Below are 56,670 nucleotides of genomic sequence, written 5' to 3' on the forward strand. Positions count from 1 at the left end.
TCGAGCACCGTTTCGATGCGCGCGACATCGCGCCGTTCGTCACGTGGGGCACGAGTCCCGATCAGGCGGTGGCCATCGATCAGCCGATTCCCGACGAGGCCGCGCAACCGACGCCCGAAGCGGCCGCGTCGCTGCGCCGCGCGCTCGACTACATGGGACTCGCGCCCAACCGGCCGCTGGCCGGCACGCGCATCGACCGCGTGTTCATCGGCTCGTGCACGAACGGACGCATCGAGGACTTGCGCACGGTCGCCGCGATCGTGCGCGGCAAGCGTGTCGCGACCGGCGTGCGCGCGATGGTCGTGCCGGGCTCGGGCAGCGTGCGCCGCGCGGCCGAACGGGAAGGCATCGCGAAGACGCTGATCGATGCGGGCTTCGAATGGCGCGAGCCCGGCTGCTCGATGTGCCTCGCGATGAACGACGACGTGCTCGACGCCGGAGAACGATGCGCGTCTACCACCAACCGCAATTTCGAAGGCCGCCAGGGGCGCGGCGGCCGCACGCATCTGATGAGCCCGGCGATGGCGGCGGCCGCCGCGCTGACCGGCTGCATCACCGATGTCCGGCAACTGGAGGCACACGCATCATGACGCGACTCACGATCATCGAAGGCGGCGCCGCGCCGCTGCCGATCGACAACCTCGACACCGACCAGATCATGCCGAAGCAGTTCCTGCGCATCATCGACAAAGCGGGGCTCGCCGACGGCTTGCTGTACGACCTGCGCTTCGACGCGCGCGGCGAGCGCCGCGCCGACTGCGTGCTGAACCGCGGCGAGTATGCGAACGCGCGCATCCTGATCGGCGGTGCGAACTTCGGCTGCGGATCGAGCCGCGAGCATGCGGTATGGGGCTTGCAGCAATACGGCTTTCAGGCGGTGATCGCGCCGAGCTTCGCGGAGATCTTCTATTCGAACGCGATGAACAACCGCTTGTTGCTCGTGCAACTGGAGCGCGACGCGGTCGATGCGCTGATGCGCGACGCGATCGACACGCCGGGCGCCGCGATGACGATCGATCTCGAGCGTCAGACGGTGACGAGCGCATCGGGACGGCGCTACGCGTATCCGCTCGGCGCGCGCCACAAGCGGATGGTGATCGAAGGCATGGATACCGTCGATCTCACGCTCGATGCCGTCGCCGCGATCGATGCGTTCGAAGCGCGGCATTTCGCGCGGCATCCGTGGGCGCAGGTGATGTAAGCGCGCATTCGCTGCGCACCGCGGCGGTTCCCGTTGTCAGCGACGCCGATTTCCTTCCGCACGAAGAAGGACGGCATCGCTTTGCGTCGAAAAATGGAGGAGACATATGCAGCGCAAACCGTTCTACCGGATTCTCTACGTGCAGGTGCTGGCGGCGATCGTCGGCGGCGTGCTGCTCGGTCATTTCGCACCGGATGCCGCGGTGCTCCTGAAACCGCTCGGCGATCTGTTCATCAAGCTCGTGCGGATGGTGATCGGGCCGGTGATTTTCTGCACGGTCGTGACGGGCATCGCCGGCATGCAGGACATGAAGAAGGTCGGTCGCGTCGGCGGCAAGGCGCTGATCTATTTCGAAGTCGCGTCCACGCTCGCGCTGGCGATCGGTCTGCTCGCCGCGCACGTGATCGCGCCGGGCGAAGGCTTCAACGTCGATCCGTCGACGCTCGATGCGCGCGCGGTGTCGAGCTATGCGGCGCAGGCCGCGCATGGCGACGGGCTCGCCGGGTTCATCGCGCACGTGATACCCGAAACGTTCGTCGGCGCGCTCGTTCACGGCGACATCCTGCCGGTGCTGCTGATCGCGATGCTGTTCGGTACGGCGCTGGTGCTGATCGGCGAGCCCGCGGCGCCCGTCACGCGATCGATCGAGATCCTGTCGAAAGCGTTCTTCCGCATCGTCGGGATGGTGACGAGCCTCGCGCCGATCGGCGCGTTCGGCGCGATGGCGTTCACGATAGGCCGCTACGGCATCGTGTCGCTGCTGCCGATGCTGAAGCTGATCGGCACGTTCTACCTGACCGCGTTCCTGTTCGTGACCGTCGCGCTCGGCGCCGTCGCGCGTCTGTGCGGGTTCAGGCTGCTGCGGTTTCTCGCGTATATCCGCGACGAGCTGCTGATCGTGCTCGGCACGTCGACGTCCGAAGCGGCGCTGCCGCAGCTGATGGACAAGCTGGAACGGCTCGGCTGCCCGCGCGGCGTCGTGGGGCTCGTCGTGCCGACCGGATACTCGTTCAATCTCGACGGCACGAACATCTACATGACGCTCGCGGTGCTGTTTCTCGCGCAGGCAACCAACACGCATCTGTCGTTCGCGCAGGAAGTCACGCTGCTGCTCGTCACGATGCTCACGTCGAAGGGCTCGACCGGCGTGACGGGCGCGGGCTTCATCACGCTCGCGGCGAGCCTGTCCGTCGTGCCGACCGTGCCCGTCAGCGCGATGGTGCTGATTCTCGGCATCGACCGGTTCATGTCCGAATGCCGGTCGTTGACGAACATCATCGGCAACGGCGTCGCGGCGATCGTGATATCGGCGTGGGAAGGCGGGCTGGATCGAACGAGGCTCGCGATCGCGTTGAGCGACGGCAAACGCGGCCGACACGATCCGAGGCCGTCGACGGTGCGCGAAACGGCCGCGGTCGATCGCGGCTGAGCATTGCGACGTGCTCGGCCGGCGCGCGCCGGCCGGCGGCTCGTATGTCGGCTGCAGGCGTCGCCCGGCGATGCCGGCCGGCGAGCGGCGTGCGTCGAACGGCCGGCAACCGCGCTCCGGGCCCGCGACGCACGTATCCGCATCCGCCCGAACGTGGCGCGACGAACGCGTGCGTCGGGCCTGGTTCAGATAACGCCGCATCCGGACAAACCCGTCCCCGCGAAAATCGCCGTGAAACGACCGCCCAGCAGGCATCCGGCAAAACCTAGTGGTTTCCACTCATAGTCGCAAATAGTCAAGAACAGGTCGCCGCCGGTCTTCTCGTGGCCAATATGGCTCGTTACTTTTGAGCCCACGATGCAGGCCGGCGCGCAGCCCGCGTGCCGACCGCATCGGTCCAACCGGGAGAGACCATGAAGTCGACGAAGATCGCCGCGCTTGCCGCGGCCATACTGGCGACCGGCGCGTTCGCGGGCGCGGCGCAGGCCGAATCGGATGCCGCGAGCTGCCGCAACGTGCGTTTCGCCGACATCGGCTGGACCGACATCACTTCGACGACGGCGCTCGCGTCGACGGTATTCGAGGCGCTCGGCTACCGGCCGACCACGACGATCGCGTCGGTGCCGATCTCGTTCGCCGGCCTGAAGAGCAAGCAGCTCGACGTGTCGCTCGGCTACTGGTGGCCCGTGCAGCAGAAGCAGCTGCAGCCGTTCCTCGACAGCAAATCGATCAACGTCGTCGAGCCGCCGAACCTGTCCGGCGCGAAAGCGACGCTCGCGGTGCCGAGCTACGCATACCAGGCCGGCCTGAAGACCTTCGACGACATCGCGAAGCATCGCGCGGAGCTCGACGGCAAGATCTACGGGATCGAGCCGGGCAGCAGCGCGAACGCGACGATCCAGAAGATGATCGATACGAATCAGTACGGACTCGGCGGCTTCAAGCTCGTCGAGTCGAGCGAGGCCGGGATGCTCGTCACCGTCGAGCGCGCGATCCGCGACAAGAAGTGGGTCGTGTTCCTCGGCTGGGAGCCACACCCGATGAACATCCAGCTCAGCATGAACTACCTGTCCGGCGGCGACGCGGCATTCGGCCCGAACTACGGCGAAGCGCGCGTGTACACGCTGACCGCGCCCGACTTCCTCGCGCGCTGCCCGAACGCCGGGAAGCTGATCACGAACCTGCGCTTCACGACGCAGCTCGAGAACCAGCTGATGCAGGCGGTGATGAACAAGACGAAGCCGTCCGACGCCGCGAAGGCGTACCTGAAGAAGAATCCGCAGGTGCTCGATCCGTGGCTCGCCGGCGTCAAGACGTTCGACGGCAAGGACGGGCTGCCCGCCGTGAAGGCGTATCTCGGCCTGTGACGACGCACCGCGCGGTCCGACGCACGCCGGCCGTTGGTCGGCCACGCAACCCCCCACGATTCGAGCAAGCGAGGCAAACAGCATGAATCATGAAGTCATCGTCACCTGCGCCGTGACCGGCGCGGGCGATACGGTCGGCAAGCATCCGGCGATTCCGGTCACGCCGAAGGAGATCGCGGCCGCCGCGATCGAAGCCGCGAAGGCCGGCGCGACCGTCGCGCATTGTCATGTGCGCGATCCGCACACGGGCCGCGGCAGCCGCGATCCGAGCCTGTACCGCGAAGTGGTCGACCGGATCCGCTCGGCCGACGTCGACGTGATCATCAACCTGACGGCCGGCATGGGCGGCGATCTCGAGATCGGCCCCGGCGAAGACCCGATGCGCTTCGGCAAGGGCACGGACCTCGTCGGCGGACTCACGCGGCTCGTGCACGTCGAAGAACTGCTGCCGGAGATCTGCACGCTCGACTGCGGCACGCTCAACTTCGGCGACGGCGACTATATCTACGTGTCGACGCCCGCGCAGCTGCGCGCCGGCGCGAAGCGCATCCAGGAGCTCGGCGTGAAGCCGGAGCTGGAGATCTTCGACACCGGTCACCTGTGGTTCGCGAAGCAGCTGCTGAAGGAAGGGCTGCTCGACGATCCGCCGCTGTTCCAGCTGTGCCTCGGCATTCCGTGGGGCGCGCCGGCCGATACGGGCACGATGAAGGCGATGGTCGACAACCTGCCGCCGGGCGCGCACTGGGCCGGCTTCGGCATCGGCCGCATGCAGATGCCGATGGTCGCGCAGGCGATGCTGCTCGGCGGTCACGTGCGCGTCGGCCTCGAAGACAACCTGTGGCTCGACCGCGGCGTGCACGCGACCAACGGCACGCTCGTCGAGCGCGCGCGAGAAATCGTCGAGCGGCTCGGCGGCCGCGTGCTGACGCCGGCCGAAGGCCGCCGCAAGCTCGGGCTGCCGGCACGCGGCGAGCGTCCGCTCGAACGTCGCGCGGTGACCGAGTTCGCGTGAGCGCCGTGCGCCGCGCAGTTTCGGCGGACGCGTTGCGACAGCGCGGCCGCCGCCCGATTTCCCCGATTTGAAGGATGCATCGACATGGCAGTGAAGACCGACATCAAGACGTTCGCCGCGATCGGCGCCGGCGTGATCGGCAGCGGGTGGGTGGCCCGCGCGCTCGCGCACGGGCTCGACGTCGTCGTCTGGGATCCCGCACCGGGCGCCGAGCAGCAGCTGCGCGCGAACGTCGCGAATGCGTGGCCGGCGCTCGAGCGCGTCGGTCTCGCGCCAGGCGCGGACCGCGCGCGGCTGCGCTTCGTGCCGACGATCGAAGCATGCGTCGCGCACGCGGATTTCATCCAGGAGAGCGCGCCGGAGCGCGAGGCGCTGAAGCTCGAGCTGCACGAGCAGATCAGCCGCGCGGCGAAGCCCGATGCGATCATCGCGTCGTCGACGTCGGGGCTGTTGCCGACCGACTTCTATGCGCGTGCGACGCATCCGGAGCGCTGCGTGGTCGGCCACCCGTTCAATCCGGTGTACCTGCTGCCGCTCGTCGAGGTGCTCGGCGGCGAGCGTACCGCGCCGGAAGCGGTCGAAGCGGCGATGCGCGTCTATCGCGCGCTCGGCATGCGGCCGCTGCACGTGCGCAAGGAAGTGCCGGGCTTCATCGCGGACCGGCTGCTCGAAGCGCTGTGGCGCGAGGCGCTGCATCTCGTCGACGAGGGCGTCGCGACGACCGGCGAAATCGACGACGCGATCCGCTTCGGCGCCGGCATCCGCTGGTCGTTCATGGGCACGTTCCTCACGTACACGCTCGCGGGCGGCGATGCGGGCATGCGACACTTCATGCAGCAATTCGGGCCGGCGCTCGAATTGCCGTGGACGAAGCTCGTCGCGCCGACGCTGACCGATGCGCTGATCGATCGCGTCGTCGAAGGCACCGCCGAGCAGCAGGGCGCACGCAGCATCAAGGAACTCGAACGCTATCGCGACGAGTGCATCACCGAGGTGCTGAAAGCGATCGCCGCGGTGAAAGCGCGGCACGGCATGCGATTCGAGGACTGACGAATGACCGGCGATACTCCGTTGACGATCTACCGCGACGTCGTGCGGCCCGAGTGGGTCGACTACAACGGCCACTTGCGCGATGCGTTCTATCTGCTGATCTTCAGCTTCGCGACCGACGCGTTGCTGGACCGCATCGGTCTCGACGATGCGGCGCGTCGCGAGCGGGGGCGCTCCGTCTATACGCTCGAAGCGCACGTGAACTATCTGCACGAGATCAAGGAGGGCGCGCACGTGCGCGTCGATGCGCGCGTGCTCGCGCACGACGCGAAGCGGCTGCATCTGTATCTCGAACTGTTCGCGCCCGGGCACGACGCGGCGGTGTCGGCGAGCGAGCAGATGCTGCTGCACGTCGACACGCGCGACGGGCCGAAAGCGGCGCCGTTCGATGCCGACGTCGCGGCGCGCGTCGCCGAACTGCATGCATTGCAGCGCGACTGCGCGCCGCCCGCGTATGCGGGCCGCGTGATTGCGTTGCCGCCGTCGCGCCGCTAGCGCGCCGCAAAGCGGAGGCCGCACGATGCTCGAACCGGAAATCGCGGCATTCGTCGCCGCCGTCGAGCGCGGGTATCCGGCCGATGCGGCCGCGCGCTCGCCGGACGAGCAGCGTCGGCTCTACGATCGTTTCGCGGCCGCGTGGACATCCGCGACGCTGCCGGACGGCATCGTCCAGCAACAGGCGGTGTGGCATGCGCCCGACGGCCGCGCGATCGCGCTGCGCCGCTACGCGCGCGCGCATCGCGCGCCACGCGGCACTGTGCTGTTTTTTCATGGCGGCGGGTTCGTCGTCGGCTCGCTCGACAGTCACGCGTCGATCGTCGCGCAGCTGGCGGCCGATACGGGGCTCGCCGTGATCGCGGTCGACTATCGGCTCGCGCCCGAGCACCGTGCGCCGGCCGCGCTCGAAGACTGTCTTGCCGTTACGCGTGCCGCACGCGACGCGCGCTGGCCGTTCGGGCCGTGTGCGCGGCCGTTGACGCTCGCCGGCGACAGCGCCGGCGGCAATCTCGCGGCGGCCGTCGCGACCGCGCTGCGCGATGCGGGCGAAGATGGAACCGACGGAATCGCGCTCGTGTATCCGATGCTCGGCCTCGAGCCGCAGTCGCCCGCGCGCGAAACGGAAGCGCACGCGCCGATGCTGTCGCTCGACGATGTGCATCGCTATCGCACGCTGTACTGGCAGCGCGATTTGTCCGACCTGCAACTGACCGACGACGCGCTGCTGCGCGCGTCGGTGCCGCTCGCCGCGGGCCGCTTCGACGGACTGCCGCCGGTGCTCGCGATCGGCGCGGAGCACGATCCGCTGCGCGACGATGCGCGCGTATATGTCGAACGGATTCGCGCGGCCGGCGGCGCCGCGCGATGCTGGATCGGCGAAGGACTGGTGCACGGCTGCTGGCGCGCGCTCCGCACGAGCCCGCAGGCGGCGCGGATGCATCGGATGGTCGGCGGGTTTCTGCTCGCACCGCACGCGTAGCGGGCATTTTCGGGAGGCAACGATGCAGGCAGCGCAACACCGTATCGAGGACTGGCGGACGTTCGATGTCGACGCGGCGATCGCGTCGGCGACGATAGGAGACGGAACGGTCGACGTCGAATGGAGCGACGCGCGACGATCGCCGTTCCATTTCGACTGGCTGCGCGACAACTGCACGTGTTCCGCATGCGTGCATGCGGCCACGCGCGAGCAGGTGTTCGAGATCGTCGACGCGCCGGACGATCTCGCGGCGCGCGCCGCTTATATCGACGGCGCCGACGGCGCGTTGCACGTCGAATGGAGCGACGGGCATCGCAGCGCGTGGTCGCCCGGATGGTTGCGCGCGCATGCATACGACGACACGTCGCGCGCGCAGCGCCATGCGGCGCACGGCACGCACATATGGACCGGCGACGATCCCGACGCGATCGGCGTGTTCGCGTGGCGCGACGTGATGCAGGACGACGGCGCGCTGCTCGAATGGCTGCGCGCACTGCAGCGCACCGGGCTCACGCTCGTCGAGGGCGTGCCCGCCGAGCGAGGCCGCGTCGGCGAAATCGCGCGTCGCGTCGGGCTGGTGCGCGAGAGCAATTTCGGCGTGCTGTTCGACGTCGAATCGAAACCGCGTCCGGACAGCAACGCGTATACGTCGCTGAACCTGCCGCCGCACACCGATCTGCCGACGCGCGAACTGCAGCCGGGCGTGCAGTTCCTGCACTGCATCGCGAACGACGCAACGGGCGGCGACAGCGTATTCGTCGACGGCTTCGCGCTCGCCGATGCGCTGCGGCGCGAGCATCCGGCCGATTTCGCGCAGCTCGCGTCGACGCCGTTCGAATTCTGGAACAAGAGCGCGACCAGCGATTACCGCTGTTCGGCGCCGGTGATCGGGCTCGATGCGCGCGGCGACGTGACCGAGGTACGTGTCGCGAACTTCCTGCGCGGGCCGCTCGATGCGCCGGCCGGCTCGGTTGCGGCCGTCTATCGTGCGTACCGGCGGTTTCTCGCGCTCGCGCGCGAGCCGCGTTTTCGCGTGCAACGGCGGCTGCGCGCAGGCGACATGTGGGCATTCGACAACCGGCGCGTGCTGCATGCGCGCACGGCGTTCGATCCATCGACCGGGCGCCGCCATCTGCAGGGCTGCTACGTCGATCGCGACGAGCTGCTGTCGCGCTCGCGCGTGTTGTCGCGTTCTGCGCCCGCGGCGTCCGCCGCGCAATGACGGGACGCGCTGCGTTTCCCGCCGACGAAAAAGCGCCCGGACGCGCTGCGCCCGGGCGAAGCCACCCGCTGCGGGGCGGCGGAGGTATGCGCGTCGAAAAAAAACGAGCCCGCGTGACGGGCTCGTCCGATACGGCGTCATTGCGCGACGCGCGGCGCCTGCCGCGGGCGCGTCGGCTTATTGGCCGAAGAAGATCGAGTCGCGTGCGTTCGACGACGCCGCGGCGGCCGGCGCGCCCGAGTGGACGACCGGAGCCGGCTGCGCGCCGTAGCCGCTTGCGTCGGCACCATGCACGCGCGCTTCCGCGGCCTGGATGTCGTTCGGGTAGTACGGGCTCGCGAGGCCCGGCTTGTAGCCGGCTTGTTCGAGCTGAACGAGTTCGTTGCGCACTTGCGCGCGCGTCACGGTGCTTTGCGCGAATGCGCCGAACGAAGCGGACAGCGCGGTAGCGGCAACGGCTGCATAAACGAGCGATTTCATGATGACCTCCGGTGTTTTATTGGCTTCGCCGTCGACACCATGTCTTCAGCGATTGACCGAATGGTAGTCACCGGAGGATTGAGGGTAAACGCTGATTTTGACGATAAATTGTTTACCGATCGGTAACAGTCCCGCGGCGGCTCAGCCTTTCATTCGTCTTTCGTTTCGATCGGTGCAATAAGACGGGCCTGTGGCAAATGTCGTCAGTTCGTTGAACGCACGCTGCCCGGCTGCATCGCTTCCGTCGTCTTCCCGTTCTTTTCGGGCGCCGCGCCGACATTCACGCCCGTTTCCCAAACTCGATTGCTGCCTGATTCGCCGGAATACCTGCGGTATGCGGAGCAGTATTTACTAACCGTATCTGAATAAGCACGCTATAGACGTCGGCCGGAGAAATGCGCCGGCGGCGAAAATGTGCCGCGCATTTGCATTTTTACCGAGTCGCTCCGATACAACGCCGTTACCTATTGATATCGATAGGTTTCATTGCCATTGGGCTGCTGTATGTTTTGCTTGCCTTGATGGCGTTGCTTCTTTAGTTCGTTTTGCATATGTCGTGGCGTGATGCTCGCACGGGGTGTTGTGCTATCAAGATTGTCGTTAAATTTTATTTGGGGATTGATCGTGAGTGATAACTTCAGGCCGTCAATTATCGACGTTGCAATATTGGTCGATGCACCGCGTATTAAATACTATTACGGGGCGAATCACGCAAAAGACAATGTAAACTTCTCCGATTATGTGGGGGTCGGCAACAACGGTGACGGGGGCAGCTTCATCTATATGGTCACCACGTGGCGGGATGCACAAAACGAAGGGGGCTCGGAGCTTTCGATCTACGGCGAGGTGCGAAACAAGATTCGCTGGCGGATGCGGTCGTTGTCGATGGGCGGCATTGCGGATGCAATGAGCCGGAACGAGCCGCCCGTCGCATTTCAAGCCGCGATCAGGGGCTTCGTATTTAGTGGCGGCGATGCGTACAAAGAGTACATTACGACTCCCGTGAAGAAGACCGAGACGGTAAAGAGCTGGGGTTTTGATCAGAATGGCAATCTGGTCCAGCAAGATATTAACGATACTTACTGGGAATCCGAGGTTATCAAGCCTGGATTCGGTAACCAGAATAACCAACGCGTCAATATTACGTACCACACGCCGTTCAACATCCTCTGCAACTGTCAAGACTGTAACGACGGCACCCATGGTGGCGGAGGCGGCGGCGGCAATGGCTGCGGCGGTTACACCTACGATCCGTTCATCGTTACTCAAGGATGAGTTGCCGATAAATAGGTAAATCGGACAAGCCTGCGCTGCAAGGTCGATACACGTTGTCGGCTTTGCGTTGCGCAGGCGATCACGTCTTTGTTTCGAACCGGGCATGTCAATGCCTGAGCCGATCCGGGATCGGGCAGACGGCAGTACGTACGCGGCATGAAGAAGGCGGGGGTAGTCGACCGAGAACGTTGCTTTCTCCGGGTAACGGCTCGGCAACCGGACTCAGCCACCATGGCGAACGTGCACGGCGAGCGAACAACGTTCACGCACCAGCAACGTCAGCGCTACCGATGCCGTTGAATACCGGCCGCGCCGAAACAAGCGACGGGAATGCGACAGGCGACATGCCGGCGCGACCCGATCGGCATAGGGCGCAGCCGGCTTCGATGCGTGGCCGGAAGGTTCACTTGCCGCCAGACAGGCCGAGCACTTCGGCGGCGGAGATCATCGCGGCCGCATTGGCCGGCGCCGGCCGTTCGGCGGGGCGGAATACTTCGTCGCCGCGATGGATCACCTGGCGCGACAGCGCACAGGTGCCGGTGCGTTGCGCGAAGCGGCGGCGCCAGCGTTGTTCGCCGTAATGGCAGCGGCCGGGTTCGACCCAGCGGACGACGAGCAGCGTATCGGAACGTTCGAGGATTTCGACGTGGACGTCGGTGGAGTCGAGCGCAGGCAGGGATTTGGAGGCCTTCATTTTTGCCGTTTCCTAAAGCTCGTGCGGTTTCGGCCGTGGCAGTAGATGTCACTACCCGATGGCGAATCCGTAGCGGTTTCCATGAGTGGTGCGCTAAATGTAAGCGTCTGTGACCTGAAAAAACATCCTGTCTGGCTCAAATTACCTTTTGCCGATTCAGAAACAATCCACGCGGATTTTGGTGAAAACCATCGACAAAAACGCCCCGGACGCGGGCGTCCGGGGCGGCAAAGCGGGCCGCGCGGGCCGTGTCTGCTCGCTCAGTCGCGGCGCACGTCGCGGGGGACGGAGACGCCCGCCGGATGGCGGACGGGTGCGACGTGCGAAAGCGCGGTCCGGTAACGCGATGATCGCGCGTGCATCCGGTTCGCACCCTGACGCGTACATGACTTTTCCGTCAGGTTGACTTGGCACGCCGCGCAGCACGGCCGCGGCGGAACCACGCCGACGTAGGCCGGTATTGGCTTTGCGCGAACCGCGCGAGCATTCGACGCGACCAAAAACCGATGTGCGCGGCAACGCGGCAAGCGCTTGCCGCGCGCCGGCATTTCCATCACCGGGAAAACACTGAATCGCGATTTCGTGACAAATCCGGAATCGCTTCCTATGATTGGCTGGACCTTTAGTCCTTTGTGCCAATCAGCCGGTCGACGGCCGGCCCTCTACAGTGAGGTGCTCATGAGATTGCAGGGCAAGCGCGCGCTCGTCACGGCGGCCGGGCAGGGCATCGGCCGCGCGACGGCGTTGCGGTTCGCGCGCGAAGGCGCGCAGGTGCTGGCGACCGACATCAACGAAGCCGCGCTCGCGCAGCTCGCGGCGGACGCCGAACGCGCGGGCGGCCGGCTGACCGCGCAGCGTCTCGACGTGACGGACGCGCGTGCGGTTGCCGCGCTGGCCGCGAGTGAACCGGCGTTCGACGTGCTGTTCAACTGCGCGGGTTACGTGCACCACGGCTCGATCCTCGACTGCGACGACGACGCGTGGGCGTTCTCGTGGAATCTGAACGTCACGTCGATGTACCGGCTGATCCGCGCGCTGCTGCCCGCGATGCTCGACGCGGGCGGCGCGTCGATCGTCAACATGGCGTCGGCCGCGTCCAGCGTGAAGGGCGTGCCGAACCGCTTCGTGTACGGCACGACGAAGGCCGCCGTGATCGGCCTGACGAGGTCGGTCGCCGCCGATTTCGTCGAGCGCGGCATCCGCTGCAACGCGATCTGCCCCGGCACGATCGAGTCGCCGTCGCTCGAGCAGCGGATCGCCGAGCAGGCGCGCACGCGTCAGGTGTCGACCGACGCGGTGCGCCAGGCGTTCGTCGCGCGCCAGCCGATGGGCCGCATCGGCACCGCGGACGAAGTCGCCGCGCTCGCGTTGTATCTCGCGTCCGACGAATCGTCGTTCACGACCGGCGCGATTCATCTGATCGACGGCGGCTGGTCGAACTGACCGGCCGTCTCCTCACCCTTTACCTCCCGTTCGAACGAAGACATGAAACTGCTGAGATTTGGCGACAAACACCATGAAAAACCCGGCCTGCTCGATGCGCAAGGGCAGATCCGCGATCTGTCCGGCATCGTCGACGACATCGCCGGCGACGTGCTGACGCCCGCATCGCTCGCGCGGCTACGCGACATCGATCCGTCGACGCTGCCGCGCGTCGAAGGCACGCCGCGGCTCGGCGCATGCGTGGGCCGCGTCGGCAAGTTCATCTGCATCGGCCTCAACTATTCGGACCACGCGGCGGAATCGGGGATGGACGTGCCGAAGGAACCGGTCGTGTTCGGCAAATGGACGAGCGCGATCTGCGGGCCGAACGACGACGTCGAGATTCCGCGCGGCTCGCAGAAGACCGATTGGGAAGTCGAGCTCGGCGTCGTGATCGGTCAGGGCGGCCGCTATATCGACGAAGCGGACGCGCTGTCGCACGTCGCCGGCTATTGCGTGGTGAACGACGTGTCGGAGCGCGAATATCAGCTCGAGCGCGGCGGCACCTGGGACAAGGGCAAGGGCAACGACACGTTCGGCCCGATCGGTCCGTGGCTCGTGACGGCCGACGAAGTGCCCGATCCGCATGCGCTGCGGCTGTGGCTCGAGGTCGACGGCCATCGCTATCAGAACGGCACGACCGCGACGATGGTGTTCCGCGTCCCGCATCTGATCAGCTATCTGAGCCGCTTCATGAGCCTGCAGCCGGGCGATGTGATCTCGACCGGCACGCCGCCGGGCGTCGGGCTCGGGCAGAAGCCGCCCGTCTATCTGCGCGCCGGGCAGGTGATGACGCTCGGCATCGACGGGCTCGGCGAGCAGCGTCAGCGCACCGTGCAGGCCTGATCCCCTTATCGCGGACGGTACGCCATGCCTATCATTCGATCGATGCGCGTCCTCGACGTGCGCTTTCCGACTTCGCGTCAGCTCGACGGCTCCGATGCGATGAATCCGGACCCCGACTATTCGGCCGCCTACGTGGTGCTCGAAACCGATCGCGACGGGCTCGAAGGTCACGGGCTCACGTTCACCATCGGCCGCGGCAACGAGATCTGCTGCGCGGCGATCGACGCGATGCGCCATCTCGTCGTCGGCCTCGACCTCGACTGGATCTGCGACGACATGGGGCGCTTCTGGCGGCACGTGACGTCGGACAGCCAGCTGCGCTGGATCGGTCCGGACAAGGGCGCGATCCATCTGGCGACGGGCGCGGTCGTGAACGCGGTGTGGGATCTGTGGGCGAAGGCGGTCGGCAAGCCGCTGTGGCGGCTCGTCGCCGACATGAGCCCCGAGGAGCTCGTGCGCACGATCGACTTCCGCTACCTGACCGACTGCCTGACCGAAGACGAGGCGCTCGATCTGCTGCGCCGGCAGGCGCCCGGCAAGGCCGAGCGGATCGCGGTGCTCGCGCGCGACGGCTATCCGTGCTACACGACGTCGGCCGGCTGGCTCGGCTATAGCGACGACAAGCTGCGCCGGCTGTGCCGCGAAGCGGTGGACGCCGGCTTCGACTACGTGAAGCTGAAGGTCGGCGCGAATCTCGACGACGACATCCGCCGCGTGTCGATCGCGCGCGACGTGATCGGCCCCGACCGCAAGCTGATGATCGACGCGAACCAGGTGTGGGAAGTCGACGAGGCGATCGACTGGGTGCGCGAGCTCGCGTTCGCGCGGCCGTGGTTCATCGAGGAGCCGACGAGTCCCGACGACGTCGAAGGGCATCGCAAGATCCGCAAGGCGATCGCGCCGGTGCAGGTCGCGACCGGCGAGATGTGCCAGAACCGCGTGCTGTTCAAGCAGTTCATCGCGCGCGGCGCGATCGACGTCGTGCAGATCGACGCATGCCGGCTCGGCGGCGTGAACGAGATTCTCGCGGTGATGCTGATGGCCGCGAAGTACGGGCTGCCGGTGTGTCCGCATGCGGGCGGCGTCGGGCTGTGCGAGTACGTGCAGCACCTGTCGATGATCGACTACGTGTGCATTTCCGGCACGAAGGAAGGGCGCGTGACCGAGTACGTCGATCATCTGCACGAGCATTTCGTCGAGCCGTGCGTCGTGCGCGGCGCCGCATACATGCCGCCGACGGCGCCCGGCTTCTCGATCGAGATGAAGCCCGAATCGCTCGAGCAATACCGGTTCCGCGGCTAGCGCGCAGCGCGGTTCGGCGCGCCGCGAAGCGCAACGTGTGCCGCGCACGCAGCGACGATATCAACGACGGAGACGTGAAGTGGATTTGAAGCTGCAACACAAGGTCGTGATCGTGACCGGCGGCGCGTCGGGCATCGGCGCCGCGATATCGATGCGGCTGGCGGGCGAAGGCGCGATTCCGGTCGTGTTCGCGCGCCACGCGCCGGACGATGCGTTCTGGCGCGAGCTGACGGTCGCGCAGCCGGCGGCCGCATGGTTCGCGGTCGAACTGCAGGACGACGCGCAATGCCGCGACGCGGTTGCGCAGACGGTCGCGCGCTTCGGGCGGCTCGACGGGCTCGTGAACAACGCGGGCATCAACGATGGCGTCGGGCTCGATGCGGGACGCGACGCGTTCGTCGCATCGCTCGAGCGCAATCTGATCCACTACTACGTGATGGCGCATTACTGCGTGCCGCATCTGAAAGCGGCGCGCGGCGCGATCGTCAACGTGTCGTCGAAGACGGCGGTCACGGGGCAGGGCAACACGAGCGGCTACTGCGCGTCGAAGGGCGCGCAGCTCGCGCTCACGCGCGAATGGGCGGTCGCGCTGCGCGACGACGGCGTGCGCGTGAACGCGGTGATTCCGGCCGAGGTGATGACGCCGCTGTACCGCAACTGGATTGCCGGCTTCGACGATCCCGACGCGAAGCTCGCCGAAATCGCCGGCAAGGTGCCGCTCGGCAAACGCTTCACGACGGCCGACGAAATCGCCGATACGGCCGTGTTCCTGTTGTCCGAACGCGCGTCGCACACGACCGGCCAGTGGCTGTTCGTCGACGGCGGCTATACGCATCTCGATCGCGCGATCGGCTGATGCGAGCGGAGTTCGACACGATGCAACCCGATCCGAATCCGAACGCCGACGAATCGACGACGTCCGCCGGCGAGCCGGCCGCGCGCGAGCCGCTGATCGCATTGCGCGGCGTCAGCAAGCGTTTTCCCGGCGTGCAGGCGCTCGACGATTGCCGTTTCGATCTGCATGCGGGCGAGGTGCATGCGCTGATGGGCGAGAACGGCGCCGGCAAGTCGACGCTGATGAAGATTCTTGCCGGCGTCTATCAGAAGGACGGCGGCGAGATCCGGATGGACGGCCGCGCGGTGGAGATCGCGGACCCGCGCGCCGCACAGGCGCTCGGCATCGGGATCATTCATCAGGAACTGAACCTGATGAACCATCTGAGCGTCGCGCAGAACATCTTCATCGGCCGCGAGCCGCGCGGCCGCTTCGGCGTGTTCGTCGACGAAGACAAGCTGAACCGCGACGCCGCCGCGATCTTCGCGCGGATGCGGCTCGATCTCGATCCGCGCACGCCGGTCGGCCGGCTGACCGTTGCGAAGCAGCAGATGGTCGAGATCGCGAAGGCGCTGTCGTTCGACTCGCGCGTATTGATCATGGACGAGCCGACCGCCGCGCTGAACAACGCGGAGATCGCCGAGCTGTTCCGCATCATCGGCGACTTGCGCGCGCACGGCGTCGGCATCGTATACATCTCGCACAAGATGGACGAGCTGCGGCAGATCGCCGATCGCGTGACCGTGATGCGCGACGGCAAGTACGTCGCGACCGTGCCGATGGCGCAAACGTCGATGGACGCGATCATCGCGATGATGGTCGGCCGTCAGCTCGACACGCAGTTCCGCACGCCGCCCGACACGTCCGCGAACGACGTCGCGCTCGAAGTGCGCGGATTGTCGCGCGGCCGCGCGATCCGCGACGTCGGCTTCACGGTGCGGCGCGGCGAGATTCTCGGTTTCGCCGGATTGATGGGCGCGGGTCGGACCGAGGTCGCGCGCGCGGTGTTCGGCGCCGATCCTGTCGATGCGGGCGAGATCCGCGTGCACGGCAAGCGCGTGACGATCCGCACGCCGGCCGACGCGGTCGCGCACGGGATCGGCTATCTGTCCGAGGATCGCAAGCACTTCGGGCTCGCGGTCGGGATGGACGTGCAGAACAACGTCGCGCTGTCGAGCATGCGCCGCTTCGTGCGCCGCGGCCTGTTTCTCGACGCGCGCGCGATGCGCGACACCGCGCAGTCGTACGTGCGGCAGCTCGCGATTCGCACCCCGTCGGTCGCGCAGCCGGTGCGGCTGCTGTCGGGCGGCAACCAGCAGAAGATCGTGATCGCGAAGTGGCTGCTGCGCGACTGCGACATCCTGTTCTTCGACGAGCCGACGCGCGGCATCGACGTCGGCGCGAAAAGCGAGATCTACAAGCTGCTCGACGCGCTCGCCGCGGACGGCAAGGCGATCGTGATGATCTCGTCGGAGCTGCCCGAGGTGCTGCGCATGAGCCACCGGATCCTCGTGATGTGCGAAGGCCGCGTGACCGGCGAGCTGAGCGCGGCCGAAGCCACGCAGGAAAAGATCATGCAGCTCGCGACGCAGCGCGAGTCGACCGTGCTGTCCTGATTCAGACGAACGATTACCCGATCATGTCCAACGATACGCATCCCGTCCCGCCCCTCGCGACCGGCGACACGCCGGCCGGCGCATCGGGCCTTCGCGCCCGCTTCTTCAATCCGGCCGCGCGGCAGAAGCTGCTCGCGTTCGCAAGCCTCGTGCTGCTGATCGCGTTCTTCAGCGTCGCGTCGTCGAATTTTCTCGAAGTCGACAATCTCGTCGCGATCCTGCAGGCGACCGCGGTAAACGGCGTGCTGGCCGTCGCGTGCACGTACGTGATCATCACGTCGGGCATCGACCTGTCGGTCGGCACGCTGATGACGTTCTGCGCGGTGATGGCCGGCGTCGTGCTGACCAACTGGGGCATGCCGCTGCCGCTCGGCATCGCGGCCGCGCTCGGCTTCGGCGCGCTGTCCGGCTGCGTGTCGGGGTTCGTGATCGCGAAGATGAAGGTGCCGCCGTTCATCGCGACGCTCGGCATGATGATGCTGCTCAAGGGGCTGTCGCTCGTGATCTCCGGCACGCGGCCGATCTACTTCAACGACACGCCGGGCTTCACGTCGATCGCGCAGGATTCGCTGCTCGGCAGCCTGATTCCGGCGCTGCCGATTCCGAATGCGGTGCTGATCCTGTTCGTCGTCGCGATCGGCGCGTCGATCGTGCTGAACCGGACGATCTTCGGCCGCTACACGTTCGCGCTCGGCAGCAACGAGGAGGCGCTGCGGCTGTCCGGCGTGAACGTCGACGGATGGAAGATCGCCGTCTACACGTTCAGCGGCGCCGTGTGCGGGATCGCCGGCCTGCTGATCGCGTCGCGCCTGAACTCCGCGCAGCCGGCGCTCGGGCAGGGCTACGAGCTCGACGCGATCGCGGCCGTCGTGATCGGCGGCACGTCGCTGTCGGGCGGCGCGGGCAGCATCCTCGGCACCATCATCGGCGCGTTCATCATGAGCGTGCTGACGAACGGCCTGCGCATCATGTCGGTCGCGCAGGAGTGGCAGACGGTCGTGACCGGGGTGATCATCATCCTCGCCGTCTACGTCGACATCCTGCGCCGGCGACGCCGCTGACGGCGCAGGCTGCGCTTCACCGCCGGCCGGGCCGGTATCCCAGCGGATATAAATCAAGGAGACGCGAAGTGATCAGGAGCAAGGTGTTGAACGCGATCGTCGGGCTGACGTTCGCCGCGGGCATCACGGCCGGCGCGCACGCGCAGGAAGCGTACGTCCCGCTGATTTCGAAGGGCTTCCAGCATCAGTTCTGGCAGGCCGTGAAGTCGGGCGCGATGCAGGCCGCGAAGGACTACCACGTGAAGGTCACGTTCGAAGGGCCGGAAACCGAGGCGATGGTCGACAAGCAGATCGACATGCTGTCCGCCGCGATCGCGAAGAAGCCGGCCGCGATCGGCTTCGCCGCGCTCGACAGCAAGGCCGCGCTGCCGTTGCTGAAGAAGGCGCAGGCCGACAGGATTCCGGTGATCGCGTTCGACTCCGGCGTCGACAGCGACATTCCGGTGACGACGGCGACGACCAACAACAAGGCGGCCGCCGCGCTCGCCGCGGACAAGCTCGCCGCGCTGATCGGCGACGAAGGGCAGGTCGCGGTCGTCGCGCACGACCAGACGAGCCGCACCGGCATCGATCGCCGCGACGGTTTTCTCGAACGGATGAAGTCCGCGCATCCGAAGGTGCAGGTCGTGACGGTGCAGTACGGCGAAGGCGATCAGCTGAAGTCGACCGAAGTGACGAAGTCGATCCTGCAGGCGTATCCGAAGCTCAAGGGGCTGTTCGGTACGAACGAAGGATCGGCGATCGGCGTCGTGAACGGCGTGCGCGAGATGAAGCGCAAGGTCGTGATCGTCGGCTACGACTCCGGCAAGCAGCAGAAGGACGCGATCCGCAGCGGGCTGATGGCCGGCGCGATCACGCAGAACCCGATCGGCATCGGCTACAAGACCGTCGAGGCGGCCGTGAAGGCGATCAAGGGCGAGAAGCTGCCGAAGGTCATCGATACCGGCTTCTACTGGTACGACAAGACCAATATCGACGATCCGAAGATCGCGGCGGTGCTGTACGACTGAGCGTCGCGATTCGGCGCCGCGCGCCGCCGCCGCGCACGCGTGCGGCGGCGCGTGGCGACCGGATCTGCGGCGACGTATGACGACGGAATGCGAGGACACCATGCGTGCACTGCGTATCGATTCGCACCAGCACTTCTGGCGTTACCGTGCGGCCGACTATCCGTGGATCGGCGCCGGGATGGACGTGCTCGCGCGCGACTATCTGCCCGATGCGCTGCGGCCGCTGATGCATGCGCAGGCGCTTGGCGCGTCGATTGCCGTGCAGGCGCGCGCGGGCCGCGACGAGACCGCGTTCCTGCTCGAGCTCGCACGCGACGATGCGCGCATCGCCGCGGTGGTCGGCTGGGAGGACATCGGCGCGCCGGACCTCGCCGAACGCGTCGCCGAATGGCGCAGCCCGAAGCTGCGCGGCTTTCGGCATCAGCTGCAGGACGAAGCCGACGTGCGCGCGTTCGTCGCGGATCCCGGCTTCGAGCGCGGCGTCGCGTGGCTGCAGGCGAACGGCTACGTATACGACGTGCTCGTGTTCGAGCGGCAGTTGCCCGACGTGCGCGAATTCTGCGCGCGGCACGACGCGCACTGGCTCGTGCTCGATCATGCGGGCAAGCCGGCGCTCGCCGCGTTCGATCGCGACGACACCGCGCTTGCGCGCTGGCGCACGCAACTGCGCGAGCTCGGCGCGATGCCGCACGTCGCGTGCAAGCTGTCGGGGCTCGTGACCGAAGCCGACTGGCGGCGCGGATTGCGTGCGCAGGACGTTCGGCACGTCGAGCAATGCCTCGACGCGGCGCTCGATGCGTTCGGTCCGCAACGGCTGATGTTCGGCTCGGACTGGCCCGTGTGCCTGCTGGCCGCGTCGTACGACGAGGTCGCGTCAATCGTCGAGCGGTGGGCCGAATCGCGGCTGTCGGCGGCCGAGCGCGGCGCGCTGTGGGGCGGCACGGCCGCGCGCTGCTACGACGTGCCGGGAGACGCGCAAGCGCGCATATAAAATAGACGCCGGTCGTTTGCGCGATTTGTGTGCCAGTCGGACGCGATTGGTCGTTCGATTCGCGAGCGCGAGCAGCCCCGAACACAACCGATTCACCCGTATCGACGTATGTCCATCCAGCCGATTCAGAACCGCCGCCTCTATCAGCAGATCGCCGACAAGCTCGGCGAGATGATCGAGTCCGGCACCTTTCCGCCGGGCAGCTATTTGCCGCCCGAGCGCGAACTGGCCGAGCAGTTCGGCGTGTCGCGCACGTCGGTGCGCGAGGCGCTGATCGCGCTCGAGGTGCGCGGGCGCGTGAGCGTGCGGGTCGGCGACGGCGTGAAGGTGCGGTATCCGGAAGCGGCCGCTGCGCCGGCCGTCGATCGCGATCGGAAGGTCGCGCCGTTTACGATCGTCGAGATCGATCCGGAGCTCGGCATCGCGCTCGATCTCGACACCGAGATTCCGCCGTTCGCGCTGCTGCAGGCGCGCCGGCTGATCGAGCCGGAAGCCGCGTCGCTCGCCGCGAAGCACGGCTCGGATGCGCAGATCGAAGGGATTCACGACGCGTTCCTGCGCAACCAGGAGGACAACCGCAGCGGCTCGCTCACGCATCCGGGCGACCGGCTGTTCCATATCCGCATCGCGGAGGCGAGCGACAACCCCGCGTATGCGCTGATGATCAAGCAGTTGCTCGCGCACAAGTACGATCCGATGTTTCAGCGGCTGCAATCGCTGTACATGCCGAACGACATGCCGCATCGGTCCGAGCTTGAGCATCGCGCGATTCTCGACGCGATCCGCGCGCGCGATCCGGAAGCCGCGCGGCGCGCGATGGCCGGGCATCTCGATGAAGTGATCCGGATCTTCGGGCGCGCGCTCGACTGAGCGCGCGTTTTATCCGTGCGTCGATCCGTGTGCCGCTTGCAGGTTCAGAAGCGGTCGGCGCGATACGGCGTCGGGTCGGTGAACGGCGTGTCGCCCGTCATCATCTCGGCGAGCAGGCGGCCGGTCACCGGGCCGAGCGTCAAGCCGTGATGGTTGTGCCCGAACGCGAACCATAGCCCGCGATGCGCGGGTGCCGGGCCGATCACCGGACGCATGTCCGGCGTGCACGGCCGGAAGCCGAGCCACGGTTGCGGATCGAGTCTTTCCCCGAAGCCGAACACCGGACGCGCGACGCGTTCCGCGCGTTCGAGCTGTACGCCGGTCGGCGGCAAGCCGCGCCGCGCGATCTCGACGCCGGTCGTCAACCGCAGCCCGCGCCGCATCGGCGCGATCACGTAGCCGTACTCGCGATCGACGATCGGCGCCGACGGCGCGCCGCGTTCGGACGGCGCGTAGTGCATGTGATAGCCGCGTTTCTCGCGCAACGGAATCCTGTAGCCGAACTTGCCGAACACCGTGTCGGACCACGGACCGAGCGCGACGACGACGGCCGGCGCGGCCACGTTGCCGTTCCGTGTTTCGACCTGCCAGCCCGGCGACAGCGCGGCGAGGCTCGCGGCGTCGCCCGACAGCAGCGTGCCGCCGCCTTGCTCGAAGAGCCGCGCATACGCTTTGACGAGCGCGGACGGATCGACGACGCTTTTCGGGTCGAGCCAATGCAGCGCGCCGCAGAAGCCCGGCGCGAGGCTCGGTTCGTGTTCGAGCAGCGCGTTCGCGTCGAGCGGCGTGATGCCGAGCCCGCGGCGCCGCGCGGTGACGCCGGCTTCCGCGACGCTGCGCTCGAACGCGGCCGGCGTGCGGAACGCTTCGAGCCAGCCGCTCGCGCGCACGAGTTCGCCGGCGCCGGCGCGTGCGATCAGCGCGTCGTGCTCGACGATGCAGCGCTCGATCAGCGGCAGCATGTCGCGCGCCGCCGCCGCATGTCGTTGCGGCGCCGATTCCCACCAGAAACGCGCGAGCCACGGTGCGAACGCGGGCAGCGACGCGCTGTGCCAGTAGAGATCGGTCGAGCGGTTCAATGCGTAGCGCATCAGCGTGAACGGGCTGCGCGGGAACGGATACGGTTCGACCGACGAGCGCTCGATCAGCCCGGCGTTGCCGAAGCTCGTGCCTTCGCCGGGCGCGCCGCGGTCGACGAGGGCGACCTTGCGGCCGCGATCCTGCAGATGCAGCGCGACGGACACGCCGACGATGCCTGCGCCTAGAACGATGACGTCGAAGTCCATGGATGGTCGTGAAAGACGGTGGTGGGTCGTGGGGCGGTTGGTGTTCGGTACGGCGGTTGGGTTTAGAGCAAAGGATATACGACAAGTGCCGGATCGAGACGGCGGGTTCGAAGATCGTGGACACGCGTGGCGAGCATGTCGATGCGGGAGCGGGCGACCACGCGCTGACGGCCGTCATGATCGACAGCCCTTTTCATGCAACGCACACCGTGCCGATGACGGAGACTGCGCAAACGCCCGGTTTCGAAGATTTGCCGGTTCGCGATCGGCTGACGTAAATTCCGCAGACGACGAATCCGAGGAAGAATGGCGACGGCAATGATCGAACTATCCGCAACCGCTTACGCCGCCGAACTGCAGCGCTTCAAATTGCGCGGCCGCGTCTGGCTTGCTTCGAAGGACATTCCTGCCGACGTGCAAGTGCCGACCGCGTGGCGCGCGTTGCTCGATATGCGCGACGCCGCACTCGAGACGTCGCTCGCGAAGATGTGGGCGGGTGTCGTCGATCGCCTGCCAGCGGTCCGGCAGTTCTTCGACGAGAAACTGCGGCGCCCGGCCGTGCTGCAGAAGGAAAACGGCGATCTGTGCCTGCTCTATCCGTACACCGTCGACCACGACGATCTGAACTTTTTCATTGGCCATCCGCCGCTCGGCGATCTCGTATCGGACGACATGCCGCTATGGCGCGCGTTGCCCGACGATCTGCGCAGCTTTTATCAGCTCGCGCATAACGGGTGGACTTTCTTTCCCGCGAACTCGATGGGGCCGTTGCCGATCGGCGATCAAACGGCGCTGACGGCGAAGCTCGACCTGACGCCTGACGAGACGCGCGCGCTCGGCGTGAACCCGGATCTCGTGTGGACGGTGTTCCAGAACGGCGGCGGCGATTATCTGTGTCTCGATCTTCGCGACAGCGCGGGAGATGGCAGTGCGGCCGGGCGAATCTGGTGGCATGACAATCCTGCGGAACTCGAGCCGGTCGATTTCTGGGCCGTGATGAATGCGTGGTTCGAGATTTTCGTCGAGGATGCGGACCGGCGGTAATTTCTCCGAGGCTTTCGACCGCGTCACCCCATCGCCGGCGATGAACGAATCGACATGGGAAGGCCTTTCCGGGAGCCGTAACGGCCACCGCTTCCGCCCGGTTTCCCGCCCGGCTCATTACAGCTGCATGCGACCCGGTCCGTTCATCAGTTCGACCACCCAGTCGATGAACACACGCAGCTTCGGGCTGACGTGGCGGTTCGGCGGATAGCAGACATAAAGCGGCATCGGATCGAGTTGCCAGTCGTCGAACAACGCAACGAGTTCGCGCTGTTCGATCGCCGCTTTCGCCATGTAGTGCGGCAGCCACATGATGCCGAGACCCGCGACGCCGGCCGCGAGATATGCGTTTCCGTCGTCCACCGCGAGCGCGTAACGGCCTTGCACGTTGATCGTTTCGTCGCGGCGATGCATGACGAGCGGATACAGATTCCCCGCGCGTCCCCACGAGAATCCGACGATCCGGTGATGCGAATTCTCGAGTTCCGCGGGATGTGAAGGCGTGCCCGCCAGCGCGAGATATCGGGGCGATGCAAAGACGCCGAGCGAAAGCCCGGCCACGCGCCGGGCGACCATCGACCGATCCGCGGGCTCGCCGCCGCGCACGACGCAATCGACGTTCTCCCGGATGATGTCCACGGTACGGTCGCTCACGCCCATGTCGAGCTGAATGTCCGGATAGCGGGCGAGGAATGCCGGCAGCGCGGGAATCAGGATCAGGCGCGCGAACGGGCTCGGCACGTCCACGCGCAGGCGGCCGCGCGGCACCGCCGATGCGCTCGACAGACTCGTCTCGGCGTCGTCCATATCGGCGAGCAGCCGCACCACGCGCTCGTAGTACGCGATGCCGTCCGGCGTGACGTTGAGCCGGCGCGTCGTCCGGTTCAGAAGGCGCACACGCAGCCGCGCCTCGAGCTGCTGGACCAGATGCGTGACCGTGGTCTTGCTCATATGAAGCGTTTCGGCGGCCTTCGTGAAGCTGCCTGCCTCGACCACCCGGATGAATGCGCGCATCGCGTCGAAGCGATCCATGCGTTTTGCCTCGCTGCCTCGCAGTTGAATTGTTTGCATTCTACAAATAGTCATGGACAGGGTTGGCGGTTTATCGCGCGCACGTCGCTCGGTACAGTGGATCGCTCGAAACCAACGATCGTCAATGGAGGTGAAGGTGGGCAAGCGCGATGTCGTATTTCCACAGGCGCGTCGGGCGCTGTACGAGCGTAACCGGTACTCTCCCGCCGTACGGGCCGGCAATTTGCTGTTCGTGTCCGGGCAGGTCGGCAGTCGCGACGACGGCACGCCGGAACCCGACCTGCACGAGCAGGTGCGGCTCGCTTTTCGAAACCTGAATGCGATCCTGCACGAGGCAGGATGCACGTTCGACGACGTGGTCGACGTCACGGTGTTCATGGTCGATCCGCAATCGACGTTCGAGCGCATCTGGCAGGTCGTGCCCGAGTTCTGGGGCGACGCGCCGCATCCGGCGCTCACCGCGGTCGGCGTTACGTGGCTTTACGGCTTCGACTTCGAGATCAAGGTCGTTGCGAAGCTTCCGGCCGATCTGAACGGATGACGGGCCGGCAGGCCGCGAAACGTCGCGGTATCCGACGAATGCGGCCGATTGACAATGCGGGCTTTGTACCAAGCCGGATGCGGGTACGACGGCGAACGCGCGCGGCGGGCGGGCCGACCGTCACGGCGACGTGACGCGTGACGCCCGCCGCAATCGCGCGCATCGGCCGGCCTCGTCGAAGGGCTGTGCGCGGAAAAGACGGCAAATCCCGGGCTGGCGGCTGCGGAAAATTGTGGGCGCGGAGCGCGCCCGCGTGCCGCAGACGCGAATCACAACGAGGTCCGCTGGATGACGGAAACGAGCCCGTATCATTTCACGCATTCAACAAACAGCTTTCTTGAGTGCTCGACGTGTCAGGAAATGGAAGGAAAGCGCACCAATCCGCTGCGCGAAGCGATGCACGGGCATGGTGCCTCGAGCCGCTATTAATCAGATGTTTGGCCGTGGCCGATCAAAACCCGCCACGACCAAAAGCCCGAAGCGGAAGCACCGGCATCGCCGGAAACCTTACAGATCAAGGTTCTGCGCTGCGCCGCCGCATACCGTCGCAACCGGATTGCACTCCCGTCCGGCGCCGATACCCGGCCAGGGTTGCTCCCGATCGCCACCTTCGCGCCCCACAGGTTCTCCGTGTTTTCCCTCGGTTGGCAGGCATTTTTGACAGACCATTAAAAAACGCTCATATAATTTCGGCTGCCTTGCCAACGGCTGTCGGACCATCCCTCCGACGATGCGGTTCGGCAAGCGGGGCAGGCGAAAAGCTTGCGCAATGCAAGACGCATCACGTTGTCTTTCCGAACCAGACGTCCCCTTCGGGGACTGCAAGAGCCGGGCCCCGCTACGCATCATTCATCCGCAGGTCCGTCTTCATGTGTCTCGGGCGTGTCCCATGTTCTCGCCCCGGGTGCTGTTCGATTGCGCAAGTCATGCCGCCTTTGCCCGTATGACTAACAACATCGAGGAGCTCCTGATGACGCTGTCCCGTCTTACGTCCATTTCCGTCGCCGCCGTGCTGTTCGCCGCCGGCGCCGCCGCCGCGCAAGCGGAAACCGTGAAGATCGCCATCGCCGGCCCGATGAGCGGTTCGGTCGCGCAGTACGGCGACATGGTGAAGGCCGGCGCGCTGACCGCGATCGAGCAGATCAACGCGGCCGGCGGTGCGGGCGGCAACAAGTTCGAAGCCGTGCTGATGGACGACGCATGCGAACCGAAGCAGGCCGTCGCGGTCGCGAACAAGATCGTCAGCCAGAAGATCAAGTACGTGATCGGCCACGTGTGCTCGGGCTCGACGATCCCCGCATCGGACATCTACGAGAACGAAGGCATCGTGATGGTCACGCCGTCGGCCACCGCGCCGCAGCTGACCGAAGGCAAGAAGCGCCACTTCATCTTCCGCACGATCGGCCGCGACGACCAGCAAGGCCCGGCCGCTGCGCAGTACATCATCAATCACGTGAAGCCGAAGAAGGTCGCGGTGCTGCACGACAAGCAGTCGTACGGCCAGGGCATCGCGTCGTCGGTGAAGAAGGACCTCGAAGCCGCGAAGATCCCGGTCGTGCTGTTCGAAGGCATCAACGCCGGCGATTCCGACTACTCGGCGATCATCACGAAGCTGAAGTCGCAAGGCGTCGATTTCGTCTACTTCGGCGGCTATCACCCGGAAATGGGCCTGCTGATGCGCCAGGCGCGCGAGCAGGGCGTGAAGGCGACGTTCATGGGGCCCGAGGGCGTCGGCAACAAGGACGTGACGGCGATCGCCGGCCCGGCATCGGAAGGGATGCTCGTCACGCTGCCCGCCGACTTCTCGGCCGATCCGGCCAACGCGGCGCTCGTGAAGGCGTTCGCGGACAAGAAGCGCGATCCGAACGGTCCGTTCCAGATGCCGGCGTACGCAGCGGTGAAGATCATCGCCGACTCGATCGCCGGGGCGAAGACGACCGACCCGACGAAGGTCGCCGCGTACATGCACAAGACGACGTTCGACACGCCGATCGGCAAGGTGTCGTATGACGCGCAGGGCGACCTGAAGGCGTTCAAGTTCGTCGTCTATACGTGGCACAAGGACGCGACGAAGACCGCCGCGAAGTAAGACGGAGTACCCGCCCCGCGCACCGCCCCGCCCCGCCCGAGATCCGGACGGGGCGGTGCGCATTCGGCCGTTCGGCGGCCGAAGGGCGGCCGAGACGACACCGTGCGTCGCGCGCGGCCGCGCCGTGATCCGGCTGCGGCACGCGGCGCGGCGCCAACGGGAGCTTCCCGCACATGACTGACTTCTTTCCTCAATTCGCCCAGCAGCTGGTCAACGGCCTGACGCTGGGTGCGATCTATGCGCTGATCGCGATCGGCTATTCGATGGTCTACGGGATCATCGGCATGATCAACTTCGCGCACGGCGAGATCTACATGATCGGCGCGTACGTGGGCCTCGTCACGCTGACCGCGATCGGCGTGTCCGCCGGCTATCCGCTGCCGCTCGTGCTCGGCGCCGCGCTGATCGTGTCGGTGATCGTCACCGGCCTGTACGGCTTCGCGGTCGAGCGCATCGCGTATCGGCCGCTGCGCGGCGGCCCGCGGCTCGTGCCGCTGATCTCCGCGATCGGCATGTCGATCTTCCTGCAGAACTACGTGCAGATCGGGCAGGGCGCGCGCGACGTGTCGGTGCCGGTGCTGATCTCCGGCGCGTTCGACATCCATCTCGGCGGCGACTTCGACGTCACCGTTCCGTATGCGCGGCTGCTGATCGTGTGCGTGACGATCGCGCTGATGATCGCGCTCACGCTGTTCATCTCGCATTCGCGGATGGGCCGCGCGTGCCGCGCCTGCGCGGAAGACATGAAGATGGCGAACCTGCTCGGCATCGACACGAACCGCGTGATCTCGTTCACGTTCGTGCTCGGGGCGATGCTGGCCGCGGTCGGCGGCGTGCTGATCGGGCTGACGATCGGCAAGCTGAATCCGTACATCGGTTTCGTCGCGGGCATCAAGGCGTTCACCGCCGCGGTGCTCGGCGGGATCGGCAGCATTCCGGGCGCGATGCTCGGCGGCGTGCTGCTCGGCCTCGCCGAAACTTTCGCCGCGGGCTACATGCCGGCCGAGTACAAGGACGTCGTCGCGTTCGGCCTGCTCGTGCTGATCCTGCTCTTCCGCCCGACCGGCCTGCTCGGCAAGTCGGACATCGAAAAGGTTTGAGGCAGACGCAGATGAGTCAAGTGATTTCCGTTCGCCGCCCGGCCGCCGACGCTTCGTTCGGCCAGGCGCTGAAAAATGCCGTGGTCGCCGCGATCCTCACGGCGATTCTCACGATCCCCGTGCTCGGCCTGCAGCTGAAGCTCGACGGCTATCAGGTCGTGCTCACGCCGCACTGGCGGCCGGTGTGGATCGCGGTCGCGGCCGTGTTCCTGTTCCAGCTGTTCAAACCGTGGTTCGTCCGCGCGAAGTCGGCGGTGAAGCTGCCGGCGGCGCCCGCGATGAGCGCGCGGCAGCAGCGCACGATCGTATGGGCGCTGCTCGCGGTCGGGCTCGTGTGGCCGTTCTTCGGCTCGCGCGGCGCGGTCGACGTCGCGACGCTCGCGCTGATCTACGTGATCCTCGGCCTCGGGCTGAACATCGTCGTCGGTTTCGCGGGCCTGCTCGATCTCGGCTACGTCGGCTTCTACGCGGTCGGCGGCTATACGTACGCGATGCTGAACCAGTATTTCGGCTTCACGTTCTGGGAATGCCTGCCGCTCGCCGCGATCGCGTCGGCGACGTTCGGCTTCCTGCTCGGCTTTCCGGTGCTGCGGCTGCGCGGAGACTATCTCGCGATCGTCACGCTCGGCTTCGGCGAAATCATCCGCCTGCTCGCGAACAACCTGACGAGTCTCACCGGCGGCCCGGACGGCATCTCGGGCATTCCGAAGCCGACCGTGTTCGGCATCGAGATGGCGCGCTCGGCGAGCGTCGAAGGCGCGAAGACGTTCCACGAACTGATCGGCCTCGAATACAGCGGCGAGCACATGGTGATCTTCCTGTACCTGCTCGCGCTGCTGCTGGTCGGCTTCACGCTGTTCGTGACGAGCCGCCTGATCCGCATGCCGATGGGCCGCGCATGGGAAGCGCTGCGCGACGACGAGATCGCATGCCGCTCGCTCGGGCTGAATCCGACGCGCATCAAGCTGTCGGCGTTCACGCTCGGCGCGGCGTTCGCGGGCATCGGCGGCGCGTTCTTCGCCGCGCGTCAGGGCCTCGTGAATCCGGAGTCGTTCACGTTCATCGAGTCGGCGCTGATCCTCGCGATCGTCGTGCTCGGCGGCATGGGCTCGCAGCTCGGCGTGATTCTCGCGGCGATCCTGCTGACCGTGCTGCCGGAAGTCGCGCGCGGCTTCGCCGAATACCGGATGCTGATGTTCGGTCTCGTGATGGTGTTGATGATGATGTGGCGTCCGCAGGGCCTGCTGCCCGCGAGCCGTCCCCACGTGGAGCTGCCGCAATGAGCGCGAATGCAGAACTGTTGAAGGTCGCCGGGCTGCAGATGCGCTTCGGCGGGTTGCTCGCCGTCGACGGCATCGACTTCGACGTGCGCCGCGACGAGGTGTTCGCGATCATCGGGCCGAACGGCGCGGGCAAGACGACGGTGTTCAACTGCGTCGGCGGCTTCTACCGGCCGAGCGCCGGCGACGTCGTGCTCGACGGCCACCGGATCGCCGGGCTGCCGAGCCACAAGATCGCGTTGAAGGGCCTGGTCCGCACGTTTCAGAACATCCGGCTGTTCAGGTCGCTCACGGTCGTCGAGAACCTGATGGTCGCGCAGCACCGCAAGGTGAAGTCGGGCCTGCTGCACGGGCTGTTCGCGACGCCCGCGTATCGGCGTGCGGAAAAGGAGGCGCTCGAACGCGCGGCCGTGTGGCTCGACCGGATGGGCCTGAGGTCGGTCGCCAATCGGCCGGCGGGCACGCTGTCGTACGGGCACCAGCGGCGTCTCGAGATCGCGCGCTGCATGATTACCGAGCCGCGCCTGCTGATGCTCGACGAGCCGGCGGCCGGCCTGAACCCGCAGGAGAAGATCGAGCTTCAGCATCTGATCGACCGGCTGCGCCGCGAGTTCGGCGTGTCGGTGCTGCTGATCGAGCACGACATGAGCCTCGTGATGGGCGTGTCGGACCGCATCCTCGTGATGGAGCACGGCCGGCCGATCGTGATCGGCACGCCGGAAGCGGTGCGCAACGACCCGCGCGTGATCAACGCGTATCTGGGGGAAGAGTGATGCTGAAGCTGGAGCAGGTCCATACGCACTACGGCGCGGTCGAAGCGCTCGCGGGCGTGTCGATCGAAGTGAACAAGGGCGAGATCGTCACACTGATCGGCAGCAACGGCGCCGGCAAGACGACGCTGATGATGACCGTGTGCGGCACGCCGCGCGCGTCGTCGGGCCGCGTGCTGTTCGAGGGCAACGACATCACCGCGATGTCCACGCATCAGATCATGCGGCAGGGGATGGCGATTTCGCCGGAAGGGCGGCGCGTGTTTCCGAGCCTGACGGTGCTCGAGAACCTGAAGATGGGCGGGTTCTTCGCGAGCCGCCACGAAATCGACGACGGGATCGAGCACGTTTTCAAGCTGTTTCCGCGGCTGAAAGAGCGCGCGACGCAGCGAGCCGGCACGATGTCGGGCGGCGAGCAGCAGATGCTCGCGATCGGCCGCGCGCTGATGAGCAAGCCGCGTCTGCTGCTGCTCGACGAGCCGACGCTCGGCCTCGCGCCGCTCGTGATCGCGCAGATCTTCGACATCATCCGGACGATTCGCGACGAAGGCGTGACGGTGTTCCTCGTCGAGCAGAACGCGAACAAGGCGCTGCAGGTCGCCGATCGCGGCTACGTGCTCGAGACGGGACGCGTCGTGCTCGCGGACACGGGCGCGAACCTGCTCGCGAACGACCGGATCAAGCAGGCGTATCTCGGCGGTTGATGCAGGACGCCGCCGGCCTGCAACGGGCCGGCGGCGCACGGTTTCATCATGGCGGTACGACTCGCGGAGGCAGGCGATGAAGGTCAAACGGATCGTCGCGAACATCGACACCCCGTCGATCGACGACGCGAAACGCTTCTATGGGCAGATCTTCGGTCTCGACGTGCTGATGGATCACGGCTGGATCGCGACGTACGGCAACGCGGAGCGGATGACGGTGCAGATCGGCTTCGCGTCGCAGGGCGGATCGGGCACGCCGACGCCCGATCTGTCGATCGAGGTCGACGACGTCGACGAAGCGCTCGCGCGGATTCGTGCGGCCGGCATTCCGGTCGAATACGGGCCGGCCGACGAGCCGTGGGGCGTGCGGCGCTTCTTCGTTCGCGATCCGTTCGGCAAGCTCGTCAACGTGCTCGCTCACGCGTGACGCGTGACGCGCGGCGCGCGGCGCTCATGCGCCGCGACCGTGACGGCGCTCATCCGTGCAGCGCGAGCCCTTTCACCGCCTTGTCCACCGCCTTCTTCGGCCCGTGCAGCGCGAGGCCGACCAGATCCGGATTGTCCGCATCCTCCGCGCGAAATGCCGCGCGGTTGGCCGCATCGTGCCCGGTCGAGAACATCGCGCGCACGTACGGCACGATCGTCAGTTCGCGCGTCAGCGCCTGCCGGTGCGCGGCCTGCAGGCCGTTCAGGTCGGCCGCGAATACCAGCATCGGCTGGCCGAGCATGCGGCCGTAGCGGCGCCCGGCCGCGTCCTCGTAAGGCTCGCCGAGCGCGTCGGGTGCGCCGGCCGCGATGCCCGTCGCGAGAAACGCGACCACATTGAGCTTCTGCCACGCGGCGAGATCGTCGCGCACGATCAGCGCTACTTTGGTATCGAACATGATTGCTCCTCGTTGGGGCCGTCATGATCGGATACCGCGTGCGATCAGTCTGGAACGTTTGTGCACAGCCGCCGGTACGCGGCCGGTGTGATCCGGTACGCGCGGCGGAACCAGCGGCCGAGATGGCTCTGATCGGCGAAGCCGACGTCGGCCGCGGCCTGCGCGGGCGTGCGGCCCGCCGCGAGCAGCCGGCGCGCGGCACGCAGGCGCAAGCGCACCAGATACGCATGCGGCGACGTGCCGAACGCGCGCTGGAACAGCCGCGTCAGCCGGAAGCGGTCGATGCCGGCGAGTTCGGCGAGCTCGTCCAGACCGAGATTCGCATCGACGTGTGCATGCAGCAGGTCGCGCACGCGTGCGATCGCGGGCGGCACGATGGTGGCGCTCGATTGCGCCGGATCGCGCAGCTCGCCGCCGAGCCGCGTGAGCAGCCGGTCGAGCGTCTGGTCGCGCGCGAGCTTGCCTTCGTTGCCGTGGAGCGCGACGAACGCTTGCCGGATCGCGTCGACGAGGCTGCGGTCGTCGACGAGCGTATGGCCGAACGCCGCTTCGACGCCGGCCAGGCCCGGCAGATTCAGCCGGCGAGCCGCGCGGTCGACCCACGCTTGCGGCAGGTACAGCATCGCGTACGTGAAGCCGCCGGCTTCGGGCGCGTGGCCGTCGTGCAGCGCGCCGGGCTCGATCAGGATCGCGCGGCCCGGCACGCTCGTATGCAGCGACCGATGACACTGGAAACGCTGGACGCCTTGTTCCGTGTAGCCGATCAGCATGTCGTCGTGGTCGTGCGGATCGTACGCGTGGCCGCTGAAGTGCGCGCGCAGGCTTTCGATGCCCGTTTCCGGATCGCGTCGCGCGACGAGCCAGTGGTCGCGCGTGCCGGTGTCTGTCGCGGCTGTCGTCATCGGGTGCCTCGTACGTCGTCGTTGCGTGCCCGATAGTGTACGCATGTCGGGCGACGGCTGCCGCAACGGCGCCGGCGTTCGCGGCGCGGGCGCCGCTCGAATCGTTACAGCTGCCATGCACGCGCGGCGCGCGGCGCGAGAGGAACCCGTGCCGCGTGCCGCGTCGAATCGTGCTGCGTCATGTGGGCCGGCCTGTGGTTGCGTCGCCCGCCCTGTGAATCGGCTTACGGAATACGAACGGCTTGATCTTCCGGCCTGAAGTGAAAATCGTAGTCGTCGTTGATCGACTGCGGCGGCGTGATACGGACGATCGGGACGAAGCCGCCATTGGTGACGTTGTAATAGTCTCTCTGATCCTTTTGCGCATTCGCGAGCGCTTGCCCCCCGGACTCCGAACCGGCCGCCACATAGAAGAACGATTGGATCGGCAGCTGTGCGGGATTGAGGTTCACCGGCCACGCGTTGATCACGAGCTCGTTGTGATCGCTGAACTCGGCCTCGCCCAGCAATTGCATTGCCCTGATCAGCTGGTTGAATGCGCCGGTCGTATTACCGTAAGGCGAACCGTGTCGCACGTCGAACGCGCATTGATAAAGGTTCCTTGTGTTGTCGCCTCCGGGCATCGCGTTCCAGTGGTTCATCCATGCTTCCGCGGTGACGATTCCTTGCTGCTGGCAGAGAACACTCTGCGTAGGAAACCGCTGCGTCGGTCCGCACCCGTGATCCGTCGGTCGATGGTCGGTCCAGCCGTCCATCGGAAAAGCGCACAGTACCTCGAGCTTTATTTTGTCTTCCGGGCCCTTGTACGGGCCGAGAACCGGAAACAGCGTGAATCCGTTTGCGCCCCCGCTCTTGAACCCGCCGAATTTCGCGTCTTTACGAAGATAGGAAAACGACACGCGCCCGGTTTTCTCGTCTTCAGGAGAAGGTTGCCACGAGTAGTAGTTTGTGCCTGGTACGGTTTCGCGAATGATGATGCCGGTGCATAAAAATACGGGAGCGGTATCGCTGCCGCAGTCGCCGTGCGTATCCATGTACTGATGCCACATGTCGCGCGCGGTGTGCGCGGTTGTGGCGCTGAGCACCTCGGCGGCGTTGGCCGAAGCGGCCCAGACAAATGTTGCGACGAAGGCAAGCCGATAAAGCGTCTTTCTCATTTCTCTCCTCCATATGCCAAGCACTGACCGTTTATGCCCCTCGTATCCATCCGTCAGCATTTAATGGACGAATGGACGTTATTCCCAATCGCGAAGACGGGTAACTGTCATTTACGACAGTTGGGGCGTAATAGGCATCTGTGTTTCCGGAAGCGGTTTTATAGAACCGATTGACCCGGCGAAGGAAATTCCGGTAGATGGGCCGCAGCCGGGTTGGAGCAACGCACAATAAATGCCAGGACGGCATGTCGCGATCACGGTGTCTTCGGGAGGCGGATCAAAAATCCTGCCCGGCGCGCCGCTCAATACTAAAGGGATTGATAGGTAGGCGTCGCTATTGTTAAGCGATATCGTCGGTAGCAGCCGCATTAATGAGCCGGCCCTTCGCGCGGCGGAGCTATCGAGTCTGAGGAGACGCTGGCGACAGGCGGGCGATGAGGACCGAGAGTGCAGGACGATGGCGATTGCCTGATGGAATCCTCTCGATAAAAGCCGGTTACGCGATAACTACCGAAATCAGTGAGCGAATCTCGCATTTGTCGTGACACAACGAGCATCTCACATGAATTTCACAAGCGCCGATGATTGAACAATGAGCGCTATTGGTTATGGCAACATGAAGCGTCCGATGGTGACGGGCAATAAAGTTGTGCAGTACCCAGCCTGATTTTGCTTGAATTTCTCAGCTACAGCGCTTGTTGTCGGCGTAAGTTGTATAGTGGCACCCTCGATTTTCAACGGAAAAATGGCGAAACCCGATGTGAATTCTTGCAACTGGCGAAGGTCAGTTCGCTGCGGCGAGTGTTCATCTCGATGAGTCGTTCCAGTCCGTTGCAGGCGTCGACGATCACGGCAAGGCACGTCTGCGATAGCAAGCGGTCGTATTCGTTGACGACGCCATCACGTAGCCGACGAGGCGGTAGATCGCCGACATATTGATCGTTGTCAGCGCCGCTTCGCCGCCAAAGAGCAGGTCGGCCAGTGCCATGTGTCTTGCCCTTTTCCGTTGTCTGGTGCCCTGCAAGTTCGGGCGAGGGGACTGAGATAGGTTTCATCGTGGAGGGTATTAAATCTGAACGTCGCGCGTATCGGCAGGAGCACGCGCGCCAGTTACTCGATCAGCTTCACGCATGGCTCACCGCCACGCTGGAAACGCTGTCGAAGAAATCCGACACGAGCCGGGCAATTCTCCGCAATGCCCGCGGTTGCCACGATAGGAACAGAAAGGTCAACGTCAGCCGGATATTGCCGCCACTTTGCGTGTTCACGCGGTCGAGGGCGGCACATCGCGCTGTGCAGGCGGCGGCCGCACAATCGAGCCGCGACGCGCGCGACTCTCGATCAAGCCCCGTCGGGCGGCCTCGCGAAAAGCGGCGTTTATCGTGTTCAGATGAAAACCGAGGTCATCGGCAATAGCGCGCTGTGTCGGCAGACGCTCACCCGGGCGGAAAACCCCGGACCGGATAGCGTCCTCGATCTGGTCGGCGATGGCCACATAGACCTTGCCGCGAATCCGTGAAAAGTCGGGCCGCCAGGCGTCGAGCAATCGTTCGCGCCTTCGGCCGATGGTCCGAGCGGTCCTGTCGTAAAAGGCTGTCGAGTTCATCGAGTTCGACATTGCAGGTCAATTAGCGGCCGACGCGGCCGAATTCTTTCAAGGTTTCCTGTAATAGCAGTGCATAGGCACCGCCACGCGAGCGGATCAGATGTCCCGAGTGGAACACGTGTTGGCATCACGCGTTGCTGCCCGTTGTGACAATAGCGGCAATAGAACAGGGAGAGTCGATGCGCCGGCCCAGGTCCTTCGACCCGGGCCGGCGTATGCGCTACTGAACGTAGAGCTCGGAGCTGGTTTGAGCGTCGGTCGCGGCCGACGCCTGCCCGCCGCTGACCAGCACGTTGCCGTCGTTCAGCGTGGTCAGTTGCGTCATGTAACGAGGCGAGTTCATCGATCCGGTGGGCAGCAGTTGCCCGTTCGAAGGATTGAAAATCATCGCGCTCTTCGGCATCGTGCTGCCGGTGGTACCGCCGGCGATCAGCGCAGTGCCGTCGTCGAGCCGCGTGACCATCGGGTTCGCCACGGCCGCCGGGAGGTCGCCTACCTTCGTCCAGCGGTCGGAGGCGGCCGAATACTGCTCGATTCCAGTCAGCTTGGTGTCGTTTGCCGGCGGCACTACATTCACCCCAGCGACCGCCAACGCGGCATCAGACGACAGCGTCGCGGATCCAAACGCATACCGGCTCTGGGTCAGCGGTCCCGCACTTTGCGTCCAGGACGATATGGCCGGTCCGGAGCTGTTCACGTTTGCCCATTCCGACATGGTTAGCGTCTTGTCACCGGATATGATATTGGATTGATATCCGCCCGCAACGAGTACCCTGCTGTTGTTATCGAGCAAGTACATCTGTGCGGACTCCACCGGCGCTGACAGGTCCGGACCAACCGTCCAGGTGTTCGAGGCCGGATCGTAGATCTCCGTTTCCTTTGTATCGGTGTTGGCCGAAACGCTACCGCCGGCCACGATCACCTGCCCGGCCGCGCTGATCGCCGCACCGGCAAGACGGCCCAGCTGCATCGGGGCGATCGGCGACCACGTGCGGGTAGCGGGGTCGAACATTTCGGCCGACGTCAGGATCGTGCCAAAGTTGTCCTGGCCCGATGCGACGAGGACCTTTCCGTCGACCAGTGCCGCGACACCTTTGTAGTGCGGGCTCGACATCGGCGGCTCTGAACTCCACACGCCGGTATCGGGGTCATACAAGTCCACTGCCGTGGTCAACGCACCGGTCTGGTCCTTACCGCCCAGAACGAGCACCTGGCCGTTCGGCAAGAGGAACTGCCACCCGCCATTGTAATGACCGGTCTTCATCGAAGTCGGCACGGGAACCCACGTGCCGCGCGGCACGACCTGAAGCTGGATTTGCGTGTGGGTCTGTCCGGCCGCATTGCTACCGACGATCGTGTAAGTCGTTTCGGGGCTCAGTACGATCGGCTTGCCGCTAATTTCGCCCGTCGTGGTATCGAACGTCATCCCGGCCGGAAGCGGAGGTTCGATCGAGAACTGCGCGATGGGGCCGCCGCTGCTGGACGGCGTGTTCGGCAAGATCTGCTTGCCTTCTCCATAGACCGCCCAGGTACGCTTGTAAGCGAGCCCGGCCGGCGGTTGCACGGCGTTCACGACCGAGATGGTCAAATCTTCGCTGACGGAACCCGCGCTGTTTTGGGCGGTAACGGTGTAGGTGGCCGCAGCGGACACCGCAGTCGGCGTACCCGTGATGACACCCGTCGACGTATTCAGCGTCAAACCCGCCGGCAGTCCTGGCGACACGCTGTAGCTCGATACGGCGCCTCCCTCGGGATTCGGATCGTTTGGCGCGATGGGCGTATTGACCGTGTAGACCGGATCCTTTTCCGTGTAGTTCAGGCTGCCCGGCGGCTGCGCCGGCTGGACCACGGTGATTCGAAGCGACGTGGCGGTCGAGCCGCCCGCATTACTGCCGGTCACGGTGTAAGACGCGGCCGCACTGACTTCGGTCGGTGTGCCGCTGATTACACCGCTGCCGGGATCGAGCACCAGGCCGGCCGGCAATTGCGGATCGACGGTGTAATGCGTGATCGCGCCACCCTCGCTGTGAGGATGGTTTTCCGGAATGGCCTGGCCCTGGGCATAGGAGACTACGTTCTGGTCGTAAATCAGGTTTGCAGGGGGCGTTACGGACGGCGTCGGGGGAGCGCCTCCCCCACAACCAGCCAGTGTTGCGCTGACTGCAAGCAGCGCGGTCAAGAATAAGTTTCGAATCATCGTGCTCTCCTTGGAGAATCCGGGGAGTCAGCAAGGAAGGCACGGCACCGTGCGTCAACTGCAAAGATTCTCTTCTTGCCAACCCGATCAACAGGCCACTGCCATCACGCAGAATCGGCCGCGAAAGACGCACTGACGTCATGAGTACCCAACGCCCACAGAATGCAGGCCAGGTCGAATCAAACGCTGTCTACCTGGAATGCGCCGTCAAGCACCAGATCTTTTCATGACGCGTGCGCCGACCCAACGGGCGTCGGCTGCTTTTGCATTGGGCGAATGCCCAAAGGAGAAAAGAGAGGCCAGCGGTGGTCTTTCCGTTCCGGGTCCACGCGCATACGCCGGTTCATCGGTTCGCGCGCGTGTCGATCAAGCCGGCGGCTTCAGCACGTCAAGGTCCCGGGTCGGCAAACGGGAGCACCAGCAACTCTGAATATTGAGTACCGTTGACGACGTACTCGGCCCGGAACTTGCCATACGCGTTGCCCGGCGTGGAGCGGTAATAACCGACAAAGTTCGATTCATCGGCCACTACCGTGAAGCCGTTGTCGACGTCGCCATCGGCCACGTCGTGCTCCATCGTGACGAAACCGTATTTCTTCACGTTGGTGCCGCCCAGGTAGCCTTCCAGATAAATATTGATCGTCACCTTGTCGCCATCCGCAATTCCGGTGTAGGGAGGGATCGACAACTCGAGGCCACCCGCAACGGTGGACGCGTTGACGACGGTCCAGATCGGCGGGACGATCGATGGCTGATCGTAGGTCCGCGTTACGACGGGAGGTTGGGGCGCCGGGATGGTGCCGATGACCGGAAACACGCGCAGCTTCGAATCCTTGCCATTGCCCGCCGGTGAACTGATGATGTATCCGGCGGTGTTGTTCGCGCCATCGGTCTGGAAATACGACTTTTTAATATAGAGCGGTGTAACGGAATAGTCGTATTCCGGTGTGCCTCGCGCGACAATTTCTTCGTTCAGCCAGATCGCCACATAGTAGCCGCTCCCGATACTGGCGGGCAAATACGCCGCCACGCCTTTGTCGTCGTATTTGTCCAGATCGACACGACCATCGTTGTCAAAATCGAAAATAATCGGAGGCAAGTCGCCGTTTCCGTTCTCGATGTTGGTGAATACGGCTGGACGCGAATCCTGCGCAACGTTATTGACATTCAGGTTCAGTTGGCAAATTGTCGTGGCCGCGTTCGAAAACGATATCGTCGCCCTGCCTTGCGAATTGGTCTCGAAGGGGTAACCGTCCTTGTCAGGGACGAGCGGGACCAGCAAGCCACCGGCTATCGGCTCCCATGCACTGGTCGGCGGATTCGGCGAGCCACCCCAATGACAACGCAGGCCGCGCACGGGCCTGCTCGTTTCGTCCAGCAGTGTGGTCGTCACGCCGATCTGCTGAGCCTCTTTGGGGCGTTCGTTCGAGCCGCGCGGATAGAGTTGCCCAATACTGCTCTTCATGCTTACCCATGAGCGAAGCTTTACGCACTCGTAAAGTGTGGAGAAGTGCCGTGGATCGAGATCGCTCCAGACCGAAATCGTCAGCAAATCGGGAAGGCTACCCAGGATCTCGATACTGTTCGTACTGGTGCCGTCTTCCAGCGTCTGCGTCTGTTGGGCTGTGAGTTGCACGAGGGCAGAGTCTGCGACCGCCAGCCAATGGATAGTTTGCCCCTTTACCGGGATGCCATCGGGAACCTCCAGTCGTACTACCAACTGGTTGCTTCCTTCCGCGATGAGAAGCGGGGTAAAAGGCAGCGGATAGAGGAAATTCAGACTGGCAGTAGACATGCGATTCTCCACTTACCGCGACGAGGCGGCCTATGTCGGAATAGGGAAGCTTCCCGTCGCGGTTCTTATGCGACGATCCTGATTTCGGTCGGATCGGAAGCCAGCGCTGAAATCAGGATCCCGTTGGTGTCGTACGGCGTTATCTGCAACGTGTGAGTCACATTTTTTTTGACCGTGTACGGAAATCCGCATTGCAGCGTCTTGCCGTCCTGCAGATCGAAATTGGTCAATGGAATGCCGATTCCACCAACCCCCAGCGCCCATCCGGCAATCGTCGCGGGTGTGGCGGGCACCGTCCAGGTGGCCATGACATAGCCGGATATCGAGTATTCGGCTTGAGTAATCTTCACCCGGTCGTCCTTCGCATTGCTGCTCATTGGCGTAGCCTCGCGTTCTTGTTGACGAGCGTCCGTCGACGATATGCATCGCCGATCGGCGCTCGATGACGGTGATTCGCTGCAGTTGGTCAGATCTCTTTCGGACTCAGCGGGAATGGATCACTATCCGTATCCGGCAGAGCCATACTTCCGAACCACGCTGCGACTGTACAGTTCAGGGTCTGCCAGAAGCCGGGCTTCAGTTTGTCGTCGTATTCCCGGTAGTACGAGACTTGGTCGATACCGATGGGATCACTGCTCCATGTTTCAAATCCGGTTCCCGATACGGTAACGATCAGCGAATTGGCACCTTCGCCAGTCTCCTCGTAGGGCTCCCACATAATCATGAAATGCCCCTTGTCTCCGTTTCCGGAAGTGTTTGCGACCAGATTCGCAAACAGAATGCGCATTTTCGGGTTCGTTTTCAGGCTCATTACCGATCCCCTTATGAGTGTGCCGAGGCGCCAACCCGCTGCCGCCCGGCATTGGGCGATTGGGCTAGTGGTTTTCCAGCGCTTTTCTGCCGAGAACAGCCTGCATCTCGTTATCGCCGACCAGCACACCGGCGGCATAGAACACGCGGTCCTGCGGCATAGCGAGCGGCTTTCCGTCGGTCTGCTCGAGATCGAGGTTATAGACCTGGACGCCGGGCTTTCGTACCTCCGCCTTGGCCTCACGCACGGTGGTCGAGCCCGCGAGCGTGTAGATGGTGTCTCCGCGCCGCAGTTGCCGCGCCTCGAGCATCCCTCGAGCGGTCGGTATCGGATGCGCAGGGGTAACGAACAGTGAGCCGCCCCTCTGATCGACGATATGGACGAGCTCGCTATCGGTACCGATCACGGTATGCTTGACCCGGAGATTCTGCCCACCTTTGCTCCGCACAACGTCACCTGACCGCACCAACTCGATCTTTTTCCGACTTCCATCGGCCATGGTGATCAGCGTGCCTTTCAAAATGCATCCGTACTGAAATTGAAGCGGATAAATCTGCGCGACGCTGTTCGCAATGTTATTTCCCTGATTGTTGCTCGTGATAACCGCCTGGACGTTGTATGTGCTATTGCCGGATTTTGTCTTGACGAAGAACGTCATGATGAAATCCCATGTCGCATATGGGCCGACGAGCTGATAGCACAGCAATCCGAAATCAGCTTTATCCCATTTATAGGTGAGCGTCTTTCTATCTTGCGATACCTGGAAGTGACTCCAGAAGTCCGCATAATTGTTATTGTCAATGAGCGAAAGCTTGCACCCTCCGCCGATTCCGCGCGGTATTACATACAACGTTGGATAATCGGTTGTGTCACTGTCCTGCCAGGACGTTCCGTCGGCAAGCGGATCGTAATAGGTGACGCTTCCGCTGATTGGCGTAAGGACATGCGTGTCGGAATTTGCCACATGCGGGTCATACATCGGTCCGTAATCGCAGGTGCTGCCGGTTCCATCCGAATTTGAGCGATTCAAGCAGATGATCACGCCGCTTGCTGCCGTCTGCGGAGTATTGTTGACGTACTGCGGAGCTCCAGGGGCAATGGCTTTGGGCACACCGTGAATTTTCGCCAGATCGAACCCGCAGGGTCCCGTGCTCGCGCCATCCTTGATGTAAGTGAAGGTGCCGCCGACCCTGACTGGCTCCCCGCTCGGGTTATTGGGGGGGCCCACTTGTTCGGTCGTATGAAAAAGCCTGAATTTTCCGTCGTCGCCTTGGGGTTCCGCGGTGCCGGAGGCGATCGGATCCCCGTCGCTGTCATACACGTCGAGCGTATCGACATAAGAGTCGGCGCCCTTATAGATGCTATCAAGGCCATCGACGTTCACATTGGTAAAATCTCCGTTTGCGTCGACGCCGACGAGATCGTAGACATGCTGCAGCTGATTGACCACTGCCCCCGTGCAAGCGTTGTCATCCAGCGCTTTGCCTGCCGCGAGTGTGGCCGCCTGCTGACGTTTGGTACGTTGCAACGCTGCAAAAAACTGCGGCCGGTTCTGCGGTGTCAGTCCGTGCTGTTCGAGCAACCGGTAGTACGCACGCTCGTTCACGGGGTCGGCAAGGTTGATGAGCCCTTTTTTGCCGTGCAAACTGTCGAACATATGCCGGAGGTCGGATTTTTCTGCGGCCGTGAGTGGACGCCCGACGGAAGTCGATGCATACGCCCCGTAAGCACCAACAAAAAAAGCAACAAACGTTGCCAAAAGCATTTTGCGCAGCATTGGTCTCTCCGGCATCGGTAGTTGTGATTGTCGACTGGAAACGACCTTCAACTCCGGTGACCGGGAAGGTCACCGGATAAAGGCCGATTACGCGGTTTCCAGCGCCCACGGATTGCTTCTATATTTTGAGTAATGTTTCCCACTGGTGCCGGTGGCATAGAAGTCTATATACAGCGTGCTTCCTTTGGCGAAGCCGGTAAGTTGGAACTGGTCCATGTAGTAGACAAGGTTATTCTTGTTCGAGTTGGTAACCTTGAGTGCGGCGCTTGGTGGCGTCGTGATCGTGCGTTGCAAGGGGTCACCGTTGACATCCGTTCCGCTCGCGTACCCGGTGACGTAGATAGTGTCGCCGGCCTTGAGCAGATTTTGGTCATTAGGGATGGAAACCGGCAGGCCGTTGGCTATCTCCCCGACATTGACCACCTGAATCGAGGAATTCAGTACCGGCATTTGATAAGGTCGGTCGGTGATTGAAGGGTCGGGCTGGTTTTTGAACGTACCCGATGCAGTAAACGTCAGCACCTGGGACTCGTACTTTCCCGTAATGCCGGAGTCGTCCAGCACCATGTAATAAAGACGATTCTGATACGAGGCCGTGGTTGAAAGCAGCGACTTCGATACTTCCACTCCCGCGCGGAGATCTTTGACCGTGGGCAAACTGGCACTTACGATCGGGACGCCGTTCACCACGATGACAACTGGCGTGGTCGCGTCGTATGAAGCACCGTTTCCATTCGCATCGGCCGTTACGGTGAAGGTGGCACCGGCGTCGCCAAGGTCCAGGTTTCCGTTGTCGATGGTTGGCGAGGTGTTCGCAAGCGGCAGCGTTCCGTTGCCGTCCGGATCCGCGATCACCACCGTTACTTGCTGACCCTGGTTCCCCGAGCCTGTTCCGATGTTGAACCGATAGATTCCTGCGAACGTGGCCGCAACGTTTATGGTCACGGTGCCGAGGTCCGTTCCGCTGGCGGCGGTCGTAACCTTATTGCTAGTGAGCGGCGCAGAATGGTCGCTGTTATAAAACAGAACATTGCTTTCAGCAGACAATTCAAGCGTATATCCACCGACCAATGCTTTGCTGCCATTGACTACTGACAACTTCAACGTCAAGAATTGATCGTCGTCGGTGGTGTCTATTACGTGGGTGAACGGCGCAACCGCATATAATTTATTGCCGGTCGACTGCGGAAAGTTGACGAATCTATTAATGAAGTTGTAGGTTACATTCCCTCCAGTAATGTCAGTGCCATTATTCTGAAGGTTGAAGGTCATCGACAGATCGCTCTGTTCGGTTAAATGTTGCAGGGTGGCGACGACCTTTGTCGTATCGACGCCAACGATCATTTTCTTTGGATAAATAGATAGATCGTTATCAGTGCCCGTGTAAGTCCACGTAATGGCGTCGCTTGTGCTGAATCCGGTGAGATGGACAGTCACCTGATATGGGACATCAAACAGCAGATTGGAACCGGTGGGTGGATCGAACCCCGTGATTTGGCCAGCCATTTTTCGCTCCTGTCGTCGACAAAACCCCGTTCCAGCGCTGCAAAAATACTTGTGATATGGCTTGCATGCAGGCTGTTTAGCGGATACTGGCAGAAGGAAAATGCCGTCGATACCTCATAAGGTTGATAGTTGCAAAAAGATAGAAAAGGGTGTATGGGGCTGGCCGGTCGGGCATCATTGGAGACGAGGTCGCGCACATGTCAGATGAATCGAAATCAGTGGGCGCGTCCCGCATTTGTCGTGACACAACGAGCATCTCCCATGAATTTCACAAGCGTCGACGATTGAACAATGAGCGCTATTGGTTATGGCAACACGAAGCGGCCGATCGAACGATCGCGTTCGCGGAGCTTTACGAGGTTCGATAGCGAAGTCATGCCGATCGGTCGATGAAAGCCCCGGCGTCGGAACATAGGCCCCGGGGAACGGCATAAAGAAAACAAAAGAACGTTGTAAGAGGGCGGATGGGAAGACACTGTCCCGCGTCGCGCGCAAAGGCACGAACGGAACTCGTGTCTGCTTGTGCCGGCGCGACCCGTACGTCGACACTCGACATGCTTTCGGCGCACACCGAACAGGATTTTTGAAACTGCCGCCAAGAACGTTCGTCGCGTGAATCTCTTCAAGCTCGTCCGCGCGTCGACTCGAGCAAATCGGCAAGTCATATGTCGGCTTCATGATTCTGTACCGGGCGCGAGCACACCGCTGCTATCATCGCGCGACAAACGAACGAGGGTCCCGCTGCGTATCGTGCATTCGGCGCGCAATCGCGCCCTGCCCGACAGGCATCGTCGCTGCACTTGCATGGCTGCCGACAGCCACGTTCGAGATCAGACGATGAACGACGTTCGGTCCGACGGATGTCGAATTCATCGAGATTTGCCGACAGCAGCGAGACCAGATCGAATAAAGAATGAACGGCACATGCGACCCGGACGGGGAGAAACCGGAACACGCAACCGAACGATCGGAATGCGCGGTTCCAATATGGCCGCGTAACGGGCGCGCAAATCGCGACACGGCGATGCTCTGTCAACCGCTCACGAATGCAGCGTCCTGTTGCTGAAAACCTTTTACCGATGATCCGGAAACTGGAGACCAATCAATGAAGAAAGACCTTCGCTCGTTCCCGCTCGTTGCAGCCGTACTCGTCGCAACGGCACTTTCCGCTTGCGGTGGCGACGACGTGAATCCGTCGGGCGCGGCGGCATCCGTGCCCGCATCGTCCGCTACGCCGGCACCGTCGCCGTCGCAACCGTCGGCGCAGGCTGCCTGCCGGCCGAGCGGCAAGTTCACGTATTCGGGTTCCGCATCTCAGGTGGCGGCGAACAACGGGCAACTCGCGGTGATCGTCGTGCCGACCCTGCCGAGCGCGTACTCGAAGAACCGAAACATGACCGCGCCTAACGCGCCCGCATCGAGCCAGGTTCAGCAGGCAAGCGGTGCGTTCACGACGCTTGCGTCGTCGTCGGCGGCCACCGACTGTCTCGGGCTCGATCACGGTGCGGTAACGGAGATTCAGAGCGTCGGCAGCGACGTGGCGATCGGCCGCTGGAATCAGGCGATGGACACGGACGGCAACACGTACAGCAGCGACCAGGGCGTTCATTACGCGGTCGGCACGCCGCTGACGCTGTCCGCGACGACCGGCACGCTCGCGTGTACGCAGCTGATCGCGGACAACGTGGCGAACAGCGCCGGCACGCCGGGCGGGACGCTCGGAACGAGTTCGGCCACGCTCAATCTTGCTACGCGCACGCTCGACAATCTGAATCTGACGATCAACGGCGCAAACGGCACGTACACGCTGACGAGCGCGCAGACGCCGTTGAACGGTGCGGCGACGAGCGGCCAGTTGACGGTGCAGACGGCGGTCGTCGGCCATGATGCAACGCAGCCGCTGGTCGCCGTCGGCTATTCGACGTCGTCGGTCGGCGGTGTCGTCGTGCTGTCGTGCAAGTGACGAGCGCGACGAGCGCCGGGCCGCTCACGCGGAACGTCCGGGGCAACCGGAATTCGAACGATCGACCGGCCGCGCGCGTCGTGGCGTGAGCAACGATGCGTCGGCCCGCGAACGAGGCCGGCGCATCGCGCGATACGGACGCGGCGGGATCTGCGGTCGTGCGGCGGGGTTCGTCGGAGAGCGATACACGTACGAGCGTCGAAGTTTGCGCATCGCTCGACGTCGACGATCCGGTCTCGATCGACGCGTGCTGCAGCGGCTTGCGGCGCACGGATACGACATCGCGTTGCCGCCGCAACGAAGCCTGCGTCCGACGTCGGCCGACGGAGCGCTCCGGGCTGCCGTGCCCCACACCGCTGCGGACCTGCGGCGACTCGAGCGCGATACGGCTTTCGTCGCAGCTTCCGATAACACGTTCTTCCGTCGCAGCGCCGACGATCTCGCGCCGGCACCGCGCGGTGTCCGGACCTTACAGCGGTCGCAGCCCGAAGATGAAATCGGCTTCGACCGACGCGCCTTTCGGCAATTGCAGCACGCCGACCGACGAGCGCGTATGCACGCCTTCGTCGCCGAGCACCGCGTACAGCACGTCCGACGCGCCATCCGCGACTTCGCTTTGCATCGTGAAGTCCGGCGCGCTGCGCACATAGACGGTGATCCGCGGAACCGTTGCGATCGCATCCAGCGTGCCGCACCGTTTGCGGATCAGCGATAGCGCGCGCAGCGTCGAAATGCCGGCCGCGCGACGTGCATCGTCGAGCGTGACGGACTCGCCGACGATACCGACGAAATGCACGACGTTGCCGATTCGCGGAATCTGGCCGGCGACGTACGCCGTGCGACCGTCGGTCAAAACGGGTGTGTACTTGCCGCCGATTCTGATTTCTTCGTCCGGATCGAATCGGTAGTCGGCCGCAATCTGCCGCAACTTGTCGTCTCTCGTCATGGATGTTCTCGCTGGCGCCGTGGAATGTGATGACGGGCGATAGATTACCGCGAGGCGGCGTTGCAGCGGTTGCCGTGACGGCGCTACGTGAGGTCGCCGGCGTGCGGAAAACCGCCGGCGACCGGCGCCGAACGACGCATCGATGCATCGACGCGATGCGTCATTCGGCATGCATCGTCACGTCAGCGTGCGCGGCGATATCGCGACACGACCTTTTCCCACAGCACGTTGATCGTATCGACCGGCGTCCATGTCGGGATCGACGTGTGCGCCTGCAGGCATCGGTAGCGGACACCCTGGTAGCTCACTTCGTCCCCGACCGCGTACGCGACGCCGGCCGCCCATTCCGGTGTGCCGCCGTTTTCCGCTGCGGTCCGAACGATCAACACGTTGCTCGGCAGCGACAACCAGCCGCGCGTATCGACCGCGGCGACGAAGTAGCGATACTCGGTATCTGGCGACAGGCCCGTATCGACGAATTCGGTGCGGGACGGACCGGTTTCGTCGACCTGGATCCCGTTCCGATACACGCGATATGCGCTGATCGGATAGCTGCCGGTCGACTTGCCCCACATCAGATGCACGGAGTCGGCCGTCTCGCCCATCGAGTGCAGATGCTGCGGCGGTTTCGGCTGCGCGGGCTCGCCGTTGCCGAGCGTCCGGACGACGATCGTTGCGCTGCGCTCCGACTGGCCGCCCTCCGTGTCGGTCGCGCGTACGTAATACGCGTACTCCGTATCGGGTTCGAGCCCGCGGTCGACGTAGCGTGTGGACGCGGCATCCACCTTGACCAGCGGCAGATCATTGCGATAGACGGAGTAGAAGTCGATCGGCACTTCGGTCGGCGGCGCCTGCCAGCTCAGTTCGATCGACGACGTCGTCACGTCGACCGCCTGCAGCTCGCGCGGCGGCTGCGGACGATGTCCGCCGCTTTCGCCGAACTCCAGATCGACGACCTGGTAGAACGCGTTACCGGTATTCGCGACCTCCCATACGGCCAGTACCACGTGATAGCCGACACGCTCGGGCAGCACGATCTCGTGCGTGGTGGGCGCGGGCGGCCACAGGCCGTCTTCATGTTCCCAGTACGGCTGCAGAAGGCTCTCGACCTTATGGAACGGTTCCGCTTCGAATTGACTGCGGCTGAGCTTTTCGTGCGGATTCCAGTCGTGCTTCGTGATGAAGTAGTTGTAGCGACGCGATGCGTGGCGCGCCGAGTAGTTCCACGAGAACCGGATCGCGTCGCCGCCGCGCACTGTGTGCTTTTTCCAGTGCGTGCCCGGTTCGTCGAGGAACAATGCAGCCGGAAAACCGGCGCTTGCGATCTCCCCGTCGGCGGGCGGCGTCGCGTTCGGAATGTCGGTCGGCGCGGCATTGTCGGTCAGGCCGTTCGCCGTGGCCGGGAAGAACTTGCCGGCCTCGAGGCTGTTCGTGTCGTAGTAGCCGAGCTTGCCATCGAGGTAGGCAAACGTTGCGCGCGACTCCGGAGAAAACACGTGTCCGTGGCGGACATGCTTGTTTCGAAAGTTGGCCATTTTTGTTTACTCCATCGAATGTGAGAATGCGAACGACGCGTTGCGCCGTCACTGCCGGGCCGCGGCTAGCCCATTCCACAGCATGTCCGCGCGTGACGGCAGCCAGAACCGGTTCGACGTGTGTTCCTGGATGCACGTGTAGCGGTGTCCGTCGTACACGACGCCATCGCCGCGGTCGTACCAGGTGTCTTCGCGCCACGGCGGGAAATCGCCGGGGCCGGGCCCGGTCTCGGCTTCGGTCGACACGGTGAGCGGCGCGCTGCGATCGGACGTCGCGCCGGTGTCGTCGGTCGCGGTGACTTCGTACCGATACGCGGTGCCTGCCGTCAGCCTGGTGTCCTCGAAGCGAGTTGTGGCCGGCTCGCCGATCCGGCCGCCGTTTCGATAGACGGTGTAGCGGACGATGGGGCGCGGGCCGGAAGCCGCATTCCATTCGAGCGACACGCTTTGTCGCGTCTGGCTCGGCGAACGCAGGCCGGTCGGTGCCGCGGGACGCTCGCCGGGGCCTTCGCCGCCGGTCAGGAAGCCGTAGCGCCGGACGAATTCCCAATCGTACGGGCGGCCGTTCTTGTCCGATCCGTCGTCCCAGCTGACCGACCAGGTCATGAGCCCGCGAATCGCTTTGCCGGCGTTTTCCAGGCGCTCCAGTGCATGAATGGCGTCCTGCGCGTTGTTCACGTAGCCGCTGGCGGCCGCGTCCGGGTTGCTCGGCAGCCCGATTACGAACTTGTCGTTCGGGATTCGCATATAGTCGCGCGTGCCCGTGACGAGACTATCGGTAAGGTAATAGAGAAAATCCTGCTTTTTTTCGTCGTCGTCGGCCTTGAGCCAGCCAACTCCGTCTACCCATACGCCGTCTCCGCCCTGGTTGTAGTACTGCGGCGCGATGAAGTCGTAATATCCTTCGAGTGCTTTGATATACGGCACATATTTGCCGTTTTGCCGCAAATACGGGAATTCTGGCGCCATCGAGATAATGAAGTTCTTGCGCTCTTTCGCGTAATGGTCCTTGACCATACGCAATGCGGCCGGGATGACGGTCTGGTTGTCCGCGTAGTCGATGGCCGACTGCTCGAGATCGATATCCAGTCCGTCGAAGCCGTAGGTCTCGACCAGCCGGACGATCTCGTGAGCGAGGTCGTCTTCCTGCCCAGTGTGCAGCTCGATATGCGCGTCCGCGCCACCGAGCGAGATGAGCACCGCTCGTTGCCGCGCATTCAAGGCGCCGATCTGCCGGCGGAACTCGGCGTCGGACGTGTTGTACGGGCGAAACGTCGGAATGCCTTGCCCCTTCATGAAGGCGACGGCAACCACGTTGTACGCGTCGGGTATGTCGGTCAGCGGCATCTCCGCAAAGCGGCCGCCCCGATATCCCTGCCCGGCGTCGGACGGCCAGTTGTGCCAGAACCCCATCAGGATCTTCCGGCCGGAAACGTCGATCATCGCCGATGCGGCGTCCTCGTTCCTCGCGCGAAACGTGTCGATAATTTTTGGATTCAGCATGAGCATGTGCTCCGTGTCTTAAAGCCCAGGTTAGGGTGCGTTTCGACGCGAACGGGCAGAAACCGTTATCGCGGAAGTGTCTCGAAGCGCACGGCCGCGGCGACAAGCCGCCCGAAACCCGTCGTCAAAGAAAAACGGGAATCGGGAAACAAATCAAAAGGCCGGCTGGTCGACTTTTTTATTATGCATGCAAATATGCCGGGTCGGCTCGATTAATATTAAATTCACTGAGCCAAATAATTATGAGGGCGATAATTTTAAATCGGTAAATTCCGGATATCGGATTGTGGTGATAAAAGGGCATTTTATCGCCATGGTTCGTGTCATGAATTGCTTGTCGACTATATGAAATTTAATTTCCGATAATGGCGACCTTAAATGAAAAAAACAAAATTAATTCATCGATTGGTCAACGAGGAGTAACGACGCTGATGGATCGACCGCCGGTTGCTTCGGGCGCATGTGCAGCTGCGTGCCGGGCGGCAGCGCGCGTGCTTTGACCGCACGTCGTTGAAGTGCGAAAGGGCATCGTGGCTGCGCGTGCAACGGTAAGCCGACCGGGCAGGCCACCCGTGACCGCATAGGCCGGTAGAGGTTCGGCCGTTTGGAACCGAAGTGCCGATCGGACGGAACGTTCGGTCGAACCGGGTACGTATCGCTGCGGCGTACACGGCCGGCAGTGCGCGTCACGCAAACAAAAAACCCGCGACGCATTATGCTGTCGCGGGTTTCAGAAAACGGACGAAATACGTTGGAGCGGTGTGTGGTGCCCAGGTCGGGACTCGAACCCGAACGCCTCTCGGCGCTACCCCCTCAAGATAGTGCGTCTACCAATTCCGCCACCTGGGCAAGGGGCGTCATTCTAGCGTCGCGCGATGCGTTTGTGAAGCGTCCGTGACACGCGGCGCAGCGGCGCAGGATCGACCCGGTAAAATCCGCACGATCCCCGCCATCGCAACCGCTTTTCATCGTGACGACGACCCTCGAACGACTGAAGGCCGGACAGCTGTCCGGCGCACGGCAGCTCAAGCTCGCATGCGGGCTGACGGAATTCCCGCGCGAGATTTTCGATCTTGCCGATACGCTCGAAGTGCTCGATCTGTCCGGCAATGCGCTCGACGCGCTGCCCGACGATCTGCCGCGGTTGAGCCGTCTGCGCATCCTGTTCGCGTCCGGCAATCGCTTCACCGAATTCCCCGAAGTGCTCGGCGCGTGCGCGCAGCTCGACATGATCGGCTTCAAGGCGAACCGGATTCGCACGGTGCCGGCGCGATCGCTGCCGGCCGCACTGCGCTGGCTGATTCTGACCGACAACGAGATCGATGCGCTGCCGGCCGAGATCGGCGACTGCCCGCGACTGCAGAAGCTGATGCTGGCGGGCAACCGGTTGCGAACGCTCCCCGACCGGCTCGCGGCTTGCCGCGCGCTCGAACTGGTGCGGCTGTCCGCGAACCGGCTGCAGACGCTGCCCGACTGGCTGCTGCGTCTGCCGCGCCTCGCGTGGCTCGCCTATGCCGGCAATCCGTTCGGCGCGGCGATCGAAGCGACGGCGTCCGCCGAACCGGCCGTGCCGGACGTCGAGTGGTCGTCGCTCGCGTGCGAGCAGAAACTCGGCGAAGGCGCGTCGGGCGTCATTTACCGCGCGCAGTGGACGCGCGACGGCCTCGCGCCGCGGGCGGTCGCGGTGAAGCTGTTCAAGGGGGCGGTAACGAGCGACGGGCTGCCCGATTGCGAAATGGCCGCGTGCCTGCACGCAGGACGCCATCCGAACCTGATTCCGGTGATCGGCAAGGTAAGCGGTCATCCGGACGGCGCGCACGGCCTCGTGATGGAACTCGTCGATCCGTCGCTGACGAATCTCGCCGGGCCGCCGAGCTTCGCGTCCTGCACGCGCGACGTATATGCCGACGATACGCGCTTCGCGCCGGACGCCGCATCGCGGATCGCGCACGCGGTCGCGTCGGTCGCGCGTCACCTGCACGCGCGCGGCATCATGCACGGCGATCTGTATGCGCACAATCTGCTGCACGACCGCGCGGGCGGCGCACTGCTCGGCGATTTCGGCGCGGCGTCGTTCTACGATGCGGGCGACCGCGTGCGCGGCGCGCGGCTCGAGCGGATCGAAGTGAGGGCGTTCGGTTATCTGCTGGCCGAGTTGCTCGAACGATGCGAGCCGCGCACGTGCGCCGGTGAAGGCGCGCTTGGCGCGCTCGCCGCCGCTTGTCTGGCCGAGGACGTCGATGCGCGGCCGTCCTTCGACGAAGTCGTTGCTGCGTTGAACGCGTGCCGGGTGTGAAGGCGGCGGGCGCCACTGCGTTGCGCTTTGCCGCGCAGTCCGCGCAGTCGGCAGTTTGATTCCTCCGGGTCCGACGAACGGCAGGCCGGTCGTCGGGCTACGCATGCTACGCGGCCGGCCCTGATCGCAGCGCGCGCTATCGGCGGCAAAGCGCGCGAGCCGGCGCGTGCGGCTGCGTGCCCAAGCTAGTCCGCCACCGTGGCTTCCGGCACATCGAGCACGACGTCCGACGTCGCGATCGCGACGCACGGCAGCGTATAGCCGTCGGCTTTCTCTTCGCGGCTCAATCCCGGCCATTCGATCGTGTACCGAACGCTGCCGCTGACGATTCGGCACAGGCAACTGCGGCACGTACCGTTGCGGCACGAGCGCGGCAGCGAGACGCGCGCGAATGCGGCGGCCTCGAGCAGCGTCAGCGAGTCGGGTGCATCGAACGTCACGCCGAGCGGCTCGATGCGCACGCGCGGCGGGTGGTCGGGATCGGTCATCGGTCGAATCGGGCAGGCCGCGCGGCGGCAACGCGGCAAGCATACCGGAAGCGCCGCGCCGCCGGCGGCCCGGCGCCCGGCCCGCGCGTCAATGCCGACGCAGATATCGGTAGACGGTATTGCGCGCGAGCCCGAGTTCGCGTGCGGCCGCCGATACGTTGCCGCCATGCCGCGCGACGGCCGCATCGACGAGCGCCGCCTGATGATCGTGCAGCGTGGTCGCATCGCGCACGCGCGACGGTGCGCGCGTTGCGGCCGGCATCGCAGCCGCCGGCATCGCAGCGGGCGCATCGCCGCAGTCGAGCCAGAAATCGTCGGGCAGATGTGCGAGCGCGATCTCGGCTTCGTCCTCGGCGAGCATGCCGGCCGTGCGCAGCACGTTGGTCAGCTGCCGCAGGTTGCCGGGCCAGCGGTGGCGTCTGAACGCATCGAGCACGTCGGGCGCGATGCGCCGCGGCATCGGTTCGCGGCGCGCGAGCCGCGCGAGAATCCGCTCGACGAGCACCGGCAAATCGGTGCGCGCAGCCAGCGCCGGCAGCGTGACCGCGAGACCGTTGATCCGGTAGAACAGGTCCTCGCGGAACGTGCCGGCGGCGATCATCGCGCGCAGATCGCGGTGAGTCGCACAGACGATCCGCACGTCGACCGGCACCGCGCGGGCGCCGCCGAGCGGCACGACTGCGCGCTCCTGCAGCACGCGCATCAGCCTGACCTGCTGCGCGAGCGGCATGTCGCCGATCTCGTCGAGAAACAGCGTGCCGCCGTCGGCCTGGACGATCTTGCCGGGGCTGCCGCGCTTGCGCGCGCCGGTGAACGCGCCGTCCTCATAGCCGAACAGCTCGGCTTCGATCAGCGAGTCCGGCAGGGCCGCGCAGTTGACGGCGACGAACGGTCCGTCCGCGCGCGGCGACGCATGATGCAGCGCGCGGGCGAGCCACTCCTTGCCGGTGCCGGTCTGACCGAGGATCAGCAGCGGCAGGTCGCGCCCGCGAATCTTCGCGACACGCTCGAGCACGGCCGCCATTTGCGCGTCGCCGGTGTCGAGCGTCGCGAACGTAATGGCGTCCGGATCGGGCGCGCGTAGCTGCGCAGCCGCAGCGGGCGGCGTGACGGCGACGGTCGTCTTCAGCGTTTCCGCGAATTCGCAGCGTGCGAGCACGCGTACGCCGGTCGACAGCGTGACGCGCACCAGTGCGACGGGCGCGCGTGCCGCTCGTTGCGCGAGCTCGCCGAAGCGGATGCCGAACAGCGCGTCGCAGCCCTGACGATGCAACGCTTCGAACGGCGCGCCCAATTGAAACTGCGCGCTGCGGTTCGCGGCAATCAGCGCGCCGTCGGCGTCGAACGCGACGAGCCCGGCGAACAGCGAGTCGACGCACTCCTCGTGCGCATGAAAGCGCAGCCGCAGCGCTTCCGCGCATTGATTCGCGAACAGGTGATTCTCGATCAGTTGCGCGGACATCCGCACGAGCGCGAGCGTGTGCGGGCTGAAGCCTCGCGGGTCGCCGCTCACGTCGAGTGCGCCGAGCGTGCGGCCGAACGGATCGACGATCGGCGCGCACGAGCAGGTGAGGATGTGATTGGCGAGCAGGAAGTGTTCGTCGCCGTGCACCGCGATTGCCTGCCCGGACGCGAGCGCGGTGCCGATCGCATTCGTGCCGCGTGCGCCTTCGGCCCACGATACGCCCGTGCACAACGCGACACGGTTCGCTTTCTCGATGAAGTCGGCGTCGCCGATGCTGTGCAGGATCACGCCGTCCGCGTCTGTCAGCAGCACGAGGCTTTGCGTGTCGGCGATCTGCACATGGAGGTTTTCCATCACCGGGCGCGCGTGCGCGAACAGCGCGTGATTGGTGTCGAGCAGTTCGCGCAGTGCGAGCCGCGACAGCGGCGAGAAATCGGGGCGCTCGTTGGCGCGCAGCCCGACTGCGGCCGAACGCGCGTGTGCCTGCGCGAGCAGGTCGTTGCGGCCCACCGCGGCGGGCAGCACGAAGGATTGCGGCATCGTTTGTCTCCTGTCGGCCGAAAGGCAAGGGTTCCGGCCCGATCGGCGCCGGGCGGAGTGCGTTCTCCGCTCGCGGCGCAATGCCCGGCGCGTACGCGGGGCTTGCGGATACGCGCATCATACAAGCGCCGTCCGCGACGCGCGACCGCCGACAAAATCCCCTTGCTTTTAAGCGCCCGCCTGCAATGATGGAAATGGAGCACGCACGCGCCGTGTTCCGCAACGCAACATGCATGCGACGCGACATGCATCCGTTCGGGAGACGCATCATGGTTCGGACGGAACTGAGAGTCGTGCTGGCGGCCATCGCCACGTTCATCATGCTGGGCGGCATCGCCGTGGCGATCCACGGCCTGCTGTTCGATCTGGGCACCGCGGTGCGATACGGCGCCGCCGCGATCGCGATCGGCGCGACGACGGCGGCCATCGCGCTCAACGTGTGGCCGACCGATCCCCACTGACGCTCGCCGCGAAAACGGTGCCGGATGTTCGTGCTGGTCGGACGAAATGCGCGTCGGAACGACGCATGCGGAAAATTTGTGTCCTGCGTTAAACCGTCTAAAGTGGAATGCAACCGGCATGCGTCGTCCGCGCGATACTCCGCGGTTCGTGCCTCCGCCGGCGAGCCCGCGTACATCTCGTCCGGCCGGTGGCGGACGACGGACGCGGTCATTCGTTTACTACCGGACGATCGAGGCGGCTCCCATGCAGATCCATTTCACGAACGAGGCGCCCGAGTATTCGGGGCGTGACCTGATGCTCGGATTCACGGCACTGGTCAACGGCGAGCGCGTCCAGTGTCAGATCACCGCGGAGGCGCTGGAAGACCATTTCGGTGCGGCATCGCCGCGCTTCGAGGACATGGTCGGCGCATTCGACCTGCACCGCGAGCGGATCCAGGCGGCCGCGCGGCGCCTGCTGTCGGAGACGCGCGCGCAGTGTGTGACGCTACGCAGCGGCTATGTCCGTTTCTACGAGGCGAACGGGCGCTGAACGCGGCGCCGGATAGCGATCGAGCGGGCGCCGTATGCCGGCGCCCGTGTCGTATCTGCGCCGTGTTATGTGCGGCGTGGCTTCGCATCGAGCGATCGGCGCGTGCGAAGGGCTGCTGCGGACTTCGGGATCGATCGACGCTCTTCCGGATTTTCTCGGACGGCGGTCGCCTTGATCGGAACGGCCCGTCGCCTGCGCGCGCCGCCGTATGCGGCGGCTCCGTCATCGACGCCGCCAAGCAAAAACGCCACCCGAAGGTGGCGTTCAGACTGCTGACAAACCCCTGGTTTCGACCGGGGGTTTGTCGTTTAATGGGGCATGCTCAAGAAGCCAACACCCGCCCAAGAAGAACTCGAGATGGTGACGCTCGAGATGCTTGTGCCGAAGGACCATCTGCTGCGCAAGATCGAGGCGGCGGTGGATTTCGAATTTATCCGCGAGAAGGTCGCGCATCTGTACTGCGCGGACAACGGTCGCCCGGCGCTCGATCCGGTCGTGCTGTTCAAGCTGTTGTTGATCGGCTACTTGTTCGGGGTGCGCAGCGAGCGGCAGCTCATGCGCGAAGTGCAGGTCAATGTGGCGTATCGGTGGTTTGCCGGGTTTCGTCTGACCGATAAAGTGCCGGATGCCTCGACGTTCTCGCAGAACCGTCGGCGGCGCTTCACCGACACGACGGTGTATCAAGAGATCTTCGATGAGATCGTGCGCCAGGCAATCGGGCGCGGCATGGTCGATGGCCGAGTGCTGTACAGCGACAGCACGCATCTGAAGGCCAACGCCAACAAGAACAAGTTCGACGAAGTGCAGGTTGCGCAAACGCCGTCGGCATATCTGGCCGAGTTGAATGCGGCGATCGATGCGGACCGTGCCGCACAAGGCAAGAAGCCTTTGAAGCGCGATGACGACGACCAACCGCCGCCGAGCAAACAGATCAAGGTTAGCCGCACCGATGCCGAGAGCGGCTACATGGTGCGCGACGACAAGCCCAAGGGCTTCTTTTATCTGGATCACCGCACGGTAGACGCCAAGCACGCGATCATCACCGATACCCACGTGACGCCGGCCTCGGTGCACGACAGTCAGCCATATCTGGCGCGCTTAGACCGCCAACGCAAACGCTTCGGGTTTGAGGTGCAGGCGGTGGGACTTGATGCGGGCTACTTCACGCCCGCGATCTGCCAGGGGCTGGAGGATCGCGGTGTCACTGGCGTGATGGGCTATCGCTCGCCGAACCACAAGC

At 64.6% G+C, this 56,670-nt stretch carries 53 protein-coding genes, 1 tRNA gene and 1 pseudogene (2 of these 55 cut by a window edge); 34 read left to right on the forward strand and 21 right to left on the reverse strand.

Annotated features, from left to right (window positions below):
• The 9 genes from leuC to BUB20358_RS01735 form a co-directional block, all read left to right on the forward strand.
• A protein-coding gene (leuC, locus tag BUB20358_RS01695; protein WP_035974474.1) for a 3-isopropylmalate dehydratase large subunit crosses the window boundary here: on the forward strand, positions 1–590 show its 3' portion. It extends 829 nt beyond the left edge of the window; 590 of the gene's 1,419 nt are visible here — the last part of the coding sequence; its start codon lies off the left edge, out of view; it ends in the stop codon at positions 588–590.
• Complete coding sequence (leuD, locus tag BUB20358_RS01700; RefSeq protein ID WP_035974473.1) at positions 587–1,201, forward strand: 3-isopropylmalate dehydratase small subunit; 615 nt, start codon at positions 587–589, stop codon at positions 1,199–1,201. Before leuC ends, leuD begins: the two co-directional genes overlap by 4 nt.
• Positions 1,202–1,307: 106 nt before the next feature.
• Positions 1,308–2,630 carry a dicarboxylate/amino acid:cation symporter gene (locus tag BUB20358_RS01705; protein WP_006766353.1) on the forward strand — a complete coding sequence of 441 codons (1,323 nt, stop codon included), beginning with the start codon at positions 1,308–1,310 and terminating at the stop codon, positions 2,628–2,630.
• A gap of 413 nt (positions 2,631–3,043) precedes the next feature.
• Positions 3,044–3,997, forward strand: coding sequence for a choline ABC transporter substrate-binding protein (locus BUB20358_RS01710; RefSeq protein WP_006766352.1), 954 nt, complete (start codon positions 3,044–3,046; stop codon positions 3,995–3,997).
• 82 nt (positions 3,998–4,079) lie between these two features.
• A complete protein-coding gene (cdhC, locus tag BUB20358_RS01715; RefSeq protein WP_006766351.1) occupies positions 4,080–5,009 on the forward strand; it encodes a 3-dehydrocarnitine:acetyl-CoA trimethylamine transferase CdhC in 930 nt (309 codons plus the stop codon).
• Positions 5,010–5,093: 84 nt separating this feature from the next.
• Positions 5,094–6,059: an L-carnitine dehydrogenase gene (locus BUB20358_RS01720; protein WP_006766350.1), complete on the forward strand. Its 966-nt coding sequence runs from the start codon at positions 5,094–5,096 to the stop codon at positions 6,057–6,059.
• Between the two features lie 3 nt (positions 6,060–6,062).
• Complete coding sequence (locus BUB20358_RS01725; protein WP_006766349.1) at positions 6,063–6,554, forward strand: thioesterase family protein; 492 nt, start codon at positions 6,063–6,065, stop codon at positions 6,552–6,554.
• Between the two features lie 25 nt (positions 6,555–6,579).
• Positions 6,580–7,536, forward strand: a complete 957-nt coding sequence (locus tag BUB20358_RS01730; RefSeq protein ID WP_006766348.1) for an alpha/beta hydrolase — start codon at positions 6,580–6,582, stop codon at positions 7,534–7,536.
• Between the two features lie 22 nt (positions 7,537–7,558).
• Positions 7,559–8,758, forward strand: coding sequence for a TauD/TfdA family dioxygenase (locus BUB20358_RS01735; protein ID WP_006766347.1), 1,200 nt, complete (start codon positions 7,559–7,561; stop codon positions 8,756–8,758).
• 177 nt (positions 8,759–8,935) lie between these two features.
• Here BUB20358_RS01735 and BUB20358_RS01740 read toward each other — a convergent pair whose 3' ends face one another.
• Entirely contained in the window at positions 8,936–9,238 is a 303-nt protein-coding gene (locus BUB20358_RS01740; protein WP_006766346.1) for a DUF4148 domain-containing protein, read from the reverse strand.
• A gap of 624 nt (positions 9,239–9,862) precedes the next feature.
• Here BUB20358_RS01740 and BUB20358_RS01745 point away from each other — a divergent pair.
• Entirely contained in the window at positions 9,863–10,513 is a 651-nt protein-coding gene (locus BUB20358_RS01745) for an AidA/PixA family protein (RefSeq protein ID WP_158380431.1), read from the forward strand.
• 403 nt (positions 10,514–10,916) lie between these two features.
• On the opposite strand, the gene BUB20358_RS01750 is transcribed toward BUB20358_RS01745, so the two are convergent.
• On the reverse strand, positions 10,917–11,207 hold the full coding sequence (locus tag BUB20358_RS01750; protein ID WP_006766345.1) for a DUF3331 domain-containing protein: 291 nt from the start codon (positions 11,205–11,207) through the stop codon (positions 10,917–10,919).
• A 678-nt stretch (positions 11,208–11,885) separates the two neighbouring features.
• On the opposite strand from BUB20358_RS01750, the gene BUB20358_RS01755 reads away from it, so the two are divergent.
• The 9 genes from BUB20358_RS01755 (at position 11,886) to BUB20358_RS01795 (ending at position 21,220) form a co-directional block, all read left to right on the forward strand.
• Complete coding sequence (locus BUB20358_RS01755) at positions 11,886–12,650, forward strand: SDR family oxidoreductase (RefSeq protein ID WP_035974471.1); 765 nt, start codon at positions 11,886–11,888, stop codon at positions 12,648–12,650.
• A gap of 42 nt (positions 12,651–12,692) precedes the next feature.
• Complete coding sequence (locus tag BUB20358_RS01760; RefSeq protein WP_006766343.1) at positions 12,693–13,535, forward strand: ureidoglycolate lyase; 843 nt, start codon at positions 12,693–12,695, stop codon at positions 13,533–13,535.
• Between the two features lie 24 nt (positions 13,536–13,559).
• On the forward strand, positions 13,560–14,837 hold the full coding sequence (locus tag BUB20358_RS01765) for an L-fuconate dehydratase (RefSeq protein ID WP_006766342.1): 1,278 nt from the start codon (positions 13,560–13,562) through the stop codon (positions 14,835–14,837).
• 79 nt (positions 14,838–14,916) lie between these two features.
• Positions 14,917–15,693, forward strand: coding sequence for an SDR family oxidoreductase (locus BUB20358_RS01770; protein ID WP_035974469.1), 777 nt, complete (start codon positions 14,917–14,919; stop codon positions 15,691–15,693).
• A gap of 20 nt (positions 15,694–15,713) precedes the next feature.
• Entirely contained in the window at positions 15,714–17,288 is a 1,575-nt protein-coding gene (locus tag BUB20358_RS01775) for a sugar ABC transporter ATP-binding protein (protein WP_035975360.1), read from the forward strand.
• Between the two features lie 23 nt (positions 17,289–17,311).
• Positions 17,312–18,349, forward strand: coding sequence for an ABC transporter permease (locus BUB20358_RS01780; RefSeq protein ID WP_006766339.1), 1,038 nt, complete (start codon positions 17,312–17,314; stop codon positions 18,347–18,349).
• 68 nt (positions 18,350–18,417) lie between these two features.
• A complete protein-coding gene (locus tag BUB20358_RS01785; protein WP_006766338.1) occupies positions 18,418–19,359 on the forward strand; it encodes an ABC transporter substrate-binding protein in 942 nt (313 codons plus the stop codon).
• 100 nt (positions 19,360–19,459) lie between these two features.
• A complete protein-coding gene (locus BUB20358_RS01790; RefSeq protein ID WP_006766337.1) occupies positions 19,460–20,350 on the forward strand; it encodes an L-fucono-1,5-lactonase in 891 nt (296 codons plus the stop codon).
• Positions 20,351–20,458: 108 nt separating this feature from the next.
• Positions 20,459–21,220: a FadR/GntR family transcriptional regulator gene (locus BUB20358_RS01795; protein WP_006766336.1), complete on the forward strand. Its 762-nt coding sequence runs from the start codon at positions 20,459–20,461 to the stop codon at positions 21,218–21,220.
• Positions 21,221–21,264: 44 nt separating this feature from the next.
• Here BUB20358_RS01795 and BUB20358_RS01800 read toward each other — a convergent pair whose 3' ends face one another.
• The gene (locus tag BUB20358_RS01800) at positions 21,265–22,506 is read right to left on the reverse strand and encodes an NAD(P)/FAD-dependent oxidoreductase (protein WP_006766335.1); all 1,242 of its coding nucleotides are present in this window, start codon (positions 22,504–22,506) and stop codon (positions 21,265–21,267) included.
• Between the two features lie 2 nt (positions 22,507–22,508).
• On the opposite strand from BUB20358_RS01800, the gene BUB20358_RS01805 reads away from it, so the two are divergent.
• Both BUB20358_RS01805 and BUB20358_RS01810 read left to right on the forward strand, forming a co-directional pair.
• The gene (locus tag BUB20358_RS01805) at positions 22,509–22,784 is read left to right on the forward strand and encodes a hypothetical protein (RefSeq protein WP_123806753.1); all 276 of its coding nucleotides are present in this window, start codon (positions 22,509–22,511) and stop codon (positions 22,782–22,784) included.
• 40 nt (positions 22,785–22,824) lie between these two features.
• The gene (locus tag BUB20358_RS01810; RefSeq protein WP_035975359.1) at positions 22,825–23,550 is read left to right on the forward strand and encodes an SMI1/KNR4 family protein; all 726 of its coding nucleotides are present in this window, start codon (positions 22,825–22,827) and stop codon (positions 23,548–23,550) included.
• Positions 23,551–23,667: 117 nt separating this feature from the next.
• On the opposite strand, the gene BUB20358_RS01815 is transcribed toward BUB20358_RS01810, so the two are convergent.
• Positions 23,668–24,582 (reverse strand): LysR family transcriptional regulator, encoded by a 915-nt coding sequence (locus BUB20358_RS01815; protein WP_035974467.1) that lies wholly within the window; start codon positions 24,580–24,582, stop codon positions 23,668–23,670.
• A 136-nt stretch (positions 24,583–24,718) separates the two neighbouring features.
• On the opposite strand from BUB20358_RS01815, the gene BUB20358_RS01820 reads away from it, so the two are divergent.
• The 7 genes from BUB20358_RS01820 to BUB20358_RS01850 all read left to right on the forward strand — a co-directional run bounded on the left by BUB20358_RS01820 (position 24,719) and on the right by BUB20358_RS01850 (position 31,493).
• Positions 24,719–25,123: a RidA family protein gene (locus BUB20358_RS01820; RefSeq protein WP_035975358.1), complete on the forward strand. Its 405-nt coding sequence runs from the start codon at positions 24,719–24,721 to the stop codon at positions 25,121–25,123.
• A 970-nt stretch (positions 25,124–26,093) separates the two neighbouring features.
• Positions 26,094–27,212 carry a branched-chain amino acid ABC transporter substrate-binding protein gene (locus BUB20358_RS01825; protein ID WP_006766331.1) on the forward strand — a complete coding sequence of 373 codons (1,119 nt, stop codon included), beginning with the start codon at positions 26,094–26,096 and terminating at the stop codon, positions 27,210–27,212.
• Between the two features lie 173 nt (positions 27,213–27,385).
• On the forward strand, positions 27,386–28,312 hold the full coding sequence (livH, locus tag BUB20358_RS01830; protein WP_006766330.1) for a high-affinity branched-chain amino acid ABC transporter permease LivH: 927 nt from the start codon (positions 27,386–27,388) through the stop codon (positions 28,310–28,312).
• An 11-nt stretch (positions 28,313–28,323) separates the two neighbouring features.
• A complete protein-coding gene (locus BUB20358_RS01835; RefSeq protein ID WP_006766329.1) occupies positions 28,324–29,595 on the forward strand; it encodes a high-affinity branched-chain amino acid ABC transporter permease LivM in 1,272 nt (423 codons plus the stop codon).
• Positions 29,592–30,365, forward strand: coding sequence for a high-affinity branched-chain amino acid ABC transporter ATP-binding protein LivG (livG, locus tag BUB20358_RS01840; RefSeq protein WP_006766328.1), 774 nt, complete (start codon positions 29,592–29,594; stop codon positions 30,363–30,365). The genes BUB20358_RS01835 and livG overlap by 4 nt, the downstream gene beginning before the upstream one ends.
• Complete coding sequence (locus BUB20358_RS01845) at positions 30,365–31,066, forward strand: ABC transporter ATP-binding protein (RefSeq protein WP_035974466.1); 702 nt, start codon at positions 30,365–30,367, stop codon at positions 31,064–31,066. The genes livG and BUB20358_RS01845 overlap by 1 nt, the downstream gene beginning before the upstream one ends.
• Positions 31,067–31,142: 76 nt before the next feature.
• A complete protein-coding gene (locus BUB20358_RS01850) occupies positions 31,143–31,493 on the forward strand; it encodes a VOC family protein (protein WP_006766326.1) in 351 nt (116 codons plus the stop codon).
• A gap of 49 nt (positions 31,494–31,542) precedes the next feature.
• Here BUB20358_RS01850 and BUB20358_RS01855 read toward each other — a convergent pair whose 3' ends face one another.
• From BUB20358_RS01855 to BUB20358_RS01870, 4 genes are all read right to left on the reverse strand, one after another.
• On the reverse strand, positions 31,543–31,950 hold the full coding sequence (locus BUB20358_RS01855) for a DUF2000 domain-containing protein (RefSeq protein ID WP_006766325.1): 408 nt from the start codon (positions 31,948–31,950) through the stop codon (positions 31,543–31,545).
• A gap of 44 nt (positions 31,951–31,994) precedes the next feature.
• Positions 31,995–32,852 carry an AraC family transcriptional regulator gene (locus tag BUB20358_RS01860; RefSeq protein ID WP_006766324.1) on the reverse strand — a complete coding sequence of 286 codons (858 nt, stop codon included), beginning with the start codon at positions 32,850–32,852 and terminating at the stop codon, positions 31,995–31,997.
• 224 nt (positions 32,853–33,076) lie between these two features.
• On the reverse strand, positions 33,077–34,009 hold the full coding sequence (locus BUB20358_RS01865; RefSeq protein ID WP_035975357.1) for a hypothetical protein: 933 nt from the start codon (positions 34,007–34,009) through the stop codon (positions 33,077–33,079).
• Between the two features lie 847 nt (positions 34,010–34,856).
• Positions 34,857–34,997 (reverse strand): hypothetical protein, encoded by a 141-nt coding sequence (locus BUB20358_RS01870; RefSeq protein ID WP_158380432.1) that lies wholly within the window; start codon positions 34,995–34,997, stop codon positions 34,857–34,859.
• Positions 34,998–35,083: 86 nt separating this feature from the next.
• On the opposite strand from BUB20358_RS01870, the pseudogene BUB20358_RS28160 reads away from it, so the two are divergent.
• Positions 35,084–35,200: pseudogene (locus BUB20358_RS28160) on the forward strand (IS66 family transposase); the annotation flags it as partial.
• A gap of 73 nt (positions 35,201–35,273) precedes the next feature.
• Here the strand turns inward: BUB20358_RS28160 and BUB20358_RS01875 are convergent.
• From BUB20358_RS01875 to BUB20358_RS01905, 7 genes are all read right to left on the reverse strand, one after another.
• Entirely contained in the window at positions 35,274–35,555 is a 282-nt protein-coding gene (locus BUB20358_RS01875) for a GntR family transcriptional regulator (protein ID WP_223296951.1), read from the reverse strand.
• Positions 35,556–35,835: 280 nt separating this feature from the next.
• Positions 35,836–37,794, reverse strand: a complete 1,959-nt coding sequence (locus BUB20358_RS01880) for a putative Ig domain-containing protein (protein WP_158380433.1) — start codon at positions 37,792–37,794, stop codon at positions 35,836–35,838.
• Between the two features lie 406 nt (positions 37,795–38,200).
• On the reverse strand, positions 38,201–39,607 hold the full coding sequence (locus tag BUB20358_RS01885; protein ID WP_035974463.1) for a hypothetical protein: 1,407 nt from the start codon (positions 39,605–39,607) through the stop codon (positions 38,201–38,203).
• Positions 39,608–39,672: 65 nt separating this feature from the next.
• Positions 39,673–39,984: a hypothetical protein gene (locus tag BUB20358_RS01890; protein ID WP_035974462.1), complete on the reverse strand. Its 312-nt coding sequence runs from the start codon at positions 39,982–39,984 to the stop codon at positions 39,673–39,675.
• 89 nt (positions 39,985–40,073) lie between these two features.
• Positions 40,074–40,418, reverse strand: a complete 345-nt coding sequence (locus BUB20358_RS01895) for a hypothetical protein (RefSeq protein WP_035974460.1) — start codon at positions 40,416–40,418, stop codon at positions 40,074–40,076.
• Between the two features lie 64 nt (positions 40,419–40,482).
• Positions 40,483–42,195 (reverse strand): Hint domain-containing protein, encoded by a 1,713-nt coding sequence (locus BUB20358_RS01900; protein ID WP_123806754.1) that lies wholly within the window; start codon positions 42,193–42,195, stop codon positions 40,483–40,485.
• Between the two features lie 87 nt (positions 42,196–42,282).
• The gene (locus BUB20358_RS01905) at positions 42,283–43,701 is read right to left on the reverse strand and encodes a hypothetical protein (protein WP_094190672.1); all 1,419 of its coding nucleotides are present in this window, start codon (positions 43,699–43,701) and stop codon (positions 42,283–42,285) included.
• A 1,105-nt stretch (positions 43,702–44,806) separates the two neighbouring features.
• Here BUB20358_RS01905 and BUB20358_RS01910 point away from each other — a divergent pair.
• Positions 44,807–45,664, forward strand: a complete 858-nt coding sequence (locus BUB20358_RS01910) for a hypothetical protein (RefSeq protein ID WP_045552234.1) — start codon at positions 44,807–44,809, stop codon at positions 45,662–45,664.
• Between the two features lie 469 nt (positions 45,665–46,133).
• Here BUB20358_RS01910 and BUB20358_RS01915 read toward each other — a convergent pair whose 3' ends face one another.
• From BUB20358_RS01915 to BUB20358_RS01930, 4 genes are all read right to left on the reverse strand, one after another.
• A complete protein-coding gene (locus BUB20358_RS01915; protein ID WP_006766320.1) occupies positions 46,134–46,610 on the reverse strand; it encodes a RidA family protein in 477 nt (158 codons plus the stop codon).
• 182 nt (positions 46,611–46,792) lie between these two features.
• Entirely contained in the window at positions 46,793–48,145 is a 1,353-nt protein-coding gene (locus BUB20358_RS01920; protein ID WP_006766319.1) for a lytic polysaccharide monooxygenase, read from the reverse strand.
• A 48-nt stretch (positions 48,146–48,193) separates the two neighbouring features.
• On the reverse strand, positions 48,194–49,654 hold the full coding sequence (locus BUB20358_RS01925) for a glycosyl hydrolase family 18 protein (RefSeq protein WP_006766318.1): 1,461 nt from the start codon (positions 49,652–49,654) through the stop codon (positions 48,194–48,196).
• A gap of 758 nt (positions 49,655–50,412) precedes the next feature.
• Positions 50,413–50,497: transfer RNA gene (locus BUB20358_RS01930), tRNA-Leu, on the reverse strand.
• Between the two features lie 121 nt (positions 50,498–50,618).
• On the opposite strand from BUB20358_RS01930, the gene BUB20358_RS01935 reads away from it, so the two are divergent.
• The gene (locus BUB20358_RS01935; protein WP_006766317.1) at positions 50,619–51,944 is read left to right on the forward strand and encodes a leucine-rich repeat-containing protein kinase family protein; all 1,326 of its coding nucleotides are present in this window, start codon (positions 50,619–50,621) and stop codon (positions 51,942–51,944) included.
• A gap of 185 nt (positions 51,945–52,129) precedes the next feature.
• Here the strand turns inward: BUB20358_RS01935 and BUB20358_RS01940 are convergent, their stop codons facing one another.
• Together BUB20358_RS01940 and BUB20358_RS01945 are read right to left on the reverse strand one after the other, a co-directional pair.
• A complete protein-coding gene (locus BUB20358_RS01940) occupies positions 52,130–52,432 on the reverse strand; it encodes a 2Fe-2S iron-sulfur cluster-binding protein (protein ID WP_006766316.1) in 303 nt (100 codons plus the stop codon).
• An 88-nt stretch (positions 52,433–52,520) separates the two neighbouring features.
• On the reverse strand, positions 52,521–54,437 hold the full coding sequence (locus BUB20358_RS01945; RefSeq protein WP_006766315.1) for a sigma-54-dependent Fis family transcriptional regulator: 1,917 nt from the start codon (positions 54,435–54,437) through the stop codon (positions 52,521–52,523).
• 185 nt (positions 54,438–54,622) lie between these two features.
• On the opposite strand from BUB20358_RS01945, the gene BUB20358_RS01950 reads away from it, so the two are divergent.
• From BUB20358_RS01950 to BUB20358_RS01960, 3 genes are all read left to right on the forward strand, one after another.
• Positions 54,623–54,898 (forward strand): DUF2964 family protein, encoded by a 276-nt coding sequence (locus tag BUB20358_RS01950; RefSeq protein WP_227924729.1) that lies wholly within the window; start codon positions 54,623–54,625, stop codon positions 54,896–54,898.
• A gap of 244 nt (positions 54,899–55,142) precedes the next feature.
• Positions 55,143–55,430: a DUF1488 family protein gene (locus BUB20358_RS01955; protein WP_006766313.1), complete on the forward strand. Its 288-nt coding sequence runs from the start codon at positions 55,143–55,145 to the stop codon at positions 55,428–55,430.
• A gap of 318 nt (positions 55,431–55,748) precedes the next feature.
• Positions 55,749–56,670 carry the 5' portion of an IS1182-like element ISBdo1 family transposase gene (locus BUB20358_RS01960; protein WP_006766312.1) on the forward strand. Its footprint extends 548 nt past the window's final position, so 922 of the gene's 1,470 nt are visible here — the first part of the coding sequence; its start codon is at positions 55,749–55,751; its stop codon lies beyond the right edge, outside the window.

Origin of the sequence: Burkholderia dolosa (assembly GCF_902499135.1) — a bacterium.
Lineage (GTDB): Bacteria > Pseudomonadota > Gammaproteobacteria > Burkholderiales > Burkholderiaceae > Burkholderia > Burkholderia dolosa.

Coding starts and splice junctions, on each gene's coding strand:
- BUB20358_RS01890 (WP_035974462.1), bottom strand. CDS start 39,984: ATGAGCAGCAATGCGAAGGACGACCGGGTGAAGATTACTCAAGCCGAA.
- BUB20358_RS01905 (WP_094190672.1), bottom strand. CDS start 43,701: ATGGCTGGCCAAATCACGGGGTTCGATCCACCCACCGGTTCCAATCTG.
- BUB20358_RS01885 (WP_035974463.1), bottom strand. CDS start 39,607: ATGTCTACTGCCAGTCTGAATTTCCTCTATCCGCTGCCTTTTACCCCG.
- BUB20358_RS01755 (WP_035974471.1), top strand. CDS start 11,886: ATGAGATTGCAGGGCAAGCGCGCGCTCGTCACGGCGGCCGGGCAGGGC.
- BUB20358_RS01925 (WP_006766318.1), bottom strand. CDS start 49,654: ATGCTCATGCTGAATCCAAAAATTATCGACACGTTTCGCGCGAGGAAC.
- BUB20358_RS01815 (WP_035974467.1), bottom strand. CDS start 24,582: ATGGATCGCTTCGACGCGATGCGCGCATTCATCCGGGTGGTCGAGGCA.
- BUB20358_RS01845 (WP_035974466.1), top strand. CDS start 30,365: ATGCTGAAGCTGGAGCAGGTCCATACGCACTACGGCGCGGTCGAAGCG.
- BUB20358_RS01720 (WP_006766350.1), top strand. CDS start 5,094: ATGGCAGTGAAGACCGACATCAAGACGTTCGCCGCGATCGGCGCCGGC.
- cdhC (WP_006766351.1), top strand. CDS start 4,080: ATGAATCATGAAGTCATCGTCACCTGCGCCGTGACCGGCGCGGGCGAT.
- BUB20358_RS01760 (WP_006766343.1), top strand. CDS start 12,693: ATGAAACTGCTGAGATTTGGCGACAAACACCATGAAAAACCCGGCCTG.
- BUB20358_RS01750 (WP_006766345.1), bottom strand. CDS start 11,207: ATGAAGGCCTCCAAATCCCTGCCTGCGCTCGACTCCACCGACGTCCAC.
- BUB20358_RS01740 (WP_006766346.1), bottom strand. CDS start 9,238: ATGAAATCGCTCGTTTATGCAGCCGTTGCCGCTACCGCGCTGTCCGCT.
- leuD (WP_035974473.1), top strand. CDS start 587: ATGACGCGACTCACGATCATCGAAGGCGGCGCCGCGCCGCTGCCGATC.
- BUB20358_RS01775 (WP_035975360.1), top strand. CDS start 15,714: ATGCAACCCGATCCGAATCCGAACGCCGACGAATCGACGACGTCCGCC.
- BUB20358_RS01910 (WP_045552234.1), top strand. CDS start 44,807: ATGAAGAAAGACCTTCGCTCGTTCCCGCTCGTTGCAGCCGTACTCGTC.
- BUB20358_RS01835 (WP_006766329.1), top strand. CDS start 28,324: ATGAGTCAAGTGATTTCCGTTCGCCGCCCGGCCGCCGACGCTTCGTTC.
- BUB20358_RS01920 (WP_006766319.1), bottom strand. CDS start 48,145: ATGGCCAACTTTCGAAACAAGCATGTCCGCCACGGACACGTGTTTTCT.
- BUB20358_RS01730 (WP_006766348.1), top strand. CDS start 6,580: ATGCTCGAACCGGAAATCGCGGCATTCGTCGCCGCCGTCGAGCGCGGG.
- BUB20358_RS01860 (WP_006766324.1), bottom strand. CDS start 32,852: ATGACGACAGCCGCGACAGACACCGGCACGCGCGACCACTGGCTCGTC.
- BUB20358_RS01865 (WP_035975357.1), bottom strand. CDS start 34,009: ATGAGAAAGACGCTTTATCGGCTTGCCTTCGTCGCAACATTTGTCTGG.
- livH (WP_006766330.1), top strand. CDS start 27,386: ATGACTGACTTCTTTCCTCAATTCGCCCAGCAGCTGGTCAACGGCCTG.
- BUB20358_RS01850 (WP_006766326.1), top strand. CDS start 31,143: ATGAAGGTCAAACGGATCGTCGCGAACATCGACACCCCGTCGATCGAC.
- BUB20358_RS01800 (WP_006766335.1), bottom strand. CDS start 22,506: ATGGACTTCGACGTCATCGTTCTAGGCGCAGGCATCGTCGGCGTGTCC.
- BUB20358_RS01705 (WP_006766353.1), top strand. CDS start 1,308: ATGCAGCGCAAACCGTTCTACCGGATTCTCTACGTGCAGGTGCTGGCG.
- BUB20358_RS01900 (WP_123806754.1), bottom strand. CDS start 42,195: ATGCTGCGCAAAATGCTTTTGGCAACGTTTGTTGCTTTTTTTGTTGGT.
- BUB20358_RS01725 (WP_006766349.1), top strand. CDS start 6,063: ATGACCGGCGATACTCCGTTGACGATCTACCGCGACGTCGTGCGGCCC.
- BUB20358_RS01780 (WP_006766339.1), top strand. CDS start 17,312: ATGTCCAACGATACGCATCCCGTCCCGCCCCTCGCGACCGGCGACACG.
- BUB20358_RS01710 (WP_006766352.1), top strand. CDS start 3,044: ATGAAGTCGACGAAGATCGCCGCGCTTGCCGCGGCCATACTGGCGACC.
- BUB20358_RS01955 (WP_006766313.1), top strand. CDS start 55,143: ATGCAGATCCATTTCACGAACGAGGCGCCCGAGTATTCGGGGCGTGAC.
- BUB20358_RS01795 (WP_006766336.1), top strand. CDS start 20,459: ATGTCCATCCAGCCGATTCAGAACCGCCGCCTCTATCAGCAGATCGCC.
- BUB20358_RS01950 (WP_227924729.1), top strand. CDS start 54,623: ATGATGGAAATGGAGCACGCACGCGCCGTGTTCCGCAACGCAACATGC.
- BUB20358_RS01735 (WP_006766347.1), top strand. CDS start 7,559: ATGCAGGCAGCGCAACACCGTATCGAGGACTGGCGGACGTTCGATGTC.
- BUB20358_RS01825 (WP_006766331.1), top strand. CDS start 26,094: ATGACGCTGTCCCGTCTTACGTCCATTTCCGTCGCCGCCGTGCTGTTC.
- livG (WP_006766328.1), top strand. CDS start 29,592: ATGAGCGCGAATGCAGAACTGTTGAAGGTCGCCGGGCTGCAGATGCGC.
- BUB20358_RS01855 (WP_006766325.1), bottom strand. CDS start 31,950: ATGTTCGATACCAAAGTAGCGCTGATCGTGCGCGACGATCTCGCCGCG.
- BUB20358_RS01870 (WP_158380432.1), bottom strand. CDS start 34,997: ATGGCACTGGCCGACCTGCTCTTTGGCGGCGAAGCGGCGCTGACAACG.
- BUB20358_RS01895 (WP_035974460.1), bottom strand. CDS start 40,418: ATGAGCCTGAAAACGAACCCGAAAATGCGCATTCTGTTTGCGAATCTG.
- BUB20358_RS01810 (WP_035975359.1), top strand. CDS start 22,825: ATGATCGAACTATCCGCAACCGCTTACGCCGCCGAACTGCAGCGCTTC.
- BUB20358_RS01940 (WP_006766316.1), bottom strand. CDS start 52,432: ATGACCGATCCCGACCACCCGCCGCGCGTGCGCATCGAGCCGCTCGGC.
- BUB20358_RS01805 (WP_123806753.1), top strand. CDS start 22,509: ATGGTCGTGAAAGACGGTGGTGGGTCGTGGGGCGGTTGGTGTTCGGTA.
- BUB20358_RS01945 (WP_006766315.1), bottom strand. CDS start 54,437: ATGCCGCAATCCTTCGTGCTGCCCGCCGCGGTGGGCCGCAACGACCTG.
- BUB20358_RS01790 (WP_006766337.1), top strand. CDS start 19,460: ATGCGTGCACTGCGTATCGATTCGCACCAGCACTTCTGGCGTTACCGT.
- BUB20358_RS01915 (WP_006766320.1), bottom strand. CDS start 46,610: ATGACGAGAGACGACAAGTTGCGGCAGATTGCGGCCGACTACCGATTC.
- BUB20358_RS01765 (WP_006766342.1), top strand. CDS start 13,560: ATGCCTATCATTCGATCGATGCGCGTCCTCGACGTGCGCTTTCCGACT.